Annotated in this window: 42 protein-coding genes and 1 pseudogene; 24 read left to right on the forward strand and 19 right to left on the reverse strand. The window is 63.7% G+C overall.

Translation table 11 applies throughout. The annotated features are described in order from the left end of the window. The 5 genes from ACLPJJ_RS01750 to ACLPJJ_RS01770 all read left to right on the forward strand — a co-directional run. A partial coding sequence (locus ACLPJJ_RS01750) for a hypothetical protein (RefSeq protein ID WP_443589020.1) occupies window positions 1–304 on the forward strand: 304 nt, incomplete at its 5' end. 118 nt (window positions 305–422) lie between these two features. After that, complete coding sequence (locus ACLPJJ_RS01755) at window positions 423–773, forward strand: hypothetical protein (protein WP_443589021.1); 351 nt, start codon at window positions 423–425, stop codon at window positions 771–773. A gap of 24 nt (window positions 774–797) precedes the next feature. Then, a complete protein-coding gene (locus ACLPJJ_RS01760; protein ID WP_443589022.1) occupies window positions 798–1,511 on the forward strand; it encodes a C39 family peptidase in 714 nt (237 codons plus the stop codon). Window positions 1,512–1,540: 29 nt separating this feature from the next. Further along, window positions 1,541–2,140: a hypothetical protein gene (locus ACLPJJ_RS01765; protein ID WP_443589023.1), complete on the forward strand. Its 600-nt coding sequence runs from the start codon at window positions 1,541–1,543 to the stop codon at window positions 2,138–2,140. Window positions 2,141–2,197: 57 nt separating this feature from the next. Beyond that, window positions 2,198–2,554, forward strand: a complete 357-nt coding sequence (locus ACLPJJ_RS01770; protein ID WP_443589024.1) for a hypothetical protein — start codon at window positions 2,198–2,200, stop codon at window positions 2,552–2,554. Window positions 2,555–2,601: 47 nt separating this feature from the next. Here ACLPJJ_RS01770 and ACLPJJ_RS01775 read toward each other — a convergent pair whose 3' ends face one another. After that, window positions 2,602–3,657, reverse strand: a complete 1,056-nt coding sequence (locus tag ACLPJJ_RS01775; protein WP_443589025.1) for a sigma-54 interaction domain-containing protein — start codon at window positions 3,655–3,657, stop codon at window positions 2,602–2,604. Window positions 3,658–4,299: 642 nt separating this feature from the next. On the opposite strand from ACLPJJ_RS01775, the gene ACLPJJ_RS01780 reads away from it, so the two are divergent. After that, window positions 4,300–4,845 carry a chalcone isomerase family protein gene (locus ACLPJJ_RS01780; protein ID WP_443589064.1) on the forward strand — a complete coding sequence of 182 codons (546 nt, stop codon included), beginning with the start codon at window positions 4,300–4,302 and terminating at the stop codon, window positions 4,843–4,845. A 186-nt stretch (window positions 4,846–5,031) separates the two neighbouring features. On the opposite strand, the pseudogene ACLPJJ_RS01785 reads toward ACLPJJ_RS01780, so the two are convergent. The 3 genes and pseudogenes from ACLPJJ_RS01785 to ACLPJJ_RS01795 form a co-directional block, all read right to left on the reverse strand. After that, window positions 5,032–5,427 (reverse strand): annotated as a pseudogene (locus tag ACLPJJ_RS01785) (methyltransferase); the annotation flags it as partial. A 5-nt stretch (window positions 5,428–5,432) separates the two neighbouring features. Next, window positions 5,433–5,891 carry a methyltransferase family protein gene (locus ACLPJJ_RS01790; protein WP_443589026.1) on the reverse strand — a complete coding sequence of 153 codons (459 nt, stop codon included), beginning with the start codon at window positions 5,889–5,891 and terminating at the stop codon, window positions 5,433–5,435. Between the two features lie 287 nt (window positions 5,892–6,178). After that, window positions 6,179–6,583 (reverse strand): hypothetical protein, encoded by a 405-nt coding sequence (locus ACLPJJ_RS01795; protein ID WP_443589027.1) that lies wholly within the window; start codon window positions 6,581–6,583, stop codon window positions 6,179–6,181. Between ACLPJJ_RS01795 and ACLPJJ_RS01800 the strand changes: the two genes are divergently transcribed. The 7 genes from ACLPJJ_RS01800 (at window position 6,583) to queC (ending at window position 14,064) form a co-directional block, all read left to right on the forward strand. After that, a complete protein-coding gene (locus ACLPJJ_RS01800; RefSeq protein ID WP_443589028.1) occupies window positions 6,583–7,110 on the forward strand; it encodes an arsenate reductase ArsC in 528 nt (175 codons plus the stop codon). The two genes, ACLPJJ_RS01795 and ACLPJJ_RS01800, sit on opposite strands and share 1 nt — an antisense overlap. Next, the gene (locus tag ACLPJJ_RS01805; protein WP_443589029.1) at window positions 7,110–7,811 is read left to right on the forward strand and encodes an MIP/aquaporin family protein; all 702 of its coding nucleotides are present in this window, start codon (window positions 7,110–7,112) and stop codon (window positions 7,809–7,811) included. The genes ACLPJJ_RS01800 and ACLPJJ_RS01805 overlap by 1 nt, the downstream gene beginning before the upstream one ends. Continuing rightward, window positions 7,808–8,218, forward strand: coding sequence for an arsenate reductase (glutaredoxin) (arsC, locus tag ACLPJJ_RS01810; protein WP_443589030.1), 411 nt, complete (start codon window positions 7,808–7,810; stop codon window positions 8,216–8,218). Before ACLPJJ_RS01805 ends, arsC begins: the two co-directional genes overlap by 4 nt. A gap of 161 nt (window positions 8,219–8,379) precedes the next feature. Further along, complete coding sequence (gene putA / locus ACLPJJ_RS01815; RefSeq protein WP_443589032.1) at window positions 8,380–11,895, forward strand: trifunctional transcriptional regulator/proline dehydrogenase/L-glutamate gamma-semialdehyde dehydrogenase; 3,516 nt, start codon at window positions 8,380–8,382, stop codon at window positions 11,893–11,895. Between the two features lie 157 nt (window positions 11,896–12,052). After that, complete coding sequence (locus ACLPJJ_RS01820; RefSeq protein WP_443589033.1) at window positions 12,053–12,748, forward strand: VIT1/CCC1 transporter family protein; 696 nt, start codon at window positions 12,053–12,055, stop codon at window positions 12,746–12,748. Window positions 12,749–12,767: 19 nt separating this feature from the next. After that, window positions 12,768–13,313, forward strand: a complete 546-nt coding sequence (locus ACLPJJ_RS01825) for a cytochrome b (protein ID WP_443589034.1) — start codon at window positions 12,768–12,770, stop codon at window positions 13,311–13,313. A 43-nt stretch (window positions 13,314–13,356) separates the two neighbouring features. Beyond that, window positions 13,357–14,064 carry a 7-cyano-7-deazaguanine synthase QueC gene (queC, locus tag ACLPJJ_RS01830; RefSeq protein ID WP_443589035.1) on the forward strand — a complete coding sequence of 236 codons (708 nt, stop codon included), beginning with the start codon at window positions 13,357–13,359 and terminating at the stop codon, window positions 14,062–14,064. On the opposite strand, the gene ACLPJJ_RS01835 is transcribed toward queC, so the two are convergent. Genes ACLPJJ_RS01835 through ACLPJJ_RS01845 form a run of 3 tightly spaced genes read right to left on the reverse strand, consistent with a single transcriptional unit; the run spans window position 14,052 to window position 15,998 of the window. Then, window positions 14,052–14,411: a 6-pyruvoyl trahydropterin synthase family protein gene (locus ACLPJJ_RS01835; RefSeq protein ID WP_443589036.1), complete on the reverse strand. Its 360-nt coding sequence runs from the start codon at window positions 14,409–14,411 to the stop codon at window positions 14,052–14,054. The two genes, queC and ACLPJJ_RS01835, sit on opposite strands and share 13 nt — an antisense overlap. Then, complete coding sequence (gene queE / locus ACLPJJ_RS01840; RefSeq protein WP_443589037.1) at window positions 14,412–15,044, reverse strand: 7-carboxy-7-deazaguanine synthase; 633 nt, start codon at window positions 15,042–15,044, stop codon at window positions 14,412–14,414. 18 nt (window positions 15,045–15,062) lie between these two features. Then, entirely contained in the window at window positions 15,063–15,998 is a 936-nt protein-coding gene (locus ACLPJJ_RS01845; protein ID WP_443589038.1) for a LysR family transcriptional regulator, read from the reverse strand. A gap of 107 nt (window positions 15,999–16,105) precedes the next feature. On the opposite strand from ACLPJJ_RS01845, the gene ACLPJJ_RS01850 reads away from it, so the two are divergent. The 3 genes from ACLPJJ_RS01850 to ACLPJJ_RS01860 all read left to right on the forward strand — a co-directional run bounded on the left by ACLPJJ_RS01850 (window position 16,106) and on the right by ACLPJJ_RS01860 (window position 17,957). Then, the gene (locus tag ACLPJJ_RS01850; protein WP_443589040.1) at window positions 16,106–16,804 is read left to right on the forward strand and encodes a pirin family protein; all 699 of its coding nucleotides are present in this window, start codon (window positions 16,106–16,108) and stop codon (window positions 16,802–16,804) included. Window positions 16,805–16,857: 53 nt separating this feature from the next. Continuing rightward, window positions 16,858–17,457, forward strand: a complete 600-nt coding sequence (gene wrbA / locus ACLPJJ_RS01855) for an NAD(P)H:quinone oxidoreductase (RefSeq protein ID WP_443589041.1) — start codon at window positions 16,858–16,860, stop codon at window positions 17,455–17,457. Between the two features lie 74 nt (window positions 17,458–17,531). Then, window positions 17,532–17,957: a DoxX family protein gene (locus tag ACLPJJ_RS01860; protein WP_443589043.1), complete on the forward strand. Its 426-nt coding sequence runs from the start codon at window positions 17,532–17,534 to the stop codon at window positions 17,955–17,957. 33 nt (window positions 17,958–17,990) lie between these two features. On the opposite strand, the gene ACLPJJ_RS01865 is transcribed toward ACLPJJ_RS01860, so the two are convergent. The 12 genes from ACLPJJ_RS01865 to ACLPJJ_RS01920 form a co-directional block, all read right to left on the reverse strand. After that, window positions 17,991–20,345: a TonB-dependent receptor gene (locus tag ACLPJJ_RS01865; protein WP_443589045.1), complete on the reverse strand. Its 2,355-nt coding sequence runs from the start codon at window positions 20,343–20,345 to the stop codon at window positions 17,991–17,993. Beyond that, the gene (gene pqqE / locus ACLPJJ_RS01870; protein WP_443589047.1) at window positions 20,342–21,424 is read right to left on the reverse strand and encodes a pyrroloquinoline quinone biosynthesis protein PqqE; all 1,083 of its coding nucleotides are present in this window, start codon (window positions 21,422–21,424) and stop codon (window positions 20,342–20,344) included. Before pqqE ends, ACLPJJ_RS01865 begins: the two co-directional genes overlap by 4 nt. After that, complete coding sequence (gene pqqD, locus ACLPJJ_RS01875) at window positions 21,421–21,699, reverse strand: pyrroloquinoline quinone biosynthesis peptide chaperone PqqD (protein WP_443589048.1); 279 nt, start codon at window positions 21,697–21,699, stop codon at window positions 21,421–21,423. Before pqqD ends, pqqE begins: the two co-directional genes overlap by 4 nt. Then, a complete protein-coding gene (pqqC, locus tag ACLPJJ_RS01880; protein WP_443589049.1) occupies window positions 21,696–22,445 on the reverse strand; it encodes a pyrroloquinoline-quinone synthase PqqC in 750 nt (249 codons plus the stop codon). The genes pqqD and pqqC overlap by 4 nt, the downstream gene beginning before the upstream one ends. After that, complete coding sequence (gene pqqB / locus ACLPJJ_RS01885) at window positions 22,442–23,368, reverse strand: pyrroloquinoline quinone biosynthesis protein PqqB (RefSeq protein WP_443589050.1); 927 nt, start codon at window positions 23,366–23,368, stop codon at window positions 22,442–22,444. The genes pqqC and pqqB overlap by 4 nt, the downstream gene beginning before the upstream one ends. Window positions 23,369–23,407: 39 nt before the next feature. After that, on the reverse strand, window positions 23,408–23,485 hold the full coding sequence (gene pqqA, locus ACLPJJ_RS01890; RefSeq protein WP_221246593.1) for a pyrroloquinoline quinone precursor peptide PqqA: 78 nt from the start codon (window positions 23,483–23,485) through the stop codon (window positions 23,408–23,410). 106 nt (window positions 23,486–23,591) lie between these two features. Then, a complete protein-coding gene (locus ACLPJJ_RS01895) occupies window positions 23,592–24,005 on the reverse strand; it encodes a c-type cytochrome (protein WP_443589051.1) in 414 nt (137 codons plus the stop codon). A 22-nt stretch (window positions 24,006–24,027) separates the two neighbouring features. Beyond that, window positions 24,028–24,798 carry a hypothetical protein gene (locus tag ACLPJJ_RS01900; protein WP_443589052.1) on the reverse strand — a complete coding sequence of 257 codons (771 nt, stop codon included), beginning with the start codon at window positions 24,796–24,798 and terminating at the stop codon, window positions 24,028–24,030. A gap of 49 nt (window positions 24,799–24,847) precedes the next feature. Further along, on the reverse strand, window positions 24,848–26,497 hold the full coding sequence (locus ACLPJJ_RS01905) for a methanol/ethanol family PQQ-dependent dehydrogenase (RefSeq protein ID WP_443589053.1): 1,650 nt from the start codon (window positions 26,495–26,497) through the stop codon (window positions 24,848–24,850). Between the two features lie 679 nt (window positions 26,498–27,176). Then, window positions 27,177–27,923 carry an ethanolamine ammonia-lyase subunit EutC gene (gene eutC, locus ACLPJJ_RS01910; protein ID WP_443589054.1) on the reverse strand — a complete coding sequence of 249 codons (747 nt, stop codon included), beginning with the start codon at window positions 27,921–27,923 and terminating at the stop codon, window positions 27,177–27,179. After that, window positions 27,913–29,313 carry an ethanolamine ammonia-lyase subunit EutB gene (locus tag ACLPJJ_RS01915; RefSeq protein WP_443589055.1) on the reverse strand — a complete coding sequence of 467 codons (1,401 nt, stop codon included), beginning with the start codon at window positions 29,311–29,313 and terminating at the stop codon, window positions 27,913–27,915. The genes eutC and ACLPJJ_RS01915 overlap by 11 nt, the downstream gene beginning before the upstream one ends. Before the next feature lie 356 nt (window positions 29,314–29,669). Further along, the gene (locus tag ACLPJJ_RS01920) at window positions 29,670–31,973 is read right to left on the reverse strand and encodes a methyl-accepting chemotaxis protein (protein ID WP_443589056.1); all 2,304 of its coding nucleotides are present in this window, start codon (window positions 31,971–31,973) and stop codon (window positions 29,670–29,672) included. A 287-nt stretch (window positions 31,974–32,260) separates the two neighbouring features. On the opposite strand from ACLPJJ_RS01920, the gene ACLPJJ_RS01925 reads away from it, so the two are divergent. The 8 genes from ACLPJJ_RS01925 to ACLPJJ_RS01960 all read left to right on the forward strand — a co-directional run. Next, on the forward strand, window positions 32,261–32,704 hold the full coding sequence (locus ACLPJJ_RS01925) for a glycine zipper domain-containing protein (RefSeq protein ID WP_443589057.1): 444 nt from the start codon (window positions 32,261–32,263) through the stop codon (window positions 32,702–32,704). Window positions 32,705–33,307: 603 nt separating this feature from the next. After that, the gene (gene kdpF, locus ACLPJJ_RS01930) at window positions 33,308–33,394 is read left to right on the forward strand and encodes a K(+)-transporting ATPase subunit F (RefSeq protein WP_443589065.1); all 87 of its coding nucleotides are present in this window, start codon (window positions 33,308–33,310) and stop codon (window positions 33,392–33,394) included. A 14-nt stretch (window positions 33,395–33,408) separates the two neighbouring features. Further along, on the forward strand, window positions 33,409–35,112 hold the full coding sequence (gene kdpA / locus ACLPJJ_RS01935) for a potassium-transporting ATPase subunit KdpA (protein ID WP_443589058.1): 1,704 nt from the start codon (window positions 33,409–33,411) through the stop codon (window positions 35,110–35,112). Between the two features lies 1 nt (window position 35,113). Further along, window positions 35,114–37,243, forward strand: a complete 2,130-nt coding sequence (gene kdpB / locus ACLPJJ_RS01940) for a potassium-transporting ATPase subunit KdpB (protein ID WP_443589059.1) — start codon at window positions 35,114–35,116, stop codon at window positions 37,241–37,243. A gap of 12 nt (window positions 37,244–37,255) precedes the next feature. Continuing rightward, a complete protein-coding gene (kdpC, locus tag ACLPJJ_RS01945) occupies window positions 37,256–37,861 on the forward strand; it encodes a potassium-transporting ATPase subunit KdpC (RefSeq protein WP_443589060.1) in 606 nt (201 codons plus the stop codon). Window positions 37,862–37,867: 6 nt separating this feature from the next. Then, window positions 37,868–40,489 (forward strand): ATP-binding protein, encoded by a 2,622-nt coding sequence (locus ACLPJJ_RS01950; protein WP_443589061.1) that lies wholly within the window; start codon window positions 37,868–37,870, stop codon window positions 40,487–40,489. Continuing rightward, entirely contained in the window at window positions 40,486–41,163 is a 678-nt protein-coding gene (locus ACLPJJ_RS01955) for a response regulator transcription factor (RefSeq protein WP_443589062.1), read from the forward strand. The genes ACLPJJ_RS01950 and ACLPJJ_RS01955 overlap by 4 nt, the downstream gene beginning before the upstream one ends. Window positions 41,164–41,739: 576 nt before the next feature. Further along, the coding region (locus tag ACLPJJ_RS01960) for a hypothetical protein (RefSeq protein ID WP_443589063.1) at window positions 41,740–42,221 on the forward strand (482 nt) is incomplete at its 3' end.

Raw genomic sequence — 42,221 nt, forward strand, 5'->3', positions numbered from 1 at the left:
CTTAGTCAACGAACGCACACTGGACGTCCAGAAGACAAACACCCACCTTGATGTGGTGTCCGGGAATTTGGGCTTTGTTGATGGCAGCAAGGTCGTTCTCGGCGATGGCGGCGACGCGCACGGATGGAAGAGCAAGGGCGGCAGCGGTGGCTCCCTGACGACCGGCAACAACTCCCTGGGCAACGACTCCCTCAGCGCGAGTAACGGCGTTATCACCGCGCAGCAGAACACCGGCTTCGACGCACTGCAGCAGAGTTCCGTGTCGATCGGCGCCCAGGTGGGCAACGGTACCATCGGCAAGTAAGCATTCGCGTCAAACCTGTAGCTTTTGGCTCTGCATGGCGCGACGAGAGGCGCCATGCGGGGCTGCTACATGTGTACACCGCGTTACGGTACCGTAATCCTCAGTTCAGGAGCGCCCAATGATGACCTTGATCAAAGCCGCGGCATCCATACTTGCCGCCGCCGGAGTTTTATGTTCCACAGATTCCCCCGCCTTTGCATCTGGCACCGAAGATTCCAGCGTTCTGCTCGGCACCCTGGGCAACACGCAAGTATCAAGCACCCAGTTGGCCAAACTTCGCGGCGAGGGGTCGGCAACTTCAATCAATTTGGGTAACGACTCGGGCAATACCGCAATCAATTCGCCGACCGGCAACATCTCCAACAGCCAGTCGATCAACAATGACACTGGCCTCACGACGGTATTACAAAATACAGGCAACAATGCGCTGCTACAAAGTAGTATGACAGTAAATATCGTTGTACATTAACACCAACTCCATGGAGTGGCTGTGATGCGCATAAAAATACAATTCGCAACAGGATTGCTGGCATGCACGTTATTGGGAACGACAAGCTCACATGCAGGACAAATCAGCTTCAACGGTCTTACCGTTGGCGATGGAGGCGGGTATGCCAACGTCTCCGTCCAGAGCTTCGAGGCGCGCAAGTTCAGCACAACAATCAAGCAGCAATATGACTTCTCGTGCGGCTCCGCGGCTTTGGCAACGTTGCTGCTCTTTACCTATCATCAGCCCGCAACTGAATCGTCCGTCTTTATCGAAATGTTTCAGAATGGCGACCAGAAGGCTATCGTACAATCTGGCTTCTCGCTGCTGGACATGAAGGAATATCTAAGCCGGCACGGCATCCCTTCCGGTGGTTTCCGTGCGCCGCTAGAGAAAATCGCCGAGATCAGGATACCGGCGATCGTGCTGATGGACGAGCATGGGTACAAGCACTTTGTTGTGCTGCGGGGAATCCAGAATGGCAACGTCCTGCTCTCTGACCCCGCCATAGGTCTGCGAACCGTATCCATAGCCGAATTCGAGAAGCAATGGTCTGGGATATTTTTTATCGTCCTATCTGACCTGCCGGCGGCGCGAGCAAATTTCAACGATCATCAGGATTGGTCCGGGGAGCCTGGCGCTCCGGTCGATCTAAGCCGGTTCATGGTAAATTTGGCAACGCTACAACAAGTTACGATGCCAAACCCGTCAAGGTTTTAACGCCTGGCGCACAACAGGAGTATGATACGATGTTGTACAGCCATTTTCTTAAGTACACGACGGCCACAGGCCTGATCTTCGCGTTTCCTTCCGCACAGGCAGCGCATGCCGCTCCCTCCCCTCTGAATATCGGCGGTGAGATCGCCATACCCGGGGCTATACAATTAACGCCGGCACAACTCGCCAACATACGGGGCGGTTTTGACTTCGGTCCGAGTTTTTCGATCGATTTCGCTTTCCAGCAGATCGACACCGTTAACGGCGTGGTCGTTCAGAGTATCATGGTGCCCCAGGTCACGTTGACGTCCCCCTCGGCTGGAACGTCCTCCTCGGCTGGCGTGCCGATAACCGTAACCAACAGCAATGGTAGCACAAATACGTTCACTCCCCCATCCGGCTCTAATGTCACCCTGACAAATTCGGCCAATGCCGGCTTGACCTCGGTCGTCTCCAACCTCGGGGGCAGCGGTATTTCCAACGTCATCAGCAATGAAGCGAACAACGCCATGGTGAGCGTGGCGACGACAGCGAATATCGGGATCACCGGGATGAGCCAATGGCTCATGCAACAACAAATCCACTCAAGTATTCAAAACTCGCTAGCTTTCAGTAACGGTGGGTTTAAATAGTTTGTAAAATGCGCTTACCGCCGGCGAACGCCGAGCGGTAAGCGGACAGAGGCAGCAATGAGAAACCCGAAGATGAAGCGCAGAGACACAGCAGAGCCAAAAGCAAATGGATTAAAATTGCTTTTCATGTGTGGTCTTGGCTTTTGCCTGGCCGGAATTGCCCTGCCGGTAAAATGCTTCGCGCAAGACGACGTCCAGGCCTCCATCCTGCCAGTTGCCGACGTGACCCTGTTCCCGCTTTCCAATAGCGCTATCTCAACCATTAAGGGAACGGGATTACAGGGACCTTCGCTGAACAGAGCGTCAACGCCGATGGGAACCATCATCTTATGGGATGAATTAAAGCCCCTGGCGCAGCAGCAAAACATGCTCTCCGGCACTCAGGTCATCACCATAAACGGCGCGACCCCATAACAATATCTTCTTTGCTGGTTGAAAATATCCATGACGTCTGATTCTCTTCAGGCGTCTTTCTCTTGCCGCAGAATGTTGTGAAATGCGTCCGAATGGCGTTTCGCCATGCGATAGAACGTCACCCGTGACACACCGATATCTGCCGCGGCCTTCGTCACGTTATTGCGGTTCCTATGCAGGGCCTGCAACAAAGCAAGACGCTCCTGCTCCGACCCCGGACTGAAGCGTCGCATGGGCGGCACTGCCGGCGAATGCGCACGCAGTTCGCTCTCTGGCTTGATTTGAATCGCCAAGTCATCGGGTCTGATCAGGCACTCCGCACTCATCACGACAGCGCGCCTGATTGCTGCTATCATTTCCCTTACGTTCCCGGGCCAGGAGTATGCCTGAATGACAGTTTTGGCTTCCGGCGTCAATTCGAACTGCCCCGCGCCAATTTCCATTGTTATGCGCCGCAAAAAATATGTTGCGAGAAGCAGAACGTCTTCCTCACGCTCCCGCAGCGATGGCATGCGCAGCGGCAAAACATTCAGGCGGTAGAACAGGTCGTCACGAAATGTCCCCGCCGCCATGGCAGCCTCAAGGTCCACGTGGCTGGCTGAAATCACGCGGGCGTTCACCTGGATCGGCGTGTGCCCTCCCAGGCGCGTAATCGTATGCTCTTGTAAAAAACGCAGCATGTGAGCCTGCAACTCGAGCGGAAGATCGCCGATTTCATCGAGAAATAGCGTGCCGTTATTGGCTTGCTCGATTAGGCCAAGCTTGCGCGTAACCGCCCCTGTGAATGCGCCTTTTTCGTATCCGAACAACTCTGACGCGATCAGCGTCGCAGGCAAGGTGGCACAGTTAATGGCAACAAAAGGCCCATCCTTGCGTTCCGATCTTTGGTGGATCGCCTGGGCCGCCAGTTCCTTTCCCGTCCCGGTTTCACCGGAGATCAGCACTGGCGCATCATATTTCGCAAACCTCCTGATGCGATCGAACACCTCACGCATCGCGGTGCAATTGCCGACTATAAATTCTTGTGTATTTCCTGCCTCTTCCTGACCAGGGGACAATAGTCCCACTTGAAAATTCGTGTGAACTGGATGATGGGCGACCATCGGCTCAGTTCCTCTCGTTATATTCTGGGCCGACGCAGTGCAATATGCCTTGTCATCCCGTTAGTATACAGATGTTTTTCGCAACACTCCCACATTAGGACTATACATTGAAACACAAGAATCCGGAATTACTTTTCCGTTATACGAACGTTTATAATTACTTGCTATAGTACAAAATTACATGAAAACATCCGCAGAATCTAGTTTTCGTTTTTGACATCGATATTGTTGAAGCATCGCTCCAAAAAGCAAGAGCTTATGCGATGCGACGGGATCCACGCCAAAAAATGCACTGGCGACATCTAGCGGCACCACGTATGCGCGGGGCCGCTTGCAGCGGCGATGCAGACGCGCGAGTACTGGTCTAATTTCTACCGACTGAAGTTCCCCCGATTTAGGGGAGCAGTCTCTGGCTTCGCTTTTTCTGTTAGCGGCATGGCGCATGCCTTTCATGGTTAATGGGCAGGCGATAGTCCCAAGCGGAACAGCATGGGGCCAGGCATCAGCCGGATTACAGAGTGTACAGATCGCCATAACCAGGTTGCGCCCGTCCGCCGGTCGCGGCAAATATAGCGCATGAACAGCAGGGGCTCTCAGTCTGTCCGGTGGCTTGCGGTCGCCGCCATGCTTCTGGCGGGTGGTGTGCCGCGCCAAACACTGGCCGCCCAGCTGGACGGCGTGACTTTTCCGGCTACTGCGGCCGTGGGGAACACGACGCTGGTGCTGAATGGCGTCGGGTTGCGCACTTATTCAGTCTTGGCGATTAAGGTGTACGTTGCCGGGCTGTACCTGCAGCAGCCGAGCCACGATGCGAGCGCCATCCTCGCTTCGGGCGGGGATAAGGTACTGCTGCTGCATTTCGTTCATGATGTCAGCGTCGACAAGATACGTGACGCTTGGCGCAAAGGGCTGCTCCGCAACTGTCCCGCCCCGTGCACGATCACCCAGGGGCAGTTTTCCGCCTTTCTTAATTCCTTGCAGGCGATGCATGCCGGGGAAGACGTGGAACTCGTGTTCTCGCCAGACGGCGTGCACGCCTATTACGACCAGCATCCGGCCGGCTATATCTCCGACCCCGACTTCGCCAGGTTGATGCTGACCGTGTTCATCGGCCAGAATACCTTGGTTCCGGACCTGCGGCAGGGGCTTCTCGGCCTGCGACAAGGCGTGGACGTGGCATCGAACTGAGCAGGGCTTACGGCTACTTCCAGGCGACGGCGGCGCTGGCCGGGCCGGCCAGAGGGAAGGTTTCGGTGCACCGGAAACCCGCAGCACGGCGCCAGCCGTCGAATTGCGCGAAGGTGTAGTCGTAGCCCCCCCCGGCGTCTCCACGAGCATGTTGAGCGACATCAACAAGCCGAACACATTCTTCTTCCGTTCGTTGTCGATCACATTCTCGATCGCAATGAACGCTCCCCCAGCGGGGAGCGCGGCGTAAGCCTTGGCAATGAGCCGCTGCTTCGTCTCGGTACCCCAGTCGTGCAGGATGTTACCCATCAGCACGAGGTCGGCCTTCGGCAGGTCTTCGACCAGAAAATTGCCGCTGACAGCCTCAATGTGCCCGGCAAGCCCGGCGGCCTCGATCTTGCGGCGGGCAAGCGGCGTAACCTAGGGCAAATCGAAGGAAATGCATTTGATCTCAGGATGCCGTCGCGCGATGGCGATCGAGAGCGCGCCACTGGCACCACCAACATCGCAGGCCGTGCCAAACCTGGAAAAATCGAACCTGTCTGCCAGGACAATGAAATTGTTCAGCTGTACGCCGGCCATGGCCTCTATAAATGCTTCGAGCCGCTCCGGGTCGGCGTAAAGTGCTGCGAACAGTTGGTTTCGTCCTCGCCTTGCGCCTCATTATGCGGCCGGCCCGTGTGCAAAACCTCCGTCAGGTGCCCCCAGGACGGATACAACCGCTGGCTCGCCATCGCCAGAATGCTGCCGATATAGGTCGGACTGGCCTTGTCGAGATAAGCCCCTGTATCGACGGTGTTGGCATAGACGGACGCCTCGCCATCACCCTCGCGGTCGAGCAGGCCCAGCGCCACGAGTGCGTCGAGAAAATCGGCCGCCCCGCGCGGGTGCAGGCCAAGCCGCTCCCGCAACGCGGCACAGGGCAGAGGCCCGGCACCGAGCACTGTGAACACCCCGAGTTCGACGGCGCTCAGAAGCGTCTTGGACGCGAGGAAGCCCGTTCCTATCTGCATGATCTGGAATGAGTCTGGATGTTTCTCCGCCATATTATTTTTTCCTTATAACGAGTTTCCGGCCTCTCCCGCTATACGCCAGCGCAAAACAGACCCGGCACAGGCCGAGCCTGCCAGTCTAGCCGCCGATCAGCACGGCCGACGTACCAGGCTTGGCAATCGGCCCGCCGGCATAAGGCATCCCCAGTCACCATCAGGCCGACATGCATGTCGGCCAAGCGTGCCGAAGGGAATGGCATGCCGGTTGCCTAGCCCATTAAACGCCCGCGATCCATACCTCCATCATTTCGGAAATGCAAAGAGTATCCTTGGCCGCTTGATTAAAATAATGATTCCAGTATTATAGAACGATGGAAAAGAGAGAGGCCGTTGCGGCTTTGGCGGCGCTTGCCCAGGACTCCCGCCTGGATGTCTTCCGTTTGCTTGTGCAAGCCGGGACGGACGGGTTGCCTGCCGGCCAGATAGCCGAACGGCTTGGCGTGCCAGGCAATACCCTCTCGTTTCACCTCAATCAGCTGCGGCACGCCGGGCTGGTGACGTTTCGCCGGGAGGGGCGGTCGTTGATCTATGCCGCCGAATACCCGACCATGAATGCCCTTCTGGCCTATCTGACAGAAAATTGCTGCCAGGGAGACGCGGCTGCGTGCGGCGTTGGTACCTGTGACAACCCGTCCCTCGTTAAAGACAAATTGCACACATAAGAATCGAACAAAGGAGAGCGCCAATGCCTGACCGTGTTTATAACGTACTGTTTCTTTGCACAGGCAATAGTGCCAGGTCGATTATGGCGGAGTCCATTCTCCGCAAGGATGGCGCGGCGCATTTCCGGGCATTCTCTGCGGGAAGCCATCCGAAGGGAGCGGTCAATCCGTTCGCTCTCAAGGTGCTTGAAAACAATGATTATCCGATCGAGGGTTTGCACTCGAAAAATTGGGATGAATTTGCCCAGCCAGGTGCGCCGGAGATGGATTTCGTGTTTACGCTTTGCGATCATGCGGCGGCCGAGGTTTGTCCGGTCTGGCCGGGGCAGCCGATGACAGCGCATTGGGGCCTCGAGGATCCCGCAGCCGTCGAAGGGACTGATATCGAAAAGGAAAAAGCCTTCGTTCAGGCGGGTAAATATATCAGAAACCGTCTTAGTGTTTTCCTCAGCCTGCCGCTTGCCAGCATCGACAAGATGACCCTCGACAAGCGCCTGCACGACATCGGCAGGATGGAAGGTGCGACATTCGGCCAGGGGAAGACCGCGTAATGTTTGATCACGATTTGCCGCGCCGGATTGCCGCGGAGGCTCTCGGAACCGCCCTGCTCGTGGCAACCGTGGTTGGCTCCGGGATCATGGCGCAGTCGCTCACGCATGACATCGCACTGGCTTTGCTCGGCAACACGATTGCCACGGGCGCGATGCTGGTTGTGCTGATCACGATTTTGGGACCGATCTCAGGGGCGCATTTCAACCCTGCCGTCTCGCTGGTCTTCGCCCTCAGGCGTGATCTCCCAGCCCAAGAAGCGGCATCATATACGATTGCGCAGATCCTCGGCGGGATCGCCGGCACGGTGACGGCGCATCTGATGTTCGCGTTGCCCATCATCGAAGCCTCGGTAAAAATCCGTACCGGCGGCCCGCAATGGTTTTCGGAGTTCATTGCCACTTTCGGTCTTGTTGCCGTTATCCTCGGCGGCATCCGCTTCGAACGCAAGGCGGTTCCCTGGCTGGTCGGGCTCTACATCACGGCGGCCTACTGGTTCACCGCTTCGACGTCCTTTGCAAATCCGGCGGTGGCGATCGCGCGGGCGTTCACTGACACGTTTTCAGGCATCCGCCCCGCCGATCTGCCGGGGTTTATTATCGCCGAACTTATTGGCGCTGTCTGCGCCCTTGGCGTTATGAGTTGGCTCCTGCGCGCGCCGCAAGGGGTGTTAAGCTCAATCAAAGAGGAAGCCCGCCTATGAGCGTCACCATCTACCACAACCCTGCTTGCGGCACGTCACGCAACACGCTGGCGATGATCCGCGCAACCGGCGTCGAGCCCGTCGTGATCGAATATTTGAAAACGCCGCCCAGCCGCGAAGAGCTTCGTGAACTGGTCAGGCGCATGGGCGTGCCGTTGCGCGATGTTTTGCGGCAAAAGGGAACGCCTTACGATGAACTGGGCCTTGGCAACCCGGCTCTGTCGGACGATGCCCTGCTGGACGCCATCGCGCTTCATCCGATCCTGATCAATCGCCCGATTGTGGTCACGCCGAAGGGCGTGCGGTTGTGCCGTCCGTCGGAGCTTGTGCTGGAGCTGCTGAGCAACCCCCTGCCGGAGGATTTCATCAAGGAGGACGGTGAGCGGGTTGCCGCACGGCCGGCGTAAGGAACGATAGCCGCTCCGGATTGTTGCTGCCGCAGCAACCCAACCAGAGTCAGCTTTGGTGCAGCTTGAAGCCGCCCGGCCTTTCGTGAGAATTTCGCGGACAGCGATTCGTCCGCTCCGGCAGCGGACGAGCGGGATGAAAGACAGGGGCGTGCATCAGGATGAAACTGGACGAACCAGCATATTCGCAGGCGGCATCTCCGGTCTCGCCCTTCCGGGAACTGGCTGAGGAGACACAGCCGCAGACCGCGCTGCGTGCTGCCATCACAGCCGCGTACCGCCGCCCGGAGCCGGAATGCGTGCCCGCCCTCATCGCCGAGGCCGAGTTGCCGCCCGCGCTTTCCGCCGCCGCGCGGGAGACGGCCCGCCGCCTCGCCACTAGGCTGCGCGCCAGGCACCAGCACGGGATCGTGGAGACGCTGCTGCAGGAATATGCGCTCTCCAGCCAGGAGGGTGTGGCCCTGATGTGCCTCGCCGAGGCGCTGCTGCGTATCCCCGATACGCCCACGCGGGACGCGCTGATCCGTGATAAGATTGGCGCGGGGAACTGGCAGAGCCATCTCGGCGGCGGGCGTTCGCTCTTCGTCAACGCCGCCACCTGGGGCCTGCTGATCACCGGCAAGCTCACCGCCACCAGCAGCGAGGCCAGCCTCTCCACGCTGCTCACGCGGCTGATCGGCCGGGGCGGCGAGCCGCTGGTGCGCACCGCCGTGAACATCGCCATGCGGCTCATGGGCGAGCAATTCGTGCTGGGCCAGAATATTGCCGAGGCGCTGGCCAGTAGTCGCAAGGCGGAGGCCAGGGGCTTCCGCCATTCCTACGACATGCTCGGCGAAGCCGCGCTGACAGCCGTCGACGCCGAGCACTACCTGCACGCTTATGAGGAGGCGATCCACGCCATCGGCACGGTTGCGCGGCACCGGGGAATTTACGATGGCCCAGGCATTTCCATCAAACTCTCCGCCCTGCACCCGCGCTACACCCGCGCCCAGCGCAAGCGCGTGATGACCGAGCTGCTGCCGCGCCTCGCCGGACTCGCGAAACTCGCCCGTGATTACGGCATAGGCATCAATATCGACGCCGAGGAAGCCGACCGGTTGGACCTCTCGCTCGACCTGCTGGAAAACCTGTGCCTCGACCCCGCGCTGGCGGGGTGGAACGGCATCGGCTTCGTCGTGCAGGCCTACCAGAAGCGCGCCCCTTTCGTGCTGGATTTCCTCATCAGCCTCGCGCAACGCACCAGCAGGCGGCTGATGGTGCGGCTGGTGAAGGGCGCTTACTGGGATTCGGAAATCAAGCGCGCTCAGATCGATGGCCTGGAAGGCTTTCCCGTATTCACGCGCAAGGCGCATACGGATGTCTGCTACCTGGCCTGCGCCCGCAAGATGCTCGCCGCGCCGGACGCCATCTTCCCGCAATTCGCCACGCATAACGCGCAGACGGTGGCGGCCATCCACGCCATGGCGGGCGAGGATTTCCACCCCGGGCAATATGAGTTCCAATGCCTGCACGGCATGGGCGAACCGCTCTACGAGGACGTGCAAGCGCAGTTCAACCGCCCCTGCCGCATTTACGCGCCGGTCGGCACGCATGAGACGCTGCTCGCCTATCTCGTCCGCCGGCTGCTGGAGAACGGCGCCAACACCTCCTTCGTCCACAGGCTCAACGACCCCGCGCTGAGCCTGGACGAGATCATCGCCGACCCGGTGGCGACGGCGCGGCTTATCGTGCCGCTCGGCGCCCCGCATGAGAAGATCGCGCTGCCCCGCGCGCTGTTCGGCGAGGCGCGGTTGAATTCCGCCGGGCTCGATCTTTCCAACGAGCAGCATCTCGCCTCCCTGGCAAAGGCAGTGCTGGCCAAGGCGCAGTGGGTGGCGTGCCCCATCCTCGCCAATGGCGAAATAGAGGGCCCGGAACGGCCCGTGCTCAACCCGGCGGATCTGCGTGATGCAGTGGGGATGGTGACGGAAGCCGGGCCAGAGCTGGTGGACGCCGCCTTCACCCAGGCGCTCCAGGCCGCACCCGCCTGGCAGGCAACCCCGGCGGCGGACCGCGCAGCCATTCTCTGCCGCGCCGCCGGACTGCTGGAAGAGAGGCTGCCGGTTCTGGTCGGGTTGATCGTGCGCGAGGCCGGCAAAACGCTCCAGGCCGCGATTGGCGAAATCCGCGAGGCGGTGGATTTCCTGCGCTACTACGCCGGGCAAATTGCCCCCGGCCACCGTCCTCTCGGCCCGGTAGTGGCGATCAGCCCGTGGAACTTCCCGCTCTCCATTTTTACCGGCCAAGTCGCGGCGGCGCTGGCAGCGGGCAATGTGGTGCTGGCCAAGCCTGCGGAAGAGACGCCGCTGATCGCGGCTGCCGCCGTGCGGATATTGCTCGAAGCCGGGGTGCCGCAAGGCGCGCTGCAAATGCTGCCCGGAGGCGGCCAGCTCGGCGCAATGCTAGTGGCGGACACCCGGGTGCGCGGCGTGATGTTCACCGGCTCGACCGAGGTGGCCCGGCTGATCCAGGCGCAACTCATCGGCAGACTGGACGAACGGGGCCTGCCCATCCCCTTCATCGCGGAAACAGGCGGCCAGAATGCCATGGTGGTCGACTCCTCCGCCCTGCCCGAGCAGGCCGTGGCGGACATCATCTCCTCCGCCTTCGATTCCGCTGGCCAGCGCTGCTCAGCCCTGCGGATCCTGCTGGTGCAGGAGGACATCGCCCCTCGCCTGCTGGAGATGCTGCACGGCGCACTGGCGGAATTGAGCGTGGGCCGGCCGGACCGGCTCTCAACCGATATCGGCCCGGTCATCACCGCCGAGGCCCGCACCACGATCACCGCGCATATCGAGGCGATGCGCGCGCGTGGCTTCACCATCACCGCCGCCAGCCTGCCGGAGGATGCCACCAGCGGATACTTCGTGCCGCCCACGGTGATCGAAATCCCCGCCATAGACGTGCTGGGCCGGGAAGTGTTCGGGCCGGTGCTGCATGTGTTCCGCTACAAGCGCGCGGAGCTGGATGCCGCGATCAGCGCCGTCAACGCGCTGGGCTATGGCCTGACCTTCGGCATCCATAGCCGCATCGACGAGACCATCGCCCGCGTCACCTCCCGGATCAGGGCCGGGAATATCTACGTCAACCGCAACATCATCGGCGCGGTGGTGGGCGTGCAGCCCTTCGGCGGGCATGGGCTTTCCGGCACCGGACCGAAGGCGGGCGGGCCGCTTTACCTCCACCGCCTGGTGGCGCAGGCGGGACAGCCCGCAACGCCCGGCAGCACCATTCTGCCCGGCCCGGCGGGCGAGCAGAACAGCTACGTGCTGACCCCGCGCGGGCGGATTCTCTGCCACGCGGCAACGCGGGAGAGGCTGCTGCGGCAGCTCAGCGCCGTGCGCGCCACAGGCAACAAGGCCTTGCTGGCAGGCCCGGCAGCCAAGGAGGCGCTGGCAGAACCGCCCCCGGCGCTGATTGCTGAGCCAGGACCGCCCGACGCTGCGCTGTACGATGGCGATGCCGCCGGGCTGGCTGAACTCCAGGCCGCGCTGGCGCAATTCACCCACGCGGTCGTGCCGGTTTACGCCCTGCCCCGGGAAGCGGATTATCCGCTGGAATTCCTGCTCGCGGAACAGTCCATCAGCGTCAACACCGCCGCTGCGGGCGGCAATGCCAGCCTCATGATGATCGGCTAAGCCGCGCGGGCCCGGCGGGATGTCCGCAAAGTTTCTTCCCCGGTTACAGTCGGTATCCCTTTGATACAGCGCGCCTGCCGGACAGTTTGATATGGCGCAATGGATTTTTTGCAGCCTCGGCGCGATAAGCCCCCGGCAACAGAAATTGGAGATAGCCGTGCGACAATTTCATACCGAGGGCCACCAGATCGGACGGACCGGCTGGCTGCGCGCCGCCGTCCTCGGGGCCAATGACGGCATCATCTCCACCGCCAGCCTGATCCTCGGCGTGGTCTCCGCCAGTGGCGCGCGGCACGAGGCCCTGGTGGCCGGCGTGGCCGGGCTGGTCGCCGGCGCGATGGCGATGGCCGCTGGCGAATATGTCTCCGTCAGCTCCCAGGCCGACACCGAGCATGCCGCCCTGGCCCAGGAGCGGGACGAACTGGCGACCCAACCCGAGTTCGAGGTGGAAGAACTGACGCAGATTTACGTCGCGCGCGGGGTGGAACCGCCTTTGGCCCGCGAGGTGGCGCTGCAACTGATGCGGCACGATTCGCTCGGCGCCCACGCGCGCGACGAGCTAGGCATTACCGAAGCCAACAGCGCCAACCCCAGTCAGGCCGCCATCGCCTCGGCCATCATGTTTTCCTCCGGGGCGGCAGCACCTCTGCTCCTCGCTGCGTTCGCCCCCGTGCCAGTCATCATGCCAACCATCGGCGTCAGTGCGCTGCTGCTCCTGGCGCTGCTGGGCGCGATGGGCGCGTGGGCGGGCGGTGCTCCGGCCCTGAAACCGGCTCTGCGTGTCGCCTTCTGGGGTGCGCTCGCCATGGCTGCGACCACAGGCATCGGCCGTCTCTTCGGCGCGACCGTATAACCTTTTAAGGACCACCAACATGAACACAGGCACCGCCACCGCACGGTATGACAGCCTCTCCATCCTCCTGCACTGGGCCACGGCGGCGCTGGTGCTGCTGCTATTCGCCCTGGCGGAGTTCTGGGACTTCTTCCCCCGCCCCACGCATCACCTGATGGTTGTGTTGCATATGTCATTCGGGCTGATCCTCACCGCCATTTTCGCTCTGCGCATCTTCTGGCGCGCCAAGCCAGGCCATGTCCGCTTTCCCGCCGAACCGGGCCTCGCTGGGCGCGCGGCCATCGGCGTGCATCATCTGCTTTACACCCTACTCGCGGCGGAAATCCCGCTCGGCTTCCTCACGCGCTGGATGGATAATCATCCCCTGAGCTTCTTCGGCCTGCTCATCCCGTCGCCTCTAGGTACCGTTCCGAAGCCACTGGGCAAGCTGGTGGACCAGATTCACGACATCACCGCCTGGACCATCATTGTCCTTGCCGGCGTCCATGCGCTCGCGGCACTGTGCCATCATTACCTGCTCAAAGACGGTGTGCTGCGCCGCATGCTGCCCCGGCATGCGGGATAGCTGAGCGCTTGCCTTGCGCCCCGCCCTGCGTTCTAACGCTGACATGAGCGAACAATCTGCCTTGGTCCTGTTCTCCGGTGGCCAGGATTCCACCACCTGCCTCGCCTGGGCGCTGGACCGCTTCGACCACGTTGAAACCATCGGCTTCGATTACGGCCAGCGGCACCGCGTGGAGCTGGAGCTGCGCCAAAACGTGCGGGAGGCCCTGCGGGCGCGCTTTCCCGCCTGGGCGGCCAAGCTGGGCGAGGATCATCTCGTCGATCTCACCGTGCTCGGCCAGATCAGCGACACGGCGCTGACCAAGGATGTCGCCATCGCCATGCAGGCGGACGGGCTGCCCAATACCTTCGTGCCGGGCCGCAACCTCGTCTTCATGACCTTCGCCGCCGCCATCGCCTACCGGCGGGGCGCCAAGCATCTGGTCACCGGCGTGTGCGAGACCGATTATTCCGGCTACCCGGATTGCCGTGACGACACGATGAAAGCCATGCAGCTGGCGCTGAATCTCGGCATGCAGTCGCGGTTCGTCATCCACACGCCGCTGATGTGGATCGACAAGGCGCAGACCTGGGACTTGGCCGAACGGCTCGGCGGGGCGGACCTCGTCAGCCTGATCCGCGAGGAGACCATCAGCTGCTACAACGGCGATACCACCCACCGGCACGAATGGGGCATGGGATGCGGCACCTGCCCCGCCTGCCAGCTACGCGCCCAGGGCTGGGCGGCGTACCGCGCGGGTCAGCCCGCGTAGCAGCACTTATCCCCGCTCGCCTCCCGGTACACGCAAACGAGCGCCAGGTTGGGGAGCTTGGGTTGGACCTTGCGCCAAATCCACATGGCAAGGTTCTCCATCGTCGCCGGACCGAGATCGGCAATTTCGTCCAGGAAATGATGGTCAAGCTGGTCGCGCACCTCAGCCAGCACGCGCTCGAAGATGCCTAGATCCAGCAGCATGCCGCTTTGCGGGTCAGGCTCGCCGCGTAGCGTCACCTCGGCGTGGTAGGTATGGCCGTGGATGCGCCGGCTGGGTTCGGCGTCCACCACGCGGATCAGCGTATGCGCCGCTTCGAAGTAAAACCGTTTCGAGAGTTCGATCATTCAGGGAATTCCAAGCACTTTATGGGTCTGCACGCTGAGCCGCCAGCGCGGATGCGCGAGGCAATAGGCGATAGCCGCCGCGGTGTTCTCCGCGCGGTCCGGGCCATCCATCGGCTGCAACAGGAAATTGCTGAACGCCAGGCCCGCGAATTGGCCGGGATCGACGCCGTCCTGCGGGTAGACCAGCTTCAGCTCATGCCCCGCGGTAAGCTGCAACGGCGCGTCCGCCTTCGGGCTGACGCAGATCCAGTCTATGCCCGGCGGCGGGGCGATGGTGCCGTTGGTCTCCACGGCAATCTCGAAGCCATGGCCATGCAGCGCCGCGATCAGCGGTTCATCCACCTGCAAAAGCGGTTCGCCGCCGGTAAGCACCACCAACCGATTGCCTGCCTCGCCCGCCCAGGCCTGGGCAACGGAAGCCGCCAGCGCATCGGCCGAGGCAAAGCGCCCGCCGCCCTGCCCGTCCGTGCCGACAAAATCCGTGTCGCAGAACTGGCACACGGCCTTGGCGCGGTCCTCTTCCCGGCCGCTCCACAAATTGCAGCCCGAAAAACGGCAAAACACCGCCGGGCGGCCGGCATTCAGCCCCTCGCCTTGCAGCGTGTAGAAAATTTCCTTGATGGCGTATGACATGGCAATTCCGGGGCGGTCCTAAGCCTTCGGCCCCGGCAAATCAACTCGCGACCACGGGGCGGCGGTGAAGCTTTCCGTGAGATAGTCCAGCAGCACCGTCACCCGCGCCGGACGCAGAACACTGGGCGGGGTGACGAGATTGAGCGCGATGGGCGCGATCTCCCAGCCTGGAAGCACTTCCTCAAGCCGCCTGTCAGCCAGTTCCTGCCAGACCATGAATTCGGGCTGGAGCGCCATGCCTTGCCCCGCCAGCAGGGCCGGGCCGAGCGCGTCGGCATTATTGGCCCGTAGCCGCCCACGCATGGGCACGGCGTATTCCTCCCCCCGCGCGTGCCTGAACCGCCAGACGCCGGGCGAGGCGGTGTTCGCGTAGATCAGCCCTGTGTGATGGACAAGCTCGCTCGGGTGTTTCGGGCGGCCGTGGCGGTCGAGATAGGCCGGTGCCGCCACAAGCGGGCGGCGCACGGCGCAGAGGCGGCGGCCCCGCAGCGAGGAATCCGCCAATGCGGCAATGCGCAGAGCAGCATCGAACCCCTCCGCCACCAGGTCCACCAGCTCGTCGCTCAGTTGCAGGTCGATATCGACGTCTGGATACCGGTCCAGGAATGCCGGCAGCACCGGGGCCAGATGGCGCATGCCGAAGGACATCGGCGCCGCGAGGCGCACCAGGCCGCGCGGGGCAAGCGACTGCGCCGATGCTTCGGATTCGGCTGCCTCGCCCTCGGCCATGATCCGGTTCGCGCGCTCCAACGCCCCGCGCCCCGTTTCCGTGACGGAAAGTCGGCGCGACGTGCGGTGCAACAGCACCGCGCCCAGCCGCAGCTCCAGCCTGGTGATGGCCTTGGACACGGTCGGTTTGGACAACCCCAGCTCCTCCGCCGCCCGGGCAAAAGAGCCCGTCTCGGCGACTTTGGCGAAAATGGCCCAGGCCTCGAAATCAGGCAGCCTCATCATGTCTGTTTTGGCACCAATTTATTTCCATCATTTCTATTTTAACCAACCACCCTCGGCTCTATCTCATTCCCAGGACAAGGCCAACAGGGCCCGAAAGGAGAGTTGAAATGATCGACCTACGCCCATTCCAGAGCCTCGGCGGTGCCAATCACGGATGGCTCGACGCCAAGCACCATTTTTCCTTCGCTGAATATCATGACCCCAACCGCATGGAGTGGGGGGCGCTGCGCGTCTGGAATGACGATACGATCGCTCCGGGCACCGGGTTTCCGCCGCATCCGCACGCGAACATGGAAATCATTACCTATGTCCGCAAGGGCGCGATTACGCACCGGGACCATCTGGGCAATCTCGGCCGCACCGAGGCAGGCGACGTGCAGGTGATGTCCGCCGGGACCGGGATCACCCATAGCGAATACAACCTGGAGCAGGAGCCGACGCAGATCTTCCAGATCTGGATCCGCCCCGACGGCCGCGGCCACGGGCCGAGCTGGGGCACCAAGCCCTTCCCCAAGGGCGAGCGGGCCGGCAAGTTCATCGTGCTGGCCTCCGGCTTTGCCGAGGATACCGACGCCCTGCCGATCCACAGCAATGCGCGCTTGCTTGGCGCCACGTTGAAAGCCGGTGAAACCGCCGAATACGCGCTCGGCGCGGACCGGCTTGGGTATCTCGTACCCGCCACGGGCAGCGTGGAAATCGACGGCGTGACCATCCATGCGCGCGACGGCGCCGCGATCAGTATGCTAGACAATCTGCATGTCACTGCCCTGGAGGATGCGGAGATCGTCCTCGTCGACGTAGCATGACCTGCCTAGCCTGAACGTGACCTTACCATTTTCCCAAACATAAGGAGGCATTCATGAGCAAAGTCCTGGTTCTGTATTATTCGAGCTACGGGCATATCGAGCAGATGGCCGAAGCCGTGGCAGCAGGTGCTAGCGAGACCGGCGCTACCGTGACGCTGAAGCGCGTGCCGGAAACCGCGCCGGAGACCGTGGCCAAGGCCGCGCATTTCAAGCTCGACCAGAAAGCGCCGATCGCCACGGTTGCTGAACTCGCCGAGTACGACGCCATCATCGTCGGCGCGCCGACCCGCTTCGGACGCATGCCTTCGCAGATGGCGAGCTTTCTCGACCAAGCCGGCGGGCTGTGGGTGCGCGGCTCGCTCGTCGGCAAGGTCGGCTCGGCCTTCACCTCCACGGGCAGCCAGCATGGCGGCCAGGAAGTCACGCTGTTTTCCACCATCACCAACCTGCTGCATTTTGGCATGATTATCGTCGGCCTGCCCTACAGCTTCCAGGGCCAGACGCGTCTCGACGAGGTCACTGGCGGCAGCCCCTACGGCGCCACTACCATCGCGGGCGGCGATGGCAGCCGCCAGCCGAGCGAAAACGAACTCGCCGGCGCCCGCTTCCAGGGCAAGCACGTGGCGGAAATCGCCAACAAGCTCTTCGGTTAAACCCTGAAGACCGGGAGATGGAAAGTTCCATCTCCCCCCCTTTCCCCCACAATTCGCAAATCAAGGAGATCACCATGTTCAAATATGGTGCGGAGAAGTTCGCCGATGAGTTGATCCTGGCTGCCCGCTTTCTGCTGGTGCTGCTGTTCCTGATCTTCGGCTGGCAGAAGATCACCAATTACGCCGGAACCGTTGCCTACATGGCGCAAACCGGCGCGCCCTCCCCCGGCATTTCCGCCGTCATCGCCATCATCATGGAACTTTTTGTCTCGGCAGCCATCGTGCTCGGCATTTTCACACGCCCGCTCGCACTCCTGCTTATCGCATACACCCTTGGCACGGCCATCATCGGCCATCACTACTGGACCATGACCGGCATGGAGCAGTTCGAGAACATGATCAATTTCTACAAGAACGTGAGCATCATGGGCGGGCTGCTGCTGCTCTACGTGACCGGCCCGGGCAAGTATTCCATCGATCGCCTGCTGCAACGGGGCTGATAATACTCGCCCCTCCCCGCGCCGCCCCCAGTTTTACAACTTGTAGCGCAGCCCCACAAACACCCCGATCGGCGCACCGATGCAATAGCTGCGCGGGTTGGAATAGTTCGGGCTCTGCGCCACATACACCCCGCCATTTCCGGCGGTGGGCGAGAATGTGCCATAAGTGTAGTAGGTCTGGTCGAGTACGTTCTCGATGGTCCCGAATACCTGCAGCCGCCGGGTCAGCCAGTAACTGGCAGTGAGGTTGAGCACCACCGAGCCCGGCAGCGGCTTTTGCAGGTTGGCGGTATCATCGGCCAGGAACTGGCTTGTCTGCGCCACGCCGTCCAGGCCCACACTCCAGCGCGGCGTGATGTCGTAGGTGACGCCCGCCTTGATGACGTTTTCCGGCACGCCGGGCAGAGTGTCGCCAGGAGTGACGATGATATCGCCATTCACGTCAGCGCCGGGGTTGTACACCGAGGAGATCAGATAGCTGCTCTGGTAGGTCGCACTGGTGAAGCTGTAGTTCAAATAGCCGTGCCAACGCGCCGCCTCGTAAGCCAGCCCCATATCCACACCCTGGCGCCGCACATTGCCGATATTGGCGAAATACCCCGCCCCCTGCGGGTTGAGCGGCGATTGCAGGAATTCGATGTCGTCGCTGGTCATCGAGCGGAACAGGTCCAACGTGTAGGTCAGCAGCCCGCCGCCCGGCGCCAGGGCCGTGCCGCGCAGCCCGGCCTGCACCTCGCGCGTGACGAGCTGCTTCAGCGGCGGATCGCCGGACATGAAATTCGCCAGGGTACAGGCATCCTCCGGGCTGGCGCAGGAAAATTCGGCGGGGGTCGGCGCGGCATTCTGTTCGGACCATCCAGCATAGGCCGTGAGTTCCGGGCTGAGTTTGTAGGCCAGCCCAATTGCAGGGTTGAAATGCGAATAATAATGCTGCCCATTCAGCCCTCCCCCGGCGGCGTTGGGATCGGGCGGAAGCTGGTTGTGCAGGTTGATCTGCGCGAGGTTCAGCCGCCCGGCGGCGGTGAGGCTGAGGCGGCTGGTGAGGCTGAACGTGTCGGCGGCATAGGCGCCGTAATACACGTTGCGGATGCCCACGCGCGTCGGCACGGTGCCGGGTTCGTCCACCTCGTATCCCGGCGATGGCGCACCACCGGGCGTGTAGTACACGCGGCTGTCGAGGCTGATAGCGCCGTCATAGGCAGCGGCGCCGTACATGGTGTAGGCGCCATCCAGGCTCAGCCCGGTGGAGAGGGTATTGTCGTGCTCCAGCACCTGCGCCGTGCGGGTAAGCTGCCCGGCGAGGCCGAAACCGTTGGTGTTGGTGCTGTTCTCCGCGAGCTGGCCGTAATTCATGGCCGCATCGCCCAGATAGGCCGGGATTGGCACCCCGCCCGGGCCGGTCGCCACATCGCCCCCCGGCCCGCCCTGGCACAGATACCCCTCATTGAGGCCCGGGCCGCAGGGCGTGTCGTTGGGGCCGTTGCCGTTGGTCAGGTCCTCGTGCAGGTTCTCGGCATAGGCCGTCAGGCTGAGGTTCAGCGTGTCGCTCAGCCTGGTATCCAGCGTGGCGGCCAGCTTCACGTATTTGTCGTCGATCCGGTTAGGGCCGGTAAATTGCGCGGCGGAATCTGCGGCCAGCACCTGCACCGGCACCGAGCCCGGGCCGTTCAGCGCCGAATGCGCCACGGTCACGTTGACATGCAGCGTGGTGTTCTGCCCCTGCCAGCCGAGATCGCCATAGAAATTCTGGATGTCCGAAGCCTGGTCGTCACGCCAGCCCTCCTCATGCGTGGCGGAAACATCGACATAAGCGGCGGTATTGCCGCGCTGCAGGCCGTATTCCAGATTGCCGGTGACGCGCCCGAACGACCCGCCGGAGAGAGAGATCTCGCCGCCCGGATCGGTGAAGCCGTTCTTCATCCGCACATCCACGGCGCCGCCCAGGGCATTCAGGCCGTAGGCCGGGTTGCCATCCTGCACCGAGAGCGAGGCGATGGCCTCATCGGGCAGCAGCGACCAAATGGCGATGTCCCCGAACGGGGCATTAAAGCGCGCGCCGTCGACATAGACAGACAACCCCGCCGGCGTGCCCTGGATCGGGGAGATTTCAAAGCCGTGGTAGAAAATATCGGGCTGATACGGGTTGCCCTGGCTCTGCGTCTGGGTGACGCCCGGAACCTCCTGGGTGAGCGCGCCGGTCAGGCTGGCGGTGCCGTGCGGCCTCAGCGCCGCGCCGCTCAGCGTATGCACCGGGTGCGGCCATTTGCTCTCGTCGATGACCGCGCCTGCGGCGGGGGCCGTATGCACCACAATCTCGCCCGGAACCGTCTGCGCCCAGGCCGGCCCGGCGCCCGCCAGCATGGCCAGCGGCAACGCCAGATATTTCACGGACGGCGATGCCTGAATTCCGGCGCTGGAGCGACAGCCTCGGCCAGGGCGGTCTCACGGAGGCGCGCATGGTGCGGCGAGCGGTGGCAGACCGGGTCGGTGGCCGTGGCATCGCCCAGCAAAGCCAGCGCCTGGCAGCGGCAGCCGCCGAAATCCACCTCGCGCCGCTCGCAGGAGCGGCAAGGCTCCTGCATCCAGCCCGTGCCGCGGAAACGCTGGAAGGCATCGCTCGCATCCCATATCTCACCCAGCCCCCGCTCGCCCGCGCGCTCGAAGCTCATACCCGGGATGGAATCCGCGGCGTGGCAGGGCAGCACGCGGCCATCGGGCGCGATGTTGATGAACCGGCTGCCCCAGCCGCCCATGCAGGTCTTGGGCAGGTCGGCATGCAAATCGGGCAGCACGTAGTCGATGACAAGCTCGCCGCGCAGGGCCTCGCGGCGTTCCGCGACGATGGCGTCCGCACGGGCGAGCGCGGCTTCGTCGGGGATCAGCGCCGCGCGGTTGACTAGCGCCCAGCCATGATACTGCACATGCGCCACCTCCAGCCGCCCGGCCCCCAGCACCACGGCAAGGTTGATGATCTCGTCCAGCCGGTCGAGATTCTGCCTGTGCACCACGGCGTTCAGCGTCAGCGCCATGCCGAGCTTCGGGACCAGCCGCGCCACCTCCAGCTTCTTCGCATGCGCGCCAGCATAGGCGGCGATGCGGTCCGCGCTCTCGGCATCCGCGCCCTGGATGCTCACCTGCACATGGTCCAGCCCAGCCTCGGCCAGGGCGCGCAGCTTGGCCTCGTCCAGCAGCACGGCGGAGGTGATGAGATTGGTGTACAACCCCGCCCCACTCGCATGGGCGACCAGCTCCGGCAGATCGCGCCGCAGCGTGGGCTCGCCGCCGGAAAAATGGATCTGCAGCACGCCGAGTGCTGCGGCCTCGTCGATCACGGTCTTCCAGAAATCCGTGTCCCGTTCGGCATTGGCCTTGAGCAGTTCCAGCGGGTTGGAGCAGTAGGGGCATTGCAGCGGGCAGCGATGCGTCAGCTCCGCCAGCAGCGCCATCGGCGGCGGATGGGCGGTCATGCGGTAATCATCCCCTTGTCGCGCAGATCAGTGAGCAGCTCGAGCACATCGGCCCGCACAATCTCCACGTCGGTCTCGTATTGCTCGGCCAGGGCGGCGCAGAGCGTCTCGATGGTGGTGGCGCCGTCGAGCTTCTCCAGCACCGCGTTGGCGATATCGTCCAGCACCAGCACGCGCTCCGGGGCCAGCAGGATGTTCTGGCCACGGGCGGCATCGTAGCGGCGGCGCACGCCCGGCTTCAGGCGCGGCACCGCCTCCAGGGCGAGCGCGGTCATGCCGCCGCGGGCAGCGAGGGTGCTTCGGACAGAAACGCCCCGGCCGGGAGCATCCCCGGCGAGACATAGGCCATGTACAGCGCATCGAGTTGCGCCCAGAGCAGGTCGCACTTGAACCGCAACGCCGCCAGCGCCGCCTGCTGCTGCTCCACCGTGCGCGCGTGCGCTTTCACGTAGTTCAGCGCGAAATCGGCATCGCGCGGGGCCTGATGCAGGCGGGCGTTGAAATAGACCAGCGTGTCGCGATCCACGAAATCGTAATTCGCCAGCATCCCGGCCACACGTTCCGAGATGATGGTGGGCGAGAACATCTCGGTCAGCGACGAGGCCACGGCCTCCAGCAGGCTCTGCTCGCGCACGAAATTCACATAGGCATCCACGGCGTAGCGGGTAATGGGCAGGATGGCGCGGCAGGACTCCACCAGTTCAGCATCGAGCCCTACCCCGGTCGCCAGACGCAGCCAGCGGGCGATGCCGCCATCGCCCGGCGCTTCCCCGTCATGGTCCACCAGGCGCTGGCGCCAGGCGCGGCGGGAGTCCGCATCGGGGAAGCGTGCGATGATCAGCGCGTCCTTCCGGGGGATGCTGCACTGGTAGTAGTAGCGGTTGAGCGCCCAGGCCTGTACCTGCTCGCGCGTGCAGCCGCCGGAATGCAGCATCTTATGGAACGGGTGCAGGCTGTGGTAATGTTTCGCCCCAATCTCGCGGAGCGCGGCCTCAAGCGCTGTGTCGTCAAGCAGTTTCATGTCGTCACCTCCATGCCGTCATGCGCGACTTCCCACCCGGCGGCGCGGACTTGGGCGGCCTCTGGACTGTCGTCGCACAGGATCGGGTTCGTATTGTTTATGTGTATGAAGATTCGCCGCCCGAGCTTAACCGGGGCAAAGGCGGCGATGGTCCCGGCCTCGCCGGAGACGCTGATATGGCCCATGCGGGCCCCGGTCTTGTGGCCGAGCCCGGCGCGGATCATCTCGTCATCCTGCCAGAGCGTGCCGTCGAAAAACAAAAGATCGGCACCATCAACCCGGGCGCGCAGAGCATCCGTAACGGCGTTGCAGCCGGGAATGAACACGAGCCGGTGTCCGGCGGCATCGGTGATGTCGAGGCCGATCACGGCATCGGGCGAGAGCAGCTCCTCGATTTTGTCGCTGGTCTCGGTATAGAGCGGGATCTTGCCGCCGACGCGGAACGGCGTGACGCGCAGGCCGAGCGGCTCGCCGCGCGCATCGCAAATATCCTCAGTGGCGCCGGCATCCAGCACGCGGCGGGGCACGCGGGGGGCAGGCAGGACATCGAAGATGACGTTGCGGCGCAGAATATCCAGCACCGAGGCGGGGCCGTAGAGGCCGAATTCATGGCCTTCCCGCAGGGAGAGCAGGCCAGTGATGCAGTCGATATCGGCGCCGGTGAGCACCACCGCCGCGATGGGCGAGCCGCGCAGCACGCCGGGTGCTGGGTGCAGGCAGGGCGCCTGGGCAATCTGGCAGGGCAGATCGGGGCTGGCATTGAGCAGCACCCAGCGAATGCCATCGGCGGAGACAGCCAGCGAGGCCTGCGTGCGCGGCCTAGCGTGGGCATCGCCCGCGCGGGCCTTCCGGCACATGGCGCAGCCGCAATTCCATTGCGGGAAACCGCCTCCCGCTGCGGCGCCAAGCACCCGGACTTTCATCTTGATCGCCCGAAAGAACGGCTGCCCGGCGCCATGCGCTTACTTCCGCGCGGCGGAGACGTACGAGTTGATCTCGGTGCCCACGCAGATTTCGGTCACGGTAGGTTTACGCCACATATGCACTCCTCCTTCACAGTTTTTCACTTCGCCCTTGGCATCATGGATGCGCGGCGGGCCACCGCGGCATGGGGTGGCCAAGCCAGTAAAGGCCCCGGCCGGAAGATCACGGCTTCTGGGATACCAGCGGGACTTTGGAACTCAGGCTGGCGGTGTAGTCGAGCTTCGTGGTGCCGGCCGGATAGCCATTCTGCTGCAGGATGTAGGAGAACACGTCCTCATACTGCTCGTGGGTAAGGCTGGCGGGCTGGCCTGCCGGCATCTGCTGCGCCGCCTCGGTGAACATCGAACCTATCGTGTACTTGTTGCCCGCGCTGGCGAAAGCCTGACCCACCAGCGCCGGACCGGCGGCGCCGGTCAGGTCAGCGCCATGGCACATGGCGCAGCTCTGGGCGAACACGTCGGCGCCAGCCTTGGCTTGGTCGGCAGTGTAGAGCGCGGGCGGAGCCGCCAGGGCCACCGTAGCGGAACCGGCCAGCAGCACCGCGCCAAGCAGAACGTGGATCTTCAAGCTATTCATTTTTTCATCCTCTTTTACGTTATCACTCACCAGCCACCTGATACGGCGCCACCAGCGTTTTCAGCTGTCCCGCCTGCTCAAGGCGCTCCAGACCTTGGTTGAACGCACGTGCCTGCGCCGCCGCACGCGGCATGTATAACGCTACCACATTCCAGGCGGCATCCGGCATATTCATTACGGCTTCGCGCAAGGCGTGCGGATGCGCCGCTTCCTCCCGCACCAGCCAGGGCTGCCACACCATTGCCGCGCCCACCTCTCCCTTCAGCAAGGCGGCCAGCAGGTCGTCATTGGTGTAGTACACGTGCTCCGCATGGGCGGTACGGGTGTCGAAATAGCTGTTCGGCACGGTGAGGAAGTCCACGCCGATATCGGCCGTCGCCACCATGGTGTCGAAGTCACGCGGCGGCGCACCAGTGGTGGCCATCACGAAGCCAGTGCGCGCATAGGGGCGCGTGGCTTGCAGGCCTTGCGGCACCCCTGCCCCGCTAGCCTCGACAGGCACGCCCATGACGAGGTCGCACTGACCGGCCATCTTGGCGAAGACCTTGCCGGGGTCGATCTTGGCATCGTCGCCATCGCCATCCACGCCGTCATCGCCGGTGTTCAGCTTCACGAACGCGGCGCGCAGGCCGCTCCGCGCGGCCACGGCCTGGGCCACTGCGCGGTCGGTGGAGGACAGCGGGTTGGCCTCATCCACGCAGAAGCGGATGTCAGCGGTACTTGCCGGAGAATCAACCGTGCTGCCAACCGCCCGCGCGGGCGAGGCCAGCGCCAGGGCGGCAAGAGCCGCCATGGCGCCCAGCGCTACCCCCGGCCGCTGACGCGACCGGGAGACGCCTGCCTTACGAGTGCAGGGCGAAGACATAGAGCTGCCCGCCACGGGGGATCTTGGCCTCGGGGATGGCCAGCTTGCCCGCCCAGATCGGCCACACGCCACCCCAGCCTGTCCACACCGCCACGTATTGCACGCCGTCGATCTGGTAGCTGATCGGGTTGGAGATGATGCCCGAGGTCAGCTGCGGGCTGGTCCAGACGACATCGCCAGTTTTGGCGTCGAACGCCTTCAGGTAGCCGTCCGGCGTGCCGCTGAACACGAGCCCGCCCTTGGTCGCCAGCGTGCCGGCATCCCAGGGGAAGGAGCTCTTCTGCTCCCAGACCTGCTTGCCCGTGGAGAGGTCGATGGCCTGCAGCGAGCCGTACTGGCCGGGGCTTTCCGGGTCGTCCTTCATCTCGAACTTCTCGCCCAGGAACGGCAGGCCGGCCGAGTAGGTCACCGGCACGCCGACCATGGTCATGCAGGCGTGCAGCGTGGGCACATAGGCCATGTTGGTGTCGGGATCGACGGAGCCCGGCCACCAGTTCTTGCCGCCCAGGAAGCTCGGGCAAGTGAAGATCGACTTGGTCAGCGTCGGCTTGTTCGCGTCGTTGGTAATGGCGTGGCCGGTCTTGTCGATGCCCAGGATCGAGGTGTCGTGCACAAAGGTCTTGGCGTAGATCAGCTTACCGTTGGTGCGGTCGATGGCGTAGAAGTAGCCGTTGCGGTTGGCCTCGATGATCGCCTTATAGGGCTTGCCTTTATAGGTGATGTCGGCCAGCTGCGGCGTGTTCACGCCGTCATAGTCCCAGCTGTCGTTGGCGGTGTACTGGTAGTACCATTTCATCTTGCCGGTATCCGGGTCGAGCGCGAGCAAGGAGTCCGAATACAGGTTCTTGCCCGGGCGCATCTTGGCCAGCCACGGGCTAGGGTTGCCCACGCCCCAGAGCAGGGTATTGGTGTCGGAATCGTAGGTGCCGGTCATCCAGGAGGCGCCGCCGCCGGTCTGGTACATGCCCTTGGGCCAGGTGTCGCCGCCCGGTTCATCCGGAGACGGAATGGTATAGATCTTCCAGACTTGGTTGCCGGTGGCGGCGTCGAGCCCCACGATGAAGCCGCGCGCGCCGTACTCGCCGCCGCCGGAGGCAATGATGACCTTGCCGTTCACAACCAGCGGCGCCTCGGTGATGGAGTAGCCAGTGCCGGCCTCGGCCAGGGAGACGTTCCACTGCTCCTTGCCGGTGGTGGCGTCCAGCGCCACGACATGATTGTCCAGCGTGCCGAAGATCACCGAGTTGCCGTACACGGCCACGCCGCGGTTGTTGATGTCGCAGCACAGGGTCTTAAAGGCCTCCGGGGCGACCTGATAATCGTACTGCCAGAGCTTCTCGCCAGTCTTGGCGTTGTAGGCAATGACGTGGTCCCTCGGCGTCGTCACGAACATATAGGTGCCGACCACGACCGGCGTGCCTTCGAAGCCGTCGGGGATGGCGATCTTGCCGGAGGTCCAGGCGGTGGTGAGGCTGGCGACATTGCTGGTGTTGATCTGGTCGAACGGCGCGTAGTCCTGGCCGGAATAGTCGCGGTTGAACATCAGCCAGCCATCGGAGGTGGAGGCGCCAACAAGGTCGGCCTGGCTCACCGGCGTGTAGGCCGGGGCGGCCATCGGAGAGGCCATCGGAGAAGCCATCGGAGAGGCCATCGGGGCTGTGGTTTGGGCGCACGCCGCGGACGGCACTATCAGCGCCACGCAGGCCGCCAAGGCCAGCCCGGCACAGCCGAGCGCCGAGGCGCCCTTAAGACGGTCTTGGAGACTTATTTTCGGCATTATTTCACTCCCTTGTTGATACACGCTTGGTCGCGTTGCCTGTGCCGGCTCCGCCTGGCGGGGAACAATTCTCTCCCCTTTCTTCTTCCTTTAGTGCGCCCTGCTTCAGCGCGCCCCGGGAAGGCCAGCAGATTCGAGCCGCCGCATGTTGGCACGATTAGCCCTAAATGTCTTGGTGCAATATCGTAATTAACAATCTATTGGGCACACCGCCATGTCAGCCTGCCCGAGATCTCGCCTTCCGGATGCGCTCCGCCCTGCTTTGATCGGCATGAACAATCCTCCTGATTACCGCGCATGGCGGCTCTTGTTTGTCGTGCTTCACTGGTAAGCAAGACCCATGCCACATTAAAAAATCAGGCCGCGCCTTGGGTTTATGCCAGAGCGCGGCCAAGCGAGGCGTCACGAAACATGACAGCGCGCCAAAATGGAGCGCCACACCTGTTGCGGCTGTTGCGGCGCGGCATGCAAAAAGGGGCATGACGCTGCCATGCCCCTTGCTCAATAACGACGGCGTTGCTGCCGGAGCTTATCCGGCCAGGACCGCCTGCCCTTCCCCGCCGCCGATCAACCCGCTCGCCTCTTTCAGCCCCACGCCGGTAAGGCCACGGCGCAGCGCCTCGCGCATCAGCCAGGCCAGCATGTCCCCCGCCGTGCCGTAAGAGAGCCCGCCATGGGTGTGGATGTTGGAGATGCAGTTGCGCCCCGAATCCATCGTCCCGCGCTTGGGGGTGTAGGTAAGGTAGATCCCCAGGCTGTCGGAAACCGTCAGCCCCGGGCGCTCGCCGATCAGGACGGCGCAGAGCTTCGCCCCCATCGCCTCGCCGATATCATCGCCCAGCGCCACGCGGGCCTGGGTGGCGATGACGGGCGGCGCGATCCGGAAACCGCCAAGGCGTTCCACCGCGGCCTCGAACATCGGCACGGCGTTGTGCATCACGGCGGTGGCCGAAAGGCCATCGGCAATCACCAGCACGGCGTCGTATTCGCCGCGCGGCAGAAGCGGCAGGCAATCAGGGTGCAGGCGCCGGCCAAGGTCGGGGCGGCGCAGATACTGCTCGCGGTTTTCCGCCTCGCTGTGCACGCAAATCGCTCCGGGCAGCGCCGTCTTCAGCCGGGCCAGATCCAGCTTGGTGTGCACGGCGTCCCGCGCCGTGGCGTGGGCGAATTGGAATTCAAGCACGTCGGCGATTTTCATGGCATCGCCAGCGCGGCCCAGCCCAATGCGCGCGCGCGTGGCCAGGCGCAGCTGTTCCCACGGGTCTTCAGGCGGCATCGCGATGCTCCGCGATGAGGCGCCGCAGCGTCGGGTTCTGCGGCGTGGCGAGGCGCATGCGCCCGGCATGGTCCAGCATGTCCATCTTCTCCAGCCAGGCCTCGAATTCCGGCGCCGGGCGGGCGCCGAAGGTGGAGCGCAGGTACAGAATATCGTGATAGGCAAGGCTCTGGTAATTCAGCATCACGTCGTCCGCCCCCGGCACGGCAATGACGAAGGACACGCCCGCGGCGGTAAGCAGCGTCATCAGCGTGTCCATGTCGTCCTGGTCGGCTTCCGCATGGTTGGTGTAGCAAACGTCGCAGCCCATCGGCACGCCCATCAGCTTGGCGCAGAAATGGTCCTCCAGCCCGGCGCGGATGATCTGCTTGCCATCGTACAGATATTCCGGGCCGATGAAGCCGACCACCGTGTTCACCAGCAGCGGCGAGAATTCCCGCGCCACGGCATAGGCCCGTGCCTCGATCGTCTGCTGGTCCAGCCCGAAATGCGCATCCGCCGAGAGGGCAGCGCCCTGCCCGGTCTCGAAATACATCACGTCATTGCCGATCGTGCCGCGATTGAGCGACAGCGCCGCCTCCCGCGCCTCGCGCAGAATGGAAAGATTGATGCCGAACCCGGCATTCGCCGCCTCGCTCCCGGCGATTGACTGGAACACGAGGTCCATCGCGCCCCCCGCATTCATTACCTCGATGGCGTTGGTCACATGCGTCAGCACGCAGGTCTGGGTGGGAATATCGTAACGCGTGCGCAGACCATCCAGCATGTCGAGGAGCGAAATGCAGTTCTGCACGCTGTCGGTGGCGGGGTTGATGCCGATCACGGCATCGCCCGTGCCATAGAGCAGCCCGTCCAGCGTGGCGGCGGCGATGCCGCGCAAATCGTCCGTCGGGTGATTGGGCTGCAGGCGGCAGGACAGCCGCCCAGGCAGCCCGATCGTGTTGCGGAATTTCTTCACCACCACGCATTTGCGCGCGACCGAGATAAGGTCCTGGTTGCGCATCAGCTTGCTCACCGCCGCCACCATCTCCGGCGTCAGCCCCGGGGCGAGCGCGGTCAGCGCCGCCGTGTCCGCCTCGTAGGAGAGCAGCCAGTCGCGGAAGCCCCCCACGGTGAGATGCGAGACCGGCTTGAACGCCTCGGCATCGTGCCGGTCGAAGATCAGCCGCGTCACCTCATCCGTCTCATACGGAATCAGCGGCTCTTCGAGAAAAATCTTCAGCGGCAGATCAGCCAGCACAGCCCTGGCGGCCACGCGCTGGGCATCGCTTTCCGCCGCCAGCCCGGCCAGCTCATCGCCAGAGCGCCGCGCCGAGGCGCAGGCGAGCAGCATTTTCAGGTCATCGAAGCGGTAGGTTTCGCCACGGAAGGCATGAGCAAAGTTCACCATGGCTCATAAAATCACATGATTTTACCAAAAAGCAACTCAAATTCTTTCCAGGAAGAGGGCATTGCCTCCAATGCCGGAAAACGGGATGCCACGACAGCCTTGCTGGCGGCTTTGCCTCAATTTACTGGTAGCGGGTGATCCCGGGCGCTGGAGGCGTCAAGTGACACGCATGCCTGAACCAGCCCAACAGGTCCTCGCCCGCCGGTAGGACATCATCGCCGCGCTGCTCCGGGCATGATTGCCACACGCTTCACCATCCAGCGAGGACACCCGGCGCAGCTTGCACTAACCTGGCACATAAAATCCCGCCGGATTCTCGCCGGCGGGATTTTTTCATAACCTATATCAACCAGGGATCAGAATTCATCCCAATCTTCAGTGCCTACGGGCGCCAGCGCGCGAGGGGCCCTCGGCGCAACGGGCAGCTTCGGGGCACGCGTGGGGGAGCGGCTCCTGGCCGGGGCGGGCTGCGGCGCCCGACGGGCGGGCTCCACATAGCCAATCTGGAATTGCCCGACCAGGCTGACAAGCTCCTCGGCCTCCTCGGTCAAAGAATGGCAGGAAGCATTCGCCTGCTCCACCATGGCGGCGTTCTGCTGCGTCACGACGTCCATCTGGCTCACGGCCTCGTTCACCTCATTCAGCCGGACTGCCTGTTCCTGCGCGGAGGCGGCGATCTCGGAAATAAGCTCGTTCAAGCGCGCCACCTGGCCGACAATGCGCTCCAGCGCCTTTCCGGTCTCGCCCACCAGCTTCACGCCGTTCTCCACCTCCGTCCCGGAGGCGGTGATGAGGGCTTTGATCTCCTTCGCCGCATCGGCCGAGCGTTGCGCGAGCGCGCGCACCTCGGTTGCCACCACGGCAAAGCCGCGTCCGGCATCGCCCGCGCGCGCTGCCTCCACACCGGCATTCAACGCCAGAAGATTGGTTTGGAAGGCGATCTCGTCGATGACGCCCAGAATTTTGCCGATCTCCTTGGAGACGCTCTCGATCCCGTCCATTGCCTTCACGGTATCGCCCACCACCTTGCCGGATGTCTCGGCGTCGCCCTTGGCATCCTGGGCCAGCTTGCGCGCCTCGCTCGCGCCGTCCGACGTCGTCTTCACTGTTGCGGTGATCTCGCTCAGCGCCGCGGCGGTTTCCTCCAGGCTGGCGGCCTGCTGCTCGGTCCGGCGGGCAAGATCGTCGGAAGCCTGTGTCATCTCCGCCGAGCCCGCGCGCACGCCTTGCGTATTGACGGCAATCGCCTTCATCGCCTCCTGCAGCTTGGTCATGGCAATATTGAAATCCGCGCGCAGCACCTCGTATTCCGGCGCGAATGTCTCGTTCAGACGGAACGCCAGGTCGCCCGAAGACAAACGGGAAAGCCCGCTGCCCAGCGCTTCGACAACCTTGCCCTGCTCCGCCGCTACCGCCATGCGCGCGGCTTCCGCCTCGGCCCGGGCCTGCTCGGCATGGCGGCGTTCCGCCTCTGCCGCCGCCTCATGAAGCTGCCCTTCCGCCAGGGTGTGGCGGAAACCCTCCAGCGCCATGGCAATAGTGCCGGTCTCGTCACGCCGCTCCTGCCCTCGGACTTCGCTGTTGTAATCGCCGCGGCGCAGCGTCTCCACCGCGTTCAGCAGCCCCGCCATCGGCCGGCGGACCAACAACAGCACCGTGAAGTAAAGCGCACCCATCACCAGCAGCAGGGTCAAGGCACCGCCGGCGACCATCGCCCAGACGGCATGGCGCACGGGCGCGTCCACCACGTCCTCCGGCACGTCGATAACAACCGCCCAGGTGGCGTTGAGATTCGGCACCGCGAACGGATAGATGATACGCTCGATCCGGCCATGATCGAACTTGTTCAAGACGCACGGTTGACCATCGGCAATGGCGGCCTTGAGCGCGACGGCGCCTTCCCCGGCATAAGGCTTCATCAACAATGCCCGGTCCGGAGTGGCTATCCAGGCGCCACTGCTGGAGACCAGCATGACACGGCCTTGCCCAAAGGGCTTCATCGCCGCCAGCATGCGGGAAAGCCCGTCGAGACGCACATCGACCCCGGTGACGCCAATCGTCTTGCCGCCCACAATCACCGGATAGGCGATGGAGACCATCATCTTGCCGTTACCTTCATCCGCGTAGGGTTCGGTAATGGCGCCCTCGCCGGAAGATGCCGCGAGCGTGTACCAGGACTGCGTGTAATCCACGGGGGTCGCGGAGTATTGGATGCTGCCGTCATCGGCCTTCGTCCAGTAGGGATTGAAGTCTCCATCCGCATTATCGCCGGGCGCCTTGGGGTCGCGCGTGCCGTCGAAACCGCCCGGCGCCTCCTGCATCCATGAGCCGAAAATATCGGGGTAGCGGGTTTCATTCATCCGCAGCATGGCTACCACCATGGCCCGGTCCCGAACGCCCGCGTTGAACGCGGCGGTGATTGCGCCGGTCAAGGCGTTCACCCCCGACGCCTGTTCCGTTAGCTTGGTGGAGATGGCGTTGGCCACGCTTTCCGCCTGGGTGTTGGCCTGGGCATAAACGGAACTCTCCACACGATCCCGGGTCGCCCAGGTCGCAAGAAGAATTGCGCCCCCCAAGATGATGGCGAACGCCGCGCCGGCAACGCCGATCAGCTTCGTGGACAGGGAACCAAAAATCACTTTCCGGGAATCGGAGGCCATACCGCTTGCTTCCTGTTGTCTGGACAATACACCGGAAGCCTAGGGGAAGCGGCCTTAAGGCGAGATTAATCGACAATAACGCGGCCATTGTGGCGTGTCTGGCTCAAACCCTCGCATGGCCCGGAAAGCAAGAGCACCCGCCCATTAGCGGACATGGCTTCCAGCGCCCCGCCCTGACATGCCGGGCATTTCACTCTGGCCGATTCTCCGTTAACATCATGATCGAGATCAAGGCATTGCTTTCACCGGTTGCAATACCCTGGAAGCCATTTCAACAGGAGATCATCATGCCCCTGCACTCTCACCGGTTAACCGCCGCCGCGGTCGCCCTGCTCGTGCTCACCGGCTGTCAGCCTGCTCCGCCCACTGGGCCGACGATTGCCGTCATGCCGGGGCCGCACAAGACACTCAGCCAGTTCCAGAGCGACGATTACACGTGCCGCGGTTTCGCGCAGAACCAGAGCAGCCAGCCGGCGCAAACGGGGATCAACAGCCCTGTTGGCACAACGGCGGTGACCACCGTTGGCGGCACAGCCGCTGGCGCATTGCTTGGCGCGGCGGCCGGCAATGCCGGCATGGGTGCTGCCATCGGTGCTGGCGCCGGGCTTCTGGGCGGCGCCGCGCTGGGGGCCAACCAGAGCAACCAGCAACAGGAGACCATGCAACAACGCTATGATATCGCATATGCGCAATGCATGAAGATCCGGGGCAACAGCGTTCCCCCGATGTGACCACGAAGCCAAGCGCGGCAAAAATCTGCGCTGCATCAGCCGGGCGACACCAAGCGAAGCATGATTTTGTCATGCGTTTGATAAAAAGGTGTCCCCGGCGGAATTCGAAGCCACGGCCCAAGGGTCAGAAATCCCAGTCCTGACGACGATGGTCGCGGACTGGAAGAAGAAAGCAATCGAGGGCACCGGCGTTAATCGAGCCTGGGCATCCCAGCCTCTCGGTGGTCCGGCAATGCGCGCTGCTTGAGTGCGCCTATATCCACGTCTTCGAGACCAGATCAGCCTTGCGGGCAGGGTTAACCACGTCAACCGGCATCTACAACGCCAGGTAGCGCGCTTGACGCCCCCCGGATGAGACGTATTATGGCCTCGAAACAATAACCTGGCGGCGTAAAACGAACCAGGGAATATCTTAACCAAATCGCCTAACTTTATACGCCCTTTATGCGCGACACCGCATTTTCACATGTGAAGTTTACGCCTCTGAGCGCATCTCAAAATGCTTGAAAGGAGACCCTCGATGAGCGACCTTATCGCCGTTTTATTTGGCTGCGCCATCTTTACCCTGCTCTTCCTCTACGTGCCCCTGGCGGAGCGCGTGTGATGCTGGACCTCACATTGGGTGGCGTCATTTCCGCCGGGCTGCTGGTTTATCTTGTCTGGGCGATGCTGCGCCCCGAAGATTTTTGAAGGTTTTTGTTCCCATGACAATTCAGGGACTACTTTATATTGCGCTGATGTTCGCGCTTGTGCTGGGCGCTGCATTTCCACTCGGCCGCTACATGGCGGCAATTTTCGAGGGCCGGATTACCTGGCTGCGCCCGCTGGAACTGGGCTTCTACCGCCTCGCCGGTGTGGATGAAACCCGCCCCATGGGCTGGCAGGGCTACGCGGTGGCGCTGCTGCTGCTCAGCGTGATCCATTTCCTGCTGCTCTACGCCATTCTGCGCCTGCAATATTACCTGCCGTTCAATCCGCAGCATATCGCCGGCATGTCCCCGCGCCTGGCCTTTAACACGGCGGCGAGCTTCACCACCAACACCAACTGGCAGGCCTATGCGCCGGAATCGCAGATTTCCAACGGTGCGCAGATGTTCGGCCTTGCCGTTCATATGTTCATCTCCGCCGCCGCCGGCATTGCCGCCGCCGCCGCGGTCATGCGCGCGTTTACCGGCAGCGCGCTGAAATCCATCGGCAATTTCTACGTCGATCTCACGCGCATCACGCTCTACCTGCTGCTGCCGGTCACCATCGTTGCCGCCGTGCTGCTGGTTATCGCCGGTTCGCCGCAGACCTTCCCCAGCGCGGCCTTCGCCACGGCGCATACGCTGCAGGGCGGCTCGCAGACCATCGCGATGGGCCCGGTCGCGTTCCAGGAGGCGATCAAGGAGCTCGGCACCAATGGTGGCGGCTGGTTTAACGCCAATTCCGCGCACCCGTTCGAGAACCCGAACGCCTGGACCAACCTGCTGGAAAACTGGCTGCTGCTGGTCATCGGCTTCGCCCTGCCCATCGCCTTCGGCCACATGGTGAAGGACAAGGCCCAGGGCCGCGCGCTGATGGCCGCCATGGCGATCATCCTGGCGCTGGGCTGCGTCGGCGCCTACGCGGCGGAGGCTGCTGGCAATCCGCTGCACATCGCCGCCGGCGTCGCACAGAGCGGCGGCAACTGGGAAGGCAAGGAGTTTCGCTTCGGCATTCCTGCCTCCGCTACCTTCAACGTCTCCGCCACCGGCACCTCCACCGGCGCCGTGGATAGCTTCACCGACAGCTACATGCCGCTCGGCGGCGCCATTCCCATCTTCCTGATGCAGCTTGGCGAAGTAACTCCTGGCGGTGTCGGCTCCGGCTTCTACACCATCATCGTCTTCGCCTTGCTCTCCGTGTTCGTCGCGGGGCTGATGGTGGGACGAACCCCGGAATATCTGGGCAAGAAGGTGCAGTCCAAGGAGATCAAGCTCGCCATGCTCGGCGTGCTCATTCTCACGCTGTTCATTCTCGCCGGCGCCGGGTTCTCGCTGATGACGGCATCGGGCCTTGGCTCGCTTGCCAATGCCGGGCCGCACGGGCTCTCGGAGATGCTCTACGCCTGGAGTTCGGCCACCGAGAATAACGGCAGCGCCATGGCCGGCCTCTCCGCCGACACGCCGCTGCTCGATTTTGGCCTCGGTTCCGCCATGCTGTTCGGGCGCTTCGCCTTCATGATCCCGATCCTGGCCATCGCCGGGTCGCTCGCGGCCAAACCGAAACTGCCCGCCAGCGCCGGCACCTTCCCCACCACCGGCCCACTTTTCATCGGTCTGCTCATCGGCGTCATCATCATCCTCGGCGGCCTGCAGTTCATGCCGGCTGACACGCTGGGGCCGCTCGCTGAGCATTACCTCCTCCATGCTGGAAAGACTTTCTAACATGTCAAAAGCTGAAACCATTTCGCTGTTCGACGGCGCGATCATCCGCCGCGCGGCGCTGGATTCCATCGCCAAGCTCAACCCCGTAACGCTGATGCGCAATCCGGTGATCTTTTTCACCGAGGTCATCTCGGCGCTGACGAGCATCGTCGCCGTCGAGGATGCGCTCAAACACCAGCCCTACGGCTTCCCGCTGGTCATCGCCATCTGGCTGTGGCTGACGGTGCTGTTCGCCACCTTTGCGGAAGCGGTGGCGGAGGGCCGGGGCCGCGCCCGCGCCGAGAGCCTGAAGCGCGCGCGTTCCGACACCATGGCCAAGCTGCTGCTCGACCCGCGCGACCGCGCCATTTTTAAGCCCACCCCGGCACCGGATCTGCGCCAGGGCGACATCGTGCTGGTCGAGGCGGGGGATATCATGCCCTCCGACGGCGAGGTCATTGAAGGCGTGGCGAGCGTGAACGAGAGTGCGGTGACGGGCGAATCCGCCCCCGTGGTGCGCGAGGCCGGCGGCGACCGCTCGGCCGTGACCGGCGGCACGCATGTGGTCTCGGACTGGCTGGTGGTGCGCATCACCGCCGATGCCGGGTCCACCTTCCTCGACCGCATGATCGCGCTGGTGGAAGGCGCTGAACGCCGCAAGACGCCCAACGAGATCGCACTGAACATCCTTCTCGCGGGGCTGACGCTGATCTTCCTCATCGCCGTGGTTACGCTGGTGGGCTTCGGCAGCTATTCGGGCACGAAGTTCGCCATCCCCGTGCTCGCGGCGCTGCTGGTCTGCCTCATCCCCACCACCATCGGCGGACTGCTCTCGGCCATCGGCATCGCGGGCATGGACCGTTTGGTGCGCTTCAACGTCGTCGCCACCTCGGGCCGCGCCGTGGAGGCGGCAGGCGATGTGGACGCGCTGCTGCTGGACAAGACCGGCACCATCACCTTCGGCAACCGCATGGCCTCGGGCTTCTACCCGGCCTCCGGCGTGGCCGAGCGCGATCTAGCGGAAGCCTGCGCCCTGGCCAGCCTGGGCGATGACACGCCGGAAGGCCGCTCGATCCTGGCCCTGGCGCGCGACCGCTACAGCATCGTGCCGCTAAAGCCTGAAGGTGCCACCATCATCCCGTTCAGCGCCAACACCCGCATGTCCGGCGTGGATTTCGGCGGAAATAGTGCTCTGACCGAGACAGGTGATTCCTCTGGGTTTGGGGTACTGTCGCCATCGACCGTCGATTCCACAGGAACGAAGTATCGCGTCCAGCACAATAGCTACCGCAAGGGCGCGGTGGACTCCGTGTTGAAGGCGCTCGGTACGGAAGCTGACGCGGTGTTCTCGGAGGCCGTGGCCCGCATCGGCCGCGCCGGGTCCACCCCGCTGGCGGTTTCCGCCAATGGCCGGCTGCTGGGGCTGATCGAGCTGAAGGACATCGTCAAGCCTGGCATCAAGGAGCGGTTCTCCGCACTGCGCGCCATGGGCATCCGCACCGTCATGGTCACCGGCGATAACCGCGTCACCGCCGCGGCGATTGCCGCCGAAGCCGGTGTGGACGACTACATCGCGGAAGCCACGCCACAGAACAAGCTTGATTACATCAGGAAGGTTCAGGCCGAAGGCCGGCTGGTGGCGATGTGCGGCGACGGCACCAACGACGCCCCGGCCCTGGCCCAGGCGGATGTGGGTGTCGCCATGCAGACCGGCACGCAGGCGGCGCGCGAGGCCGGCAACATGGTGGATCTCGACAGCGACCCGACGAAGCTCATCGAGATCGTGGAGATCGGCAAGCAGTTGCTTATCACCCGCGGCGCGCTCACCACGTTTTCCATCGCTAACGACATCTCGAAATACTTCGCGATCCTGCCGGCGATCTTCGTCGCCACCTATCCGCAGCTCGGCGCCCTTAACGTGATGCATCTGCGCACGCCGGAGAGTGCCATCCTCTCCGCCGTGATCTTCAACGCGCTGATCATCGTGGCATTGGTGCCGCTGGCTCTGCGTGGCGTGAAGTTCCGGCCCATCGGCGCGGCGGCGCTGCTCAAGCGCAACCTGCTCGTCTACGGGCTCGGCGGTATCATCGCGCCCTTCGCCGGCATCAAGCTCATCGACATGGCGCTCGGCGTCTTCAACATCTTTTCGTAACGGATCAGGACAATGCTGATACTCCGCGAACTCCGCCCGGCTTTCTCGCTGGTCGTGCTCTTCACCGTCTTCACCGGGTTTTTGCTGCCCGAGGCCTTCACTGGCGCGGTGCAGCTGGCCCTGCCCTTCCAGGCCAACGGCTCGCTGCTCACACAAAACGGCCAGGTCGTCGGCTCCGCCATCATCGGGCAGAACTTCTCCTCGCCGAAATATTTCGCCCCGCGCCCTTCGGCGCTGACGGGCACTGACGCCAAAGGCAACACGATCGCCACGCCTTATGACGCGAGCGAATCCGGCGCCTCCAACCTCGCCCCCACCAGCGCGGCTCTGCTCACCAGCGTGCAGCAGCGCGTCGCTGCCTATGTCAAAGCCTTTGGCCCCGGGCCGGTGCCGGCCGATGCCGTCACCGCCTCCGGTTCTGGACTGGACCCGGATATCTCGCTGGCCAACGCGCTGCGTCAGGCACCCGCGGTTGCCGCCGCGCGGCATCTGTCCACGCCCACGGTCGTCAATCTGGTGAACCAGATGACCCACCACGCAGCGTTCGGCATTGTCGGCACGGATCATGTCAATGTGCTGCAGTTGAACCTTGCATTGGACCAGCTCCCGGCAACATAACAGCTCATGGAAAAACCCCGCCCGGAAGAAGCACGTCCGGACCCCGACGCGCTATTGGCCAGCCTGCGCCAAACCGGGCGCGGACATCTGAAGATTTTTCTTGGCGCCGCCCCGGGCGTGGGCAAGACCTGGGAGATGCTGGCCGCCGCCCAAGCCCAGAACCACAAGGGTCTGGACGTGGTGGCGGGGATTATCGAGACCCATGGCCGCGCCGGCACGGCGGAAAAACTCGGCGAGCTGGAGGTACTCCCCCGGCTCGCCGTTCCCTATCGCGGTCAGGCGCTTGAGGAATTCGACCTCGACGCCGCGCTGGCCCGCCGCCCGAAACTGCTGCTGGTGGACGAGCTGGCGCACACCAACGCCCCGGGCCTGCGCCACGCCAAGCGCTGGCAGGATGTGCAGGAACTGCTGGAAGCCGGCATCAATGTCTGGACCACGGTCAATGTCCAGCACCTGGAAAGCCTGAACGACCAGGTCGCGCGAATCACCGGCGTGCGCGTGGCGGAAACGATTCCGGACACCGTGCTGGACATGGCGGATGAGATCGAGCTGATCGACCTCCCGCCGGGCGAGCTGCGGACCCGGCTGCAGGAAGGGCATATCTACCGGCCGGATGTCGCCCGGCGCGCGCTGGAAGGCTTCTTCCGCGAGGGCAATCTCGGCGCGCTGCGCGAAATCGCGCTGCGCCGCGCCGCCCAGCGCATCGACAAGGACGTGGCCAGTTATATGCGCCTCTCCGCCATTCCCGGCCCCTGGCCGGTGGCCGAGCGGGTGCTGGCGCTGGTGGGGCCGGATGTGTCGGCTCAAAACGTGGTGCGCCACGCCGCCCGGCTGGCCGATGCGCTGCGCGCGCCGCTGGTGGCGTTCCATGCCGAGCGGGGGGATGACAACACCCAGGTGCAGGCGGCGCTGGATCTGGCCGTGCAACTCGGCGGCACGGTCGTCACCGTGAACACGCGGGATCTCGCTCAGGCGGTGCTGGACTACGCCGCCGCCAACAACATCACGCATATCGTCATGGGCCGCACCATGGCGCGCTGGCGGCCAAGGCAGCGGCTGACCGAGACACTGACACGTCAGGCGACAGCCTTCACCCTGCATCTGGTGCCCCTGCCCGCCGCACCGCCGCCGCGCCCCCCGGCCCCGGTGCGCAAAGGTGCATGGGAGCCCTATCTCCTCGCCAGCGCGCTGCTGGGCGCGGTCACGCTCATCGGCCTTATGGCCCATGACTACATCCCGCAAGAGGCGATGGGGCTGATCTTCACCGGCCTGATCGCCGCCATGGCCAGCCGCTCCGGGCGCAATGCGGGGATGTTCACCGCCGTCATCGGTTTCCTCCTGTGGAATTTCTTCTTCCTGCCGCCGATCTACACCTTCTCCGTCTCCGACCCGCGGGACGTGGTGGCGCTGCTGGTGTTCCTGCTGGTGGGGCTGCTCACAGGTACTCTGGCCGGGCGGGTGCGCCTGGAAGCCGCCACGGCCTCCGCGCGTGTGGAGGCGCTGCGGCGAATTTCGGCGTTCAGCCAGCGCTTCTCCCGCGCCGCCACGCTGTCCGATGTTCTGCGCGGTGCGGCGGAGGAAGCTGCGGCGATTACCGGAGCGGGCATTGTGCTGATGCAGGGTACGAGCGGGCTGGAGCCTGAGGCGCGCGTGCCGGCAGAGGCCGTGCTGGACGAGGCGGCGGAAGCCGCGGCGGAATGGTGCGCCAATCACGACATAGAAACCGGCATCGGCACCTCCACCCTGCCCTCCGTGTCCTGGCGGTTTGTGCCCCTGCACGCCAATGGCAAGGTTGCCGGCGTGCTGGGAGCGCGGCCGCAAGCCGTGCCACCGCCGCTGGCGCAAACCCTGGACACGCTGGCGGGGCAGACCTCCATGGCCATCGAGCGCGCCCAGATGGCGATGCAAACCGCCCGCGCCCAGGCCCAGGAGGACAGCCAGAAGCTGCGCAACGCCCTGCTCTCCTCGTTGAGCCACGATCTGCGCACCCCGCTCACCGCCATACGCGGCGCCGCGGAGACGCTGGAGCAATCCGGCACGGCGCTGGACCCGGCCATCCGCGCCGATCTGCTCGCCAGCATCAGCCAGAACACCGCGCTCATGGCGAAGTTCCTCTCGAACATCATGGACATGGCCCGGGTGGAGGCTGGCGGCCTGAAAGTGCGGCGCGAGCGCCTGCGGCTGGCCGAACTGGTGGAGTCGGCGATTTGCCGCGTGCCCGGCGCGGAGTACACCGGCGTGAACATCGCGCCGGATGCCAGCCACGCTTTGGCCGACCCCGCGCTGCTGGAGCAGGTCCTGGTGAACATTCTCGACAACGCCGTGAAATACGCCCCGCCCGGCAGCCGCATCGCCGTGACGGTGATACGGCAGCGCGACAAGGTGCGTCTGGCAGTGGCCGATGAAGGCGTGGGCATACCGCCCGGCGAGCTGGCCGCAGTGTTCGACAGTTTCTTCCGCGCCACCAGGGGGGACCGCGTCGCCCCTGGCACGGGGCTGGGCCTCGCCATCGCCAAGGCCTTCACAGAGGCGATGGGCGGGCGTATCTCGGCGCAAAGCCCGCGGCTCGACCTGCCGGCCGATGGGCTGCCGGGCACCATCATCACCGTGGAGTTGCCCGCCGCATGACCGTCTTCTCGGGCCGCATTCTGGTGGTGGATGACGAGCCCCAGATCCACCGCTTCCTTACCCCCGCGCTCAATGCCGCCGGATTCGAGCCTCTACGGGCCGAACGGGGCGAAGCGGCGCTGCGCTTGGTGGCCGCGCATGCGCCGGACCTCGTGCTGCTGGATCTCGGCCTGCCGGACATGGACGGCCAGGAGGTGCTGCGCCGCCTGCGCGAATTCTCGGCCGTGCCGGTGATCATCCTCTCGGCGCGGGACCGCGAGGCGGAGAAGATCGCGGCACTGGATTCCGGGGCGGATGACTACGTGGAAAAGCCCTTCGGCCTGGGCGAGCTGATGGCGCGCATCCGCACGGCGCTGCGCCATAAGGGGCAGCAGGAACCCGCGGAAGCGGAACTGGTCCTCAACGGCCTGGTCATCAACCCGCAAGGCGCCACGCTGAATGGCGAAAAGCTGGTGCTGACCAAGCGCGAACACGCGCTGCTGCTGCTGCTGGCGCGCAACCACGGCCGGGTTCTCACACACCGGCAGATCCTCACCGCCATCTGGGGCCCGGCGCATACCGAGGATCTGGCGTATCTGCGCGTCTATATCGGCCAGCTGCGCAAGAAGCTCGGCCCGGAACTCTCGGCCAAGCTCAAGACCGAACCAGGCGTGGGCTACCGGCTGGAGGAGTGAGCTCCGGCCAGACAGAGCCAATGGCCGAACTCATGGCGCCAACGCTCGGCGCGGATACATTGCGATTTCCACCGCATTGACGGCCGCCAGCCAAACGCAAAACAGGGCCACTCCAGGCAAGCGCCCTTTGGGCGGCGGTTTCCCGCCGCCGTCATTCGTTACGTAAGCCTCGGTGACACATTTACCACTCAGAGCCTTCAGCTTTTAGTTTTAGCGAGCAATTTCACGCGTTTAGCTTGACCATGCCGGTTCAAGCCAAACGCATATTGCTCTAGACCCAATGTCCGATGAGTGACCGGGCCTAAAAGGGTTCATCAAAACGGAACCACTCCAAGTCAAGATTCCGTTTTGGGTTTTGTCTCAAACATCCTGACGGGACAATAAATTTCTTAGCCCTATGCCTGGAAAGCCGTCCCCCCCGCCCCCAACTCATTGGCAGTCAGCGTGGCTCCGCAGAGGCGGGTAGCCGGAAGCGGCCTCGACGGAACAGAAGTAACAAAAAGCGTAAATCCTACCTGCCCGCCGGCTTCTGCCGAAACCTTGAGCGTGGCGGACCAAAAAACCAGGAGGTAATCCATGGTCGAGGAGGCGTGGGAACAACTGTTCCACGACAGTCATAAGGCAAAGAGAAAGCCTAGCCGTTGGAGCAGGATTTTGCATGGCACGATTCGGGTTCTGGGCTGGGCCGCATGGGCTGCCGCACTGTTTTTGCTGGGATGGGGGGCAAGCATCGAGGCACGCACCTCGTATATGCAGTCGCGTTTCTTCACCTGGTTCGACAGCGGCATACGATACTGGGCAGCCCCCGGTGCAAGCCCTTCGATCCGCTTTCCCCAATCCGGCCCTCGCGACATAAGGCTGGGCTATGTAGAGCTTGCCGCCATCACCCCCTCACTGGAGGCGCATCAATTCCAGATCGTGCACCAAGCACAGTGGTCCCCCCGGCTTGACTGGTTCGTCGATAATGGCGGTTACGCGCTTTACACCCCCAAGTTGCGCACCGGACTGCAAATCTATGACCGCAACGGCGAGACGCTGTTCGCAGCCGCCTATCCGCA

The sequence above is a fragment of the Acidocella sp. genome (assembly GCF_052326845.1).
Classification (GTDB): Bacteria; Pseudomonadota; Alphaproteobacteria; order Acetobacterales; family Acetobacteraceae; genus Acidocella.

Coding starts and splice junctions, on each gene's coding strand:
- ACLPJJ_RS01755 (WP_443589021.1), top strand. CDS start 423: ATGATGACCTTGATCAAAGCCGCGGCATCCATACTTGCCGCCGCCGGA.
- ACLPJJ_RS01760 (WP_443589022.1), top strand. CDS start 798: ATGCGCATAAAAATACAATTCGCAACAGGATTGCTGGCATGCACGTTA.
- ACLPJJ_RS01765 (WP_443589023.1), top strand. CDS start 1,541: ATGTTGTACAGCCATTTTCTTAAGTACACGACGGCCACAGGCCTGATC.
- ACLPJJ_RS01770 (WP_443589024.1), top strand. CDS start 2,198: ATGAGAAACCCGAAGATGAAGCGCAGAGACACAGCAGAGCCAAAAGCA.
- ACLPJJ_RS01775 (WP_443589025.1), bottom strand. CDS start 3,657: ATGGTCGCCCATCATCCAGTTCACACGAATTTTCAAGTGGGACTATTG.
- ACLPJJ_RS01790 (WP_443589026.1), bottom strand. CDS start 5,891: ATGGCGGAGAAACATCCAGACTCATTCCAGATCATGCAGATAGGAACG.
- ACLPJJ_RS01800 (WP_443589028.1), top strand. CDS start 6,583: ATGCCTGACCGTGTTTATAACGTACTGTTTCTTTGCACAGGCAATAGT.
- ACLPJJ_RS01805 (WP_443589029.1), top strand. CDS start 7,110: ATGTTTGATCACGATTTGCCGCGCCGGATTGCCGCGGAGGCTCTCGGA.
- arsC (WP_443589030.1), top strand. CDS start 7,808: ATGAGCGTCACCATCTACCACAACCCTGCTTGCGGCACGTCACGCAAC.
- putA (WP_443589032.1), top strand. CDS start 8,380: ATGAAACTGGACGAACCAGCATATTCGCAGGCGGCATCTCCGGTCTCG.
- ACLPJJ_RS01825 (WP_443589034.1), top strand. CDS start 12,768: ATGAACACAGGCACCGCCACCGCACGGTATGACAGCCTCTCCATCCTC.
- queC (WP_443589035.1), top strand. CDS start 13,357: ATGAGCGAACAATCTGCCTTGGTCCTGTTCTCCGGTGGCCAGGATTCC.
- ACLPJJ_RS01835 (WP_443589036.1), bottom strand. CDS start 14,411: ATGATCGAACTCTCGAAACGGTTTTACTTCGAAGCGGCGCATACGCTG.
- queE (WP_443589037.1), bottom strand. CDS start 15,044: ATGTCATACGCCATCAAGGAAATTTTCTACACGCTGCAAGGCGAGGGG.
- ACLPJJ_RS01845 (WP_443589038.1), bottom strand. CDS start 15,998: ATGATGAGGCTGCCTGATTTCGAGGCCTGGGCCATTTTCGCCAAAGTC.
- ACLPJJ_RS01850 (WP_443589040.1), top strand. CDS start 16,106: ATGATCGACCTACGCCCATTCCAGAGCCTCGGCGGTGCCAATCACGGA.
- wrbA (WP_443589041.1), top strand. CDS start 16,858: ATGAGCAAAGTCCTGGTTCTGTATTATTCGAGCTACGGGCATATCGAG.
- ACLPJJ_RS01860 (WP_443589043.1), top strand. CDS start 17,532: ATGTTCAAATATGGTGCGGAGAAGTTCGCCGATGAGTTGATCCTGGCT.
- pqqE (WP_443589047.1), bottom strand. CDS start 21,424: ATGACCGCCCATCCGCCGCCGATGGCGCTGCTGGCGGAGCTGACGCAT.
- pqqD (WP_443589048.1), bottom strand. CDS start 21,699: ATGACCGCGCTCGCCCTGGAGGCGGTGCCGCGCCTGAAGCCGGGCGTG.
- pqqC (WP_443589049.1), bottom strand. CDS start 22,445: ATGAAACTGCTTGACGACACAGCGCTTGAGGCCGCGCTCCGCGAGATT.
- pqqB (WP_443589050.1), bottom strand. CDS start 23,368: ATGAAAGTCCGGGTGCTTGGCGCCGCAGCGGGAGGCGGTTTCCCGCAA.
- pqqA (WP_221246593.1), bottom strand. CDS start 23,485: ATGTGGCGTAAACCTACCGTGACCGAAATCTGCGTGGGCACCGAGATC.
- ACLPJJ_RS01895 (WP_443589051.1), bottom strand. CDS start 24,005: ATGAATAGCTTGAAGATCCACGTTCTGCTTGGCGCGGTGCTGCTGGCC.
- ACLPJJ_RS01900 (WP_443589052.1), bottom strand. CDS start 24,798: ATGGCGGCTCTTGCCGCCCTGGCGCTGGCCTCGCCCGCGCGGGCGGTT.
- ACLPJJ_RS01905 (WP_443589053.1), bottom strand. CDS start 26,497: ATGGCCTCTCCGATGGCCGCCCCGGCCTACACGCCGGTGAGCCAGGCC.
- eutC (WP_443589054.1), bottom strand. CDS start 27,923: ATGCCGCCTGAAGACCCGTGGGAACAGCTGCGCCTGGCCACGCGCGCG.
- ACLPJJ_RS01915 (WP_443589055.1), bottom strand. CDS start 29,313: ATGGTGAACTTTGCTCATGCCTTCCGTGGCGAAACCTACCGCTTCGAT.
- ACLPJJ_RS01920 (WP_443589056.1), bottom strand. CDS start 31,973: ATGGCCTCCGATTCCCGGAAAGTGATTTTTGGTTCCCTGTCCACGAAG.
- ACLPJJ_RS01925 (WP_443589057.1), top strand. CDS start 32,261: ATGCCCCTGCACTCTCACCGGTTAACCGCCGCCGCGGTCGCCCTGCTC.
- kdpF (WP_443589065.1), top strand. CDS start 33,308: ATGCTGGACCTCACATTGGGTGGCGTCATTTCCGCCGGGCTGCTGGTT.
- kdpA (WP_443589058.1), top strand. CDS start 33,409: ATGACAATTCAGGGACTACTTTATATTGCGCTGATGTTCGCGCTTGTG.
- kdpB (WP_443589059.1), top strand. CDS start 35,114: ATGTCAAAAGCTGAAACCATTTCGCTGTTCGACGGCGCGATCATCCGC.
- kdpC (WP_443589060.1), top strand. CDS start 37,256: ATGCTGATACTCCGCGAACTCCGCCCGGCTTTCTCGCTGGTCGTGCTC.
- ACLPJJ_RS01950 (WP_443589061.1), top strand. CDS start 37,868: ATGGAAAAACCCCGCCCGGAAGAAGCACGTCCGGACCCCGACGCGCTA.
- ACLPJJ_RS01955 (WP_443589062.1), top strand. CDS start 40,486: ATGACCGTCTTCTCGGGCCGCATTCTGGTGGTGGATGACGAGCCCCAG.